Origin of the sequence: Stieleria sedimenti (assembly GCF_025060895.1) — a bacterium.
Classification (GTDB): Bacteria; Planctomycetota; Planctomycetia; order Pirellulales; family Pirellulaceae; genus Stieleria; species Stieleria sedimenti.
In genome coordinates this window covers 1-52,827 of the sequence record NZ_JANZKV010000250.1, presented here as the reverse complement: position 1 = coordinate 52,827, position 52,827 = coordinate 1, and the positions used below count along the sequence as shown (strand labels likewise).

Genomic DNA, 52,827 nt, shown 5'->3' with positions numbered 1-52,827 from the left:
GGCTGGCAAGGGCCGCAACGCCGACACCGGTCGAACCCGTTTCGAAAAAGTGCCGACGATTAAACGTAAACGATGTTTGATTCATGGGGATGCGAATGACGGAAAGTGGTAAGGGATGGTGGGATCGCTAGCGAGGTTGCGACGCCGGAGTGACGAAACTCTTGGCGGCTTGTCGATTTAATCAGCCGTTTGGCGCGAGCCTACGGGCCCTGGTGTGTTTTCTTCGTGCTACAGGCCCGTAAGCTCGCGCCAAACGGCTGATCCCATGCGTGATCGGATTAAATCGACAAGCCGTTGGCGAGTTCCGCTACCTCATTCGATTCACGAGCGATTCCCCCACGAATACTCTCTCAATCCGTCATCATGAGACACGCTTTGCCCAGGCTTTTGCTCCTTCTCACGGTATCGCTTGCCGCTGGCAGACTTCCCGCGGACGACATCGATTTCAATCGGGACATTCGGCCGATCCTGTCCGACAAGTGCTATTTCTGCCATGGGCCGGATGAGGAAAACCGCGAAGCGGGGCTTCGTTTCGATATTCGCGAGGAAGCGATCGATATCATCGAGGCGGGTGAGTTGGTGGATCGGATTCGTAGCGATGACCCTGACATGATCATGCCGCCTCCCCGGGCAAAGCTGCCGCTCACCGAGCAGGAAATGCAATTGCTTGCGCAGTGGGTCGAGGAGGGGGCTCCCTACGCGGGGCACTGGGCGTTTGAGAAACTGCCATTGGCAATCGACGTCCCGGATACGGGTGATTCGGACTGGCCGCGAGAGACGCTTGACCGATTCGTACTGACGAAGATGAAAGAAAAGGGGCTGTCGCCAAGCAGTGCTGCGGAGCCCCGTCGCTGGCTACGCCGGGTCACGATCGACCTGACCGGGCTGCCCCCCACGCTCGACCAGATCCGCTCCTTTGAGCAGTCGCTGCAGAACGACAAGCAGCAAGCCTATGAGAACGCCGTCGATGCCCTGTTGGCGTCAGCCGCGTTTGGCGAGCAGATGGCGGTCGCTTGGCTCGATGCGGCCCGATATGCCGATTCCTACGGTTATCAATCTGACAAGCTCAACACGCAGTGGCCTTACCGTGATTGGGTTGTGGACGCCTTTAACAAGAACCTGCCGTACGACACGTTTTTGACGTGGCAGCTTGCCGGTGATCTGTTGGAAAACCCAACGCGCGAGCAACGTGTCGCGACCGCATTCAATCGCATTCACCGGCTCAACAATGAGGGTGGAGCCGTGTTCGAGGAGTGGCGTTTAGAAAACGTCGCCGATCGGGTCCATACCTTTGGCACGGCTGTGCTCGGGTTAACGATGGAGTGCTGCCGATGTCACGATCACAAGTACGACCCGATTCCGATGCGAGACTACTACTCACTGTCGGCCTATTTCAATTCGATCGACGAAAGTGGCGTGTACGACCGGACGGAAAAAGTACCGTGTCCATCGTTGCTGTTGCCGACGGCTGAGCAGGAGATAGCGTTGCAAAACGCCATGGACAAGTTGGCCGAAGCCGAGCACCACTACGAGACCGAGCTTGCCGAAGCTCAAACGCGTTATCAAGGGTGGACGCCGGATCCGGAAACGCAACTCGCGATCCCCGATCTGCGACTCGCATTGGCTTTCGATCAGGATTTCGACGATTCGATCAAGGAGGTCTATCACCCGTCCAAATTGGATCGCAGTTGGACGCAGATGCCCAAGCTGGTGCCGGTCGAAGGTTCATCGATTGAGCGATTGGATCAATCCCTTGCCGCGGATTCCCTTGCCGCGGATTCCCTTGCCGCGGATTCCCTTGCCGCGGATTCCCTTGCCGCGGATTCCCTTGCCGCGGATTCACAGGGCCGTGATGCACCGCCGAGGCGACGGGCGCTTCAGCTTGATGGGGAACGTGGAGTCACCACGCATGGAATCGATCCGTTTGACCGTTGGCTACCGATGTCGGTGGTGGTGACCTTGCGAGAAACGAGGCGGTCACCCTTGCGCAGCCTGATCGCGCATCACACGCGAGGCACCGACTGCGGATACAACGGCTGGGACTTGACGATCGAGGACGGGCACCTTGAATCTCGGATGGCTCGTGTTTGGCCGGGCAACGCGATCAGCGTCCGAACGACCGAGCCCATTCCTGTTGACCAGTGGCATCAGGTCAGCGCAACTTACGATGGTTCGTCACGTGCGTCAGGACTAAAACTCTATCTGAACGGCGAGGAACTGGAAACGGAGATCATTCGTGACCGGCTGAAGAAGCGTTGCAATGTCAAGGTCGATCACGGCGGCGAGTTTGTGATCGGCCAGCGGTTTCGCGACCGAGGTTTGGCGGGTGGCCTGATCGACGATGTCCGTGTGTACGATCGCGAGTTGACGGCCGTCGAATTGAAGACGTTGTCTCTCGGGCAACAGCGATTCGACGCAGGTAAGCCGAGTTTCGATTATTACGCTTCGGCGATCGATGAGGACGCTCGTGCCGCGATGGCCAAGCTGACGGAGGCACGGAAAGCGTTTGTCATGGCCGAAGAAGTGATGAACGAGATTCCGATCATGGAGGAAACGGACACGCCGAGGCCCGCTCACGTGTTGGCGAGGGGCGAGTACGATGCGCCGACGACTGACGAGACGCTCGTCAGCCGCAGAACGCTTTCCGGACTTCCGATTGCCATGCCCGAAGATGCTCCGAATAACCGTTTGGGTCTGGCACGCTGGGTGACCGACCCGCAGCATCCGCTGACCGCACGAGTTGCTGTGAATCGCTTCTGGGGAAACTTCTTTACTTCGCCGTTGGTTCGCACCCCCGAGAATTTCGGCTCTCAAGGCGACTTGCCGACCCACCCCGAATTGCTCGATTGGCTCGCCCGCGACTTCGTCGATAGCGGCTGGGATGTCAAGCGATTGTGCAAGGCAATCGCGCTTTCGGCGACCTATCGACAGGATTCCTCCGCAACGCCTGACGCCCTCGTGGTCGATCCGACCAACCAGTGGCTTTCGCGCGGTCCGGCCCATCGCTTGGGCGCCGAACAGATCCGCGATTTGGCACTCACGGCCTCCGGGCTCCTCAATCCGGAAAAGGGCGGGCCACCGGTCTCTCCCTACCAGCCGGGCGAGGATCTGTGGAAAGAGTCCAATGGCATGTCGCCTGCTTATCAGCAATCGGTCGGCAAGGCTTTGTATCGACGGTCGCTGTACTCGGTTTGGAAACGCACCGCTCCGCTGCCCAACATGATGGCCTTCGACACGACGACGCGAGAAGTCTGCACCGTCGAGCGTTCGCGAACGAATACGCCGCTGCAAGCACTGGTGTTGCTCAACGACGTGCAGTTTATCGAAGCGTCGCGGGTCCTCGCGGCGGAGCTTGCCGCGCAGCCCAGGGACGAACAACTCGATACCGCCTTCCTTCGCTTGACCGGTCGCACACCCGATTCGTCGGAGCAAAAAATACTCGCTGAATTGCTCGCCGATGAAGAAGCCTACTACGCCACGCATCCGGAGGCAGCAGAGAAATTGCTAACGCTCGGCGATGCGGAGACGAACCCAGATCTTGACGCCGCCAAACTTGCCGCGCTCACCAACGTCTGCCAAGCCATCCTGAATCTCGATGCCACGATCTGGAAACGTTAGCCATGCAAATGCAATGTCCACCGTAGCGGAACTCGTCAACGGCCTGTTGATTTATCCGATCACACATGGGATCAGCCGTTTCGCGCGAGCGTACGGGCCTGTAGCACGAAGCAAACACACCAGGGCCCGTAGGCTCGCGCCAAACGGCTGATTCAATCAACAGGCCGTCAAGAGTTTCTGTCACTCCGGCGTCGCAACCTCGCTAGCGATCCCACCATCCCTTACCACTTTCCGTCATTCGCATCCCCATGAATCAAACATCGTTTACGTTTAATCGTCGGCACTTTTTCGAAACGGGTTCGACCGGTGTCGGCGTTGCGGCCCTTGCCAGCCTGCTGGGCAGCGATGGCGAAGCGGTTGCGGCGAGCGGAGGATTGCCCCCAGGCACGCACTTCGCGCCCAAGGCCAAACGGATCATTTACTTGTTTCAATCCGGAGGCCCGGCTCAGCAGGATCTCTTCGACTACAAGCCATTGCTGAACGAAATGAATGGCAAGGAAATCCCTCCGGAGGTGCGTGGCGAGCAGCGTTTGACGGGGATGTCCGTCAACCAATCGTCTCTTCCGCTGGCTGGTTCCGCATTCAAATTCGCACAATACGGCGAATCGGGTGCTTGGCTGAGTGAGCTTCTTCCGCACCATCGTGACATTGTGGACGATGTCTGTTTCATCAAGTCGATGCACACCGAAGCGATCAACCACGACCCTGCGATCACGATGTTCCAAACCGGATCGCAAATTGCGGGACGGCCGTCGTTGGGTGCTTGGCTGTCGTATGGGCTCGGTAGCGAAAACGAAGACCTGCCGGCGTTCATCGTGCTGGTTTCGGCCGGTCAGGGCGGGCAACCGCTCTACGCAAGACTGTGGGGGAACGGGTTCTTGGATTCCAAGTACCAAGGCGTTCAGTTTCGTGGCGGCAGCGACCCCGTTCTGTATCTCTCCAACCCGGAAGGCATTCCCGCACCGCGTCGACGCGCTCATTTGGACGCCATCAATCAGCTCAATCAGCATCAGTTCGCCAAAGAACTCGATCCGGAGATTGAATCGCGAATCGCCCAGTACGAAATGGCCTACCGGATGCAAACCTCGGTGCCCGATGCGGCGGATTTTTCCGACGAACCGGAGGCTACCTTTGAATTGTACGGGGAAGACGCGAAAACGCCGGGCACGTTTGCGGCCAACTGTTTGCTGGCTCGACGGTTGGCTCAGCGGGATGTGCGATTCATTCAGCTCTACCATCAAGGCTGGGACCAGCACTCGAACCTGCCCAAGCAAATCAAAGGGCAAGCCCAAGAAACCGACCAGGCGTCAGCGGCTTTGGTGAAGGATCTCAAGCGACTGGGCTTGCTCGATGAGACGCTCGTCATCTGGGGCGGCGAATTTGGCCGCACGTCCTACACGCAAGGCGTCTTGACCAGTGACAACTACGGCCGCGACCATCACCCGCGTTGCTTTACGACTTGGATGGCCGGCGGCGGAATCAAGCCGGGTGTATCGTACGGGGAAACCGATGAGTTCGGATACAACATCGTCCGCGATGGCGTTCACGTTCACGACTTTAACGCGACGATCCTGCACCTGATGGGGATCGACCACGAACGTTTGAATTTCAAGTACCAAGGCCGACGATTCCGCCTGACCGATGTTCACGGCCACGTGTTGCAAGACATCCTCGCCTAAGCAATCAGCGAAAAGAGTGAGTGACGTAAGCTTCTAGCTTGCGGTGCCGAAATCGCAAGCTGGAAGCTTACGCCACTTTTTAAGACCGATAGCCCTTCACTACGAGTCGTGGTCATCAAGGGCCAGACCAGACTGCATCTGGACGAAGGCGGTGAAGCCAAACCATTGCCGAGTGGCAGCTGCTTCGGTTCCCACGGTCCCGCCTCGCACCGCCTTTCTTGCGATGACGAGTGCATCCTTTACGTGCGAACTCAAGGCAAGTTCACCCTCTCGCCGTAGCGGACGCCGTCTAGCTCGACGCCGCGCTCTCCGCGGAACGTCAAGTGATCCAGGTGACAGGCCGCTTACGCGTCGCGGCTCACGGCGGGTGACATTGTGAGCCGCTGGCCGTTAGGCCTCGGGCGGGTTGGTTTGGCGATTGCCGGCGGTTTGATTGTAACCGCACTAGGCCCGGCCGCTGACGCGTCGCGGCTCACAGCGGGTGGCAATGCGGGCCGCTCGCCGGCTCGGCTGATTCCCGAAATTCACGACAAGCATTGACAGCCGCGCGGATAGCTGTATGATGCAGGTATGGAAGGCCTGCTCTCATCTCGCGGCCCAAATGAACAAACCCTTCATTTCAATTCACACGGTCCAAGTGAAATGGCTTCAAGAGAACAACGCAGCGTTCGGTTGCCACGTCTGGCGTTGGTGGTGCGACTGCTCTTTGCACTGTTTCTGTTTGGGACAGGGATCATGACGATGAGATTTGCCGTCAACGGCTATCCGGTCGGTGAATCGCCGGATGAGGTTGGGCAATTCATGATTGCGCTGCAAAAGACGGGTTATCTGATCTTCTGGGTCGGCCTTTTCAAGACGATCGCCGGCGGACTGATGTTTATCCCGCGGACGGCGCCCCTCGCCATCCTGATGTCGCTGCCCTACGCCTTCAATATCCTGCTGTACGTGACCTTTTTCGCTCATCAATACCTCGTCGTCGGGATCCCCGATTTCGCGGCCTGCGGTCTGCTGATTTACTGCTACTTTGATTGGTATCGCCCGATCTTTGCCGGACCCTCAAGTTCGGCCCAGCATTCGACCGCTGGGGGTGAGGATTTGCATGGAGGTGAACATGCACTTTGATTCCGAATCTTCGCCCGGGTTTGCGATCGGCCGTGTCGCCCACTTGATTCGCTCCGGAATGGCAGCGGTGCTGAAGAGTGCCGGTTGGCCGTTCTCGCCCGAGGAAACGCAAACGCTGATTACTTTGTCAGACGCCGGCCAGCCGCTGAGTATGAACGAGTTGGCATCTCGGATGATTCGTGATCCGACGACGGTGAAACGGCAGTTGGATCGACTCGTTGAACAGAAGTTTGTCGAGCGGAGCGTCTCGAGCGACGACGCACGCGTTGTGATGGTCGGCTTGACTCGCCGCGGCAAACAGAAACTTCAAACGGTCCTCCCCTTATTGGACGACCTTCGGAAAACTGCGCTCAAGGGCATTGCAAAGTCGGAATTGAATGCGACGCAAAACGTTTTGCGGAAGATGCAGAGAAACTTATCGAACCAACTTTCTGAGCGGAAGGATCTTTAACAAGATCCACTGCCCGAAGACTGAGCTGCGTTGGAACACTTGATATCGACAGGAGAATAGCGAGATGCACACAGGTTTAAAAACAGGCGTTCTGTTGCTGAGCACCGTACTGGTTACCGCCCGTGCCAGCGGACAGACACAGGTCGCACCCGAGACGGCACTGCGGATGCTCAATGCTCAGCAGCAGCAATTCGAGAAAGGCATTGTCAAAGTCTCCGACAATGTTTTCACCGCTGTCGGGTTTCACGGAGCGAACACGTCGATGATCGTCGGAGACGACGGATTGATCATCGTTGACACATTGATGGGGCCGGCCAGCGCCGCGAACGCGTTGAAGGCATTCCGGGCGTATTCGGGGCAGTTGAGCGATCTGTGGTTTTAAATCCTTTGATGGAGATTCGCGTTGGCTAACAACACCCGTGACAGATTGTTTCAACTCGTGAAGCGAGCTGGATGACGGTTGCTATTCGTTCCTCCGCTACTGGCGGGCGTGGCGATCGCCGTCTGGATCGTGGGAAACCGCCCGCAGCCGGAGCGGGAGGTCGCCGACGAAGCATCGCGGATGCTGCGGGTCATCGAAGTTCCTGTGGTGGGTGTCGACGATCCCTATGAGCAAGTGGTTCCCGGGGTCAGGCCGCCGTTGCTGCAGGGCACGTACTGCCGGGTGACCTTCACAGGACGACATCGAATCGGAGGTCGAAGCGATCACCGAGTTTCCCGTCGATGTCGAAGATCCCGTGATCACGCAGATCGGACGGACCGAAGCCGTCATGGTTTTGCTCGATTCCGGCCCGTTATCGACCGGGGATTTGAAGATTTACTGCGAGGACTTGAAAGATCGTTTGCAACAAGTGCCTCAAGTGTCGCTGCGCGATCTCGGCCGGGTCGTCGATGTGTTCGAGGACGAAGAGGTCAAGAGCTTACTCGGAAGCGAGCGGGCCGGTGTGCTGCGGATCGAAAAGACGAAAACTCAAGACGCCATCCGAGTGACCACTGCGGTGCGTGAGTTTCTTGAGCTCGAGCGCCAGCGTCAGCCGCTCTTGGACCTGGTCGTGGTCAACGACATGTCGACGTTGATCCGCGATCGACTCCAACTCGTCCTCAAGAATGCCGTGCAAGGGATTGTCCTGGTGTTCTGCACGCTTTGGATGTTCTTCAATCTGCGGATGTCGTTCTGGGTGGTGATGAGTCTGCCGGTGTCTTTTCTGGGCGCGTTGTTTCTGATGCCGATGCTGGGCTTGACCATCAACATGATCACGCTGGTGGCGATGCTGCTGGCAACAGGCATCCTGATGGACGACGGGATCGTCATCTCGGAGAACATCGCTCGGCATCTGAGTCTCGGCAAGCCGGCCATGCGGGCGGCGATTGACGGCGTCAAAGAAGTTTCCGGCGGTGTGCTTTCCTCGTTCCTGACCACGATCTGTGTGCTCGGACCGTTGGCCTCATTGTCCGGGGTCATCGGCAAGGTACTGGAAGTCATCCCGATGGTGTTGATTCTGGTCCTGGCCGTCATTCTGATCGAAGCGTTCATTATCCTGCCCGCGCACCTTGGTCACTCGCTCGGACACACGGGGCTGGATCGGCCCGGCCGTCTCCGTCGCGGAATCGATCAGGTGCTCAGGTGGCTCCGTGAATCGGTGACCGGCAACGCGCTTTCGATTCCCAGCGTCCTCGGATTTGTCTCGTTGGCCGGAGTGGTCGTGAACGATTCGATCCTGTTGGTGCTGTTTTTAAAACAGGAACGTACCACCGGAGCTGACGTGGAAGACTCCGCACGTCGCGCCAGTCGGCTCCGCTTTCGCGCCATCCTGCTCACCTCGGCCACCACCATCGCCGGCTGCACGCCGTTGCTGTTCGAAACCAGTCGCCAGGCACAGGTGCTCATTCCGCTGGCCGTCAGCGTTTGCTTCGGCCTGCTCAGTTCGACGGTGCTCGTGCTGATCGCAATCCCCGCCGCCTATGTCGTCCTCGCCGATTTCGGATTGGTCACCCAGGCGACGCAGAAACCAGAGGACCAGCAAGAAATGGCACGACACTGACCCGCATTTCGCGCGAAGCATTCGGGTCGGGACTGGAGATGTTGGGTCGGCGTTGTGCTAAACTGGCAGGTGCAATGAACCCCTACACACCACCGACCGAAACCGATCACCGAGAGCCGCCTTCGTCCGATCAGTCTCTGATCGCATGGGCGGGCATGGCGCTCACGATCGCAATCTTTTCCGCCTACTTCGTGGCATTAATCGCAGGGTGATGCGTCATGAATTCTTCCGCCTCAAAAACCCAACCCGGCAAGAAGAAACGAAAACGGCAGGACAAACAGAAACGGCAGCGGAAACCGGGGATCCCTAGCTTTATGAAACCCGTGATGTGGATCATCGGGCTCGTCATCGGATTTGCAGTGATCCAAACCTTGATCGTCCTGGTCAAGAGCCACTGAAAATCGATCCGGGGGACAGGATCCGGGGGACATGGCTGAGATGGCAGAAAAATGGTGGGCAAAACAAATTAGGGGCGATCGAAGACAAGAAAATGGATGACAGAAAAATAGCGGAACAGTGACCTGTAACGTCGGGATTGGATCGGTGAGATTTTGTTGCCTCCATTTTTCTGCCCCCGATTTTTCTGCCATCGAACCCACGACCGCAGCCGAGGATTTTCAGGGCATGCGGCGCTTACGGGCTGTCAATTTAAACCCGCACCGATGACAACATCTCTCAGTGCCACGACGGGTGATCTCATTCAGACGACCGACAAACCGAGGTAGAATGCAAGACTTCGGCAAGCGTGCCGTCCGTTGAAGCCCAACACCGCTAAGCTAAGCGTGGTTTTGCCCAGGTCGGGGCCCGTAGGCTCGCGCCAAACGGCTGATAATCGATTGATATCAGCCGGTTCGCGCAAGCGCGAGCGGCACCTCCGTTTGTCTTAACTTAGTGGTATTGGATTGAAGCCCGCAAGCGGATTCCCCAACAATAGGATCAACCAGGATGCGAATAGAGATTCCCCTTCGTCAGTCGCGTGCAAACGGTGCACGTCCGCGGTTCGATTGGTTTGCAAGGTTCGTTGTGCTGCTGGTTGTCCTTGCCTGCTCGATCGGAATGGGCAGATCATGCGACGCCGCGGATGCACCCCCGAACATCGTCCTGGTCTTCATCGACGACATGGGTTGGGGCGATTTTTCGAGCTTTGGCAACGATGACGCGGCGACTCCGAACATCGACCGGCTCGCGGCCGAGGGGATTCGGTTTGAGCAGTTTTATGTGAACTCGCCGATCTGTTCTCCCTCGCGAGTGGCGATTTCGACCGGGCAGTATCCGCAGCGTTGGCGGATCACGTCGTTCCTCAACAACCGCAAGAACAACGAAGAGCGCGGCATGGCTCAGTGGCTGGATCCCCAAGCTCCGATGCTGGCTCGATCGTTAAATCAGGCGGGATACGCGACCGGCCACTTTGGCAAATGGCACATGGGCGGGCAGCGCGACGTCAACGATGCGCCGCCGATTACCGACTATGGTTTTGATGCGTCGCTGACCAATTTCGAAGGCATGGGACCAAAGCTGCTTCCGTTGACGCTCAAGCCGGGCGACAAGCAGCCGGGGCGAATCTGGGATCGTGCCGAAAGCCTGGGCGAAGGGTATCGATGGATGCTTCGGTCGGAGATCACGTCGGGCTTCGTCGATGCGGCGGTCTCGTTTATCGATCAGGCCGCGTCGGCAGAAAAACCGTTCTACATCAATTTGTGGCCCGACGATGTTCACTCGCCGTATTGGCCACCGGTCGAGACCTGGGGGGACGGTTCCATGCGGCGGCTGTATCTGTCGGTGCTTGAGTCCATGGACAAGCAATTCGGTGTGTTGTTCGATCGCATTCGAGAGGACGAGTCATTGCGAGACAACACGCTGATCCTGGTTTGTTCGGACAACGGGCCGCAACCGGGGGCCGGGGAAGCGGGGCCGTTTCGAGGTTACAAGACCCATCTGTACGAAGGCGGAGTGCGGTCGCCGTTGATCGCTTGGGGGCCAAAAATTCTCAAAAAGCAAAATGACGTGGACAGCACTTCGGTGTTCGCCGCGATCGATCTGGTGCCGACGCTGTTGGAATTGACCGGCACGCCGCGACCGGAGGGCGTCCATTTCGACGGCCAGGCACTCGTCGGCACGTTGCTCGGCGAAGGCGGTTCACGGACTGCGCCGATCTTCTTTCGGCGGCCGCCCGATCGCGACACGTTTTACGGCGAAGAGGACTTGCCGGATCTTGCGGTTCGGTCGGGCAAGTGGAAGCTGCTCTGTGAGTACGACGGTTCGGATCCACAACTGTACAACCTGGACACCGATCCGTCGGAGAAGAACAACGTCGCGTCAGAGCACGCGGAGGTGGTGGCAGCGTTGACCAAGCGGTTGGTCAAGTGGCATGAGTCGATGCCTGCCGACAACGGCGCCACGTATCGGACCCAACCGAACCGCCTCAAGAAGTGATCTCGAGACGCCGCGGCGACCCTGCCGGGGGCATAGCAAACGCTCACTCAGTACCGCTTCTGGTCAGCTTGATGGTTTTTAGCCGCAGTGCGTTGGCGATCACCGAGACGCTAGACCTCCAGTGTCCGGAATTGCTGACGGCCGGTTGATTTGATCAGCCGTTTGGCGGATTTGATTCTCTGCCGTCACCATCGCCAGATGCTGCGATCGCGGCAGAAAAGTCTTCCATGACGTGAACCGATACGTGATCTGCGGTGCGTGAGGTGGTTAGACTGTAACCATCGCCACATGCGGATTGCCGTGACCAATCACGCCCCGATCAACAGTGCGGCCCCGTCATGACTCGCAGAGATCGACATGTCCGACAACGGAGCATCAAGACACCGGCAGGGATCATCCGAGCCTCCGTCACAACGGTCAGTTGATTTCGCCGCATTTCAGAGTCGCTTGCAACGGGGCGAGACGGACGCGGTCCGGAAGCTCTTTGATGATTATTCGCGGCGACTGGTCTGTCTGGCGGGCAAAAACATTCATCCGGCATTGCTCAAGCGATTCGACGGCGAAGATATCGTCCAGTCGGTCTTCCGCACCTTCTTTCGCCGGCACGGAGCGGGCGGTTTTCAAATCGAGCACTCGCAACAGTTGTGGCAATTGTTGGCGACGTTGACGCTTTGCAAGACGCGTTCGCACGCCCGCAAACACACGGCCGATTGTCGCGACGCCCAGGCCGAGCACGCCATTTCTGAGGACCTGACGATACTCGCACGCGAGCCTTCGGCGGAAGACGCCCTGGCACTTTGGGAAGAGATCGATCTGGTAATTGAGGGGCTTCCGCCGAAAACGGGCGAGATCATCGCGCTGCGTCTGGAGGGGCGGACGAAAACCGAAATCGCCGGGCAATTGAGTGTCTCACGACAGACGATTCACCGAATCCTGAATCTCGTTCTGGAGCGTCTGGAGCATCGATTTGCGTTGTTTTCAGATGAAACCGCGACGAATTCTGAAAAAGATTCCGATTCGATGTGACAGTTTCCGGACCAATCGCGATGCAGACTGTTGGGCGAGCCTTTCTTTTGAACATCGCTCGCCGCGCGAATGCACCGAAATCTCCCCTTGCCGAGCACTCGAGATGTCCGACCAACGATTAGCAATGCTAGAAGTCAGCGAGCGAAATATGCTTGAGTCGCTGCTGATGGCGTTCGATCTGCAGTGGTCGCCGGGAGCCCTCGGCCCGTGCCGTGATCGGTTGATGGCCGAATCGACCGGCCCCTACCGAGAGATCGCGCTGGTCGAATTAATCAAGATCGATCTGCATCGGAGCTGGACGGCAGGACGAACGCCGTTGCTGGAGGACTATCTGCGTCACGTTCCAGCCCTTGGAACGCCCGAGAGCCTTTCGGCCGAATTGATTCTGGCGGAGTATGAGGCGCGAAGGTCAGCCGGCTTGAACGTGGATTTGGCAAGTTATGAGTCGCGATTTCCGCGCCAATTTGCCAGGCTCAAGCGTCTGGCGGATGAGCTGACGGAGTCCCGGAGAGCGAGCTCGTCCGACGACCAAGGCGAGGCACCGCCCGGCCAGGCGTCGATCGACACGAGCCGAATCGAGCAGGTCCGAGACACAGCGGTGGTGCCGAAAAATCGGCAAAACGTCGGCGACCTTCCTTCGGAATTCGGGCGTTATCGCATCGTCCGCGAACTGGGTGCCGGCGCGATGGGCAAAGTTTATCTGGCACATGACAGCCAACTGGATCGGCAAGTCGCATTGAAGACGCCTGGTTTCGCCGGCGTCGACGACACGTCGTTGGTCACGCGTTTTTATCGTGAGGCTCGCGCGGCGGCAAAACTGCATCATCGGAATCTGTGCCCGGTCTATGATGTCGGTGAAATCGATGGGCGTCATTTCATTTCGATGGCGTTTGTCAGGGGCCGGTCGATGCGGGAGCTGATCCAACCCGACAGGCTGCCGCCGCAACGGACCTCGGCAATTCTGATTCACCGTCTGGCGATCGCGTTGTCCGAGGCGCACCGGCACAACGTGATCCACCGCGACCTGAAACCTGCCAACATCATGATCGACACGAAAAAGGAACCGGTCGTGATGGATTTCGGCTTGGCAAGACAGACCGATGTGGAAAGCCGCGTGACGCAAAGTGGCATGGCGGTCGGCACGCCGGCGTACATGTCGCCCGAGCAGATCCAAGGGGAGCTTGACGAGGTGGGCGCGGCGGCCGACATCTATGCACTCGGGGTGATCCTGTATGAATTACTGACCGGGCAGCTTCCGTTTCGCGGCCCGATCGCCAAGGTCATCTACGGCGTGGTGCATGAAGACCCGATCCCGCCTTCTTCGATCCGTTCCGAGATCGATCCGCAACTCGAATCGATTTGCGCCAAGATGATGGCGAAGCGACTGAGCGTCCGTTATGCATCGATGGAAGCCGTCGCGTCGGACGTAAAGGACTATCTCAAAGGCAAGACCAAACCGAAAGCGCCGCGGGCCACGAACGCCAACCGGCCAGAATCGTCGTCGGGCGTGGAGGTTGCAAGTCAGACCACGGAAACGGGAGCGTTGAACGCGTTTTTTGCCACACAAGCTGCCCAGGACCCGACGAACACCTTCGTGGAATCCTTACCGACGCGAACACCCGAGTTGGTCGTCCAACCCCAGCCACATGTTTCATCCCGCCGTGGTCGCGGTGGTGGGCCTCTTAAGTGGATCGCCACTGGACTCGGCGGCGTCCTCGTTCTTGCCGCCGTGATCATCTACTTCGCCGATGGCAGCAGACTGAAGGTCGAAGACGGAACCACCGCGATCATCGAGACCGATCCCGATGGCACGCTCAAACGTGTCACGACCGCACCGGATGCCGCCGCGCCGACAGGGACCGCCGAGCAGCGAGACAATGGCACGGCAGTTTGGTCCGTATTCGCAATATCCGCGTCCGTGAACTCAAGCAATAACTCGGCAGCTAATCAACAATCCCTATGAACATCGCATCCGTCCGTGACTCCGACGAAGAACCGATCATCCAGACGGTCGCCGAGCCGCTTCAGCAGTACTTGCAGAAAGCCGCATCGACGGGAAAGTCGACTCCGAGCAGATCCGCCAAGACCGCGACTGGAAAGGACGCGATCGCGACGAAGGCGATTGTGTTTCGGCCGACCCATCGCCAACCGCTTGCGATGCTGCACATTCTGGACGATGGTTGTCGTGAGCAAGGTGAAATGATTCGGATTCGCGACTTGCGATGGACGATCGGGCGTGACAAGGGTGACACGGTCATTCCCTTTGACGGCGACATGTCCGGCCGGCACGCAGAGCTTCGCTGCCAAAGACAGAAAGGTCGGTTTCGTTGGTTCTTGATCGACCGAAAAAGTACCAACGGGACTTTCGTGCGTGCGTTTCGAGCGTCGCTATCACGCGATTCCGAATTGATCCTCGGTGGCAGACGTTATGTGTTTCAGTTGCCCGAACCGGGGGCCGAAGCGACCGAAACCGAAGCCTTGCAGACGCAAGCCTACCGGGCGCCAACACGTACGCTGCTGGAGCAGTTCGTCCCGCGTCTGATCGAAGTCGGCGTGTCGAACGAGAATCCGCGAGCGTTTGTTGTCGGCGAGAAAGAAACCTGGATCGGCTCCGATGAGCGTTGTGAGGTGACCATCGGAGACGATCCGTTCATCAGTCCCCAACACGCACGGATTTATCAAGACGAAACCGGACGTTGGATGATCGAAGATCGAAAGTCGGTCAACGGTGTTTGGATCCGCGTCAAGAAATTTGCGATGGACAAGTTGACGGAGTTCCAACTCGGACAGCAACGATTCCGCTTTCATCCTGGGGTGGATCAACAACGACCAGAAAGTTGACAAAAACCATGACGCAAAAAACTTGGACCATCGGGTCGGCCCCGTCCTGCGACATCGTCGTGGCAAGCCCGATCGTGTCGGCTCGACATTGCCGCCTGACCGCCGCCGGAGGAAAACTCACACTGACGGACCTCGGCTCGACCAACGGGACGATGGTCAACGGGCGACCACTCTCCGGCAGCATCGATGTTTCACTATCGGACCGCGTGACGCTGGGCCAGACCGAAGCACTACCTTGGCCTGAATCGTTGTGTGGTGCGAAAATAGCTGAATTGCCGCATCACTCCGATTCGGTTCAGCGCGGGGACGGCAACGACTCGCGCCCGCGACGGATTACGATCGGGCGCGTCGCGGATAACACGGTCGTGCTGAATCATTCCAACATTTCAAGTCATCACGCACGACTGATCATCAACGGGGATCACATCGTCCTCGAGGACTTGGGGTCCACCAATGGGACGTCGGTTGGAACCGTCGAGAATAAGATCAGTCGCACCCAAGTTGTGACGACCGACACAGTCTTTTTCGGTTCGACGTCGCACCAAGTCGATCAATTGATCGATCTGGCAAACCAGCCAGATTCGGTGTCGTCGTTACCCGAACCGACAACGACGCCGGCATCGTCGGTTATCCCAAGGAGGGAGAAGTTCAACGTTCAGTGGCAAGTGTTTGCCGCGATCTCGGTGGCCCTGCTGTTTTGCACGGTCATGACCAGCGTGGCGTGGTGGATGACGATCGATGACGGAAATCAAATTGCCGATGGAGTCGCGACTGATCGCGCGGGTGATGCACCGATGGAGATTCAACGGGATGGGAATCAAACGGACCACGCACCAGAAGTGACGGTCCCGACAACCGAGGATCTCGCGATCGTCGAGAGTCGTGTCGATACTGCTCCGCCTGCCGATTCGATCGCGGGATCGCTGTTCGTCATCGTCTGCTCGGATCTGGAAGGCAAGACGCCGTTTCGGGTCGGGACGGGATTTGCGATCGGCCCCAATCGCATCGTCACCAGCGCGTCGGTCATCGATGCGATGAAGGAGTTGAACGCCAACGGATTCCCAAAATCGTTCTTGTATTCCCCGCTGACGGATCAATGGAGGTCGGTCCAGTCCACGAAGACGCATCCGCAGTACGCGCGATGGAATGAAACGGCGCGAGCGGCCCGACAATCCCACGACGAACTATTCGATCAACTTGAATCGACACGTCCGAAACCGGAAGCGTTTGAAACCGTCAAAACACGCCTGATCGACGCCCGCATGAAAGCGATCAACGCAATGGATCGAAAGACATCTTACGACGTAGGTTTGCTCTCGATTGATCGGCCGACCGATCGATGGCTTTCGCTCGCAACTTCGTCGACATCGTTGCGGCCCAATCAAAAACTCACGGTCGCCGGATACGCCTTTGATCTCCAGGACCCGTTCTTTGACCCCGAATTCCCCTTCGAAGTGTCAAACATGCAATGCAGGGTGGGACGCCGACTGTCGGATCCCGAAGGATCCGCAGACCGACTGTTGGTCAACGCAACGGTCGAGCAAACGGACGACATTTTTTTGGGGAGTCCGGCCGTGAACGCTAAGGGGGAAGTGGTCGCGGTCTATTCCCGGCCCGCCCCGCCCGCTGATGTAGGCTCCGAATCGGGACCGCCGATGTTTGACGCTGCTCTGTTTCAACGCATCAATGAGTGCGAGCTTTGAATGCATTCCTTGAATCCCCCACGAATCACGATGAACCACTTTTTCTACCCGTGTCCGACGTCGAATCGATCCATGCCACGCCTGCTCCTTGCGATCTGGTTCTACGCTGTCAGTGCGAGCATTCTGCATTCAAACGTGATCGCACAAGAGGTCCTTGTCGGTTCCGGGGTTCCCTACCGATACCCGCACCGACTCCTCTGGGCATCCTACGATCCGTACTTCGCGGTGACGTCTCACGTCTATGCGCAGGCGGAGCTGATTCGAGCCCAAGGTGACGCTGCGGTCAGCTTCGCCTATGCACGCAACTTGAACGCCGATGCCTACAGCAAGGAACTCGACAACTGGATCAAAGAGTTGCGGGTGTATTGGGATCGAAAGACTTTGGCCGAACAGAAGAAGCTGGAACTGGGCCAAGTGCGTCAAATCAAGCGGATGAGGTACTTGAACGACCAGAAATGGCAGAACAGCAGGTTTTGGGATCGATTGAAAAACCATCCCGAATTGAGCACCAGTCGAATCAAGAACGGCTCGGCATTAAACTTCATGCTGGCGAGACTCTCCGCAACGTCACTCCCCTACCGTTTCGACTCGTCCAACAGTCGATTCTCCGACGACGCGCTCGATCAGTTGAGTCTTGATAAGAGCCTGCTCGCGAACGTCACGCTGAAACAGGGGCCGTTCAAATTCTCTGCCGATCACGACGTTGACGAAACCATCCACCTGTGGCCGTATATCTTGCGGTGGGACGAATTCAACGATGCCCGGCAAACGTTCGAGCGGATGCGCGGGCGTGTCGTCAATGAGTCGACCGAGCTGGGGCAAGCGTCCGTCGCGAGTATCCAAGGGTTGCACCAGAGTCTTGTCGCGTTGACCAACGTCTTCCACCGTTCCAAAAGCGTTACCGGCTGGGTCAAACAGCACCGCCGATACACCCAATTTCACTCGGCCGACCGGTTCCTTCAGGAGCTGGATCGCGAAATCGTTCAGCTCGAAAAGTCGGGCGACATTCGACCGCTCCACGGACAAAGCGGGTATTCACCGGAAAGTGACGGCGGTAACCTCGTCAGCCTGTTGTGTTTCATGAATCGCAACGGAGTCGAGTTCGCGCCGGCCAGCCCGGGCGGTGAGTTCGCGTACCACAACCTGTTCGTCTTGATGAGGGGATTATATTTGACGGTAGCCGAAGAAGACGAGTCGCTTCGTCCGGCGAACCTGGGTGAGCTGGCGAAGTAGTGGTGTCAAAGTAGAGAGCATTCGCAAAGACTGTACGTTGTCCGTGAGCTTCAGGCCGAACGTCGTTTGGGACGTGGGGTGTCGCCCAATGAGTCCGGATCGGCGTGGCGGATCGCGGGCTGGGTCGGCTGGGTCTTGGCCAGCAGGTTGCGCTCGCGCAGGTTGCTGCGGACCGTTTCCAGCAATGCCCGTTGCACCTGCTTGGCGTCGTGTTGGCCTTCGGTCCAAACGTGCAACTCATAACGTTGCGTTTTCTTGGCGATGCAGACCAGCGTGACTTGTGGACCAGGAGACTGCAATACATTTCGTTCCGCCGATGCCCATTCACCGATCATACGTCCGATGTCGATCGGCCTTTCTTCGCGTCGAACGTTGACTTCGACTGCGACCGTGGTCAGTTTTCCGGCACCACGCCAGTTGGTGACTTCGTCGCTGAGGAATTTTCGGTTGGGGATCTGCAGCTCGCGGCCTTCATCGTCGGCAAGGATGGTGGTTCGCAGGGTTTGACTGGCGATCCGTCCGGTCAGTCGTCCGACCGTGACGCGATCACCGACGTTAACCGGTCGCGCGAACAGAACGACCAATCCGCCCAAGACATTTCGCACCATATCTTGCAGCCCAAAGCCGATGCCGATCGTGATCCCGACCATCAACCATTGGATCGTCACCCAGCGGACGCCGATCAATCGACAGGCGACGAAGCAACCGATCGCGAACAGGACGCAGCGGCCCAACACCAAAATCAGATGCTCCATGCCTTCGTCATAGTCAACGCGTTGCAGTACCAACGCGTCGAACAGATTCGGCAGCAATCGCGAAACATGAATTGCAACAAACAAGATTGCGGCGGCCCATAGTACGTTCAATAGCGTGACCGGAGTGGCTTGCAACACCGAGGTTGCGACCGTTTGTCCTTGGCCGTCATCGGCGTAGTTGGTCACGGCATCTTGGACCGTCCACAAAACGGGATTCGCCAGACTCATGTTCGGAATCACGTCCACCCATAATGCGACGAAGCACGAGGTCAAGGCAACGCCCGCAATGCATTGTCCGAGAAAACCGATTTGATGCTTCAGCACCACGTGTGTCTCATTGATCTCCTCATCGACCTCGGGCTCTTCGATCAATCCGTACTCGTCGTACCTGGGTTCGACTTTGGGCCCGGTCAGGTTGCGCCAAATCTGTTGGAACCCGAGTTGACCGATCTTCCAGACCACGCCCGCTGTCATCACCAAGATCGCCGACCACGTCGCACGCTTGATCAATTCGCTGGCGGTGTAGCCGTAGCCGAGCGAGGAGAGGATTCCCATCACGATCGGGAACCCCAAGGCGATCGCGTACCAAAGGTGTCCGAAACCGGTCGCCAATCGGCCTCCGAACGCTTCGATCGCCGGACAGAGAAACCCTTTGCCGGGACGCAATGCGAAGTGCGCCAGACCGGCCACGACCAGCATCATGGTCAGAAAGCCGAATCGCCCCAGTGAATCGCGCCAGATGCCGTGGTCGATTTGTCCCAGCATCGTGATCGCAAAGGTACCGGGGACCAACATCAACCCCGCGATCGACCAATCCTTGAAGGCTTCGGCGCGGGTGGAAAACGTTTTCGACAGGTGTTTGTCGACCAGTCCGAACGGACGTAGCAACTGACGCGGCAATTCGACCAACAACCCGATCAGGCTGGCGGCGAATAATCCGCTGGCGACCTGGATGATCAATTCAGAAACGATGCCCTGGTTCAGCCACCAGGCGGTCGCGTAACCTTGCAGCGGTACCACCACGGCGACGCCGAGCGTCAATGCGCCGGCAGCGACCACACGGGTCTTTCCGGCCGTTCGCAGTTTGGATTTCAGACCGATCGCCACCAACCAGCTTTTCAGCCGCCACCGCAGGGCAAACATCAGCCCGATAAACGCCAATAACAGGATGCCCGAAATCTGGTCGTCGGAAAGTTTGCGTTTGAGGTCGCGTCCCAGTTGTCGGGTATGGCGAAATTCGAGCAACGCGGCGATCCCGGCCTTGGCGTCGGCGAAGTCTTGAATCCCGATCGGATCGCCGCTACGAATCCATGTCGCGTGGCGATTGATCAGCTTGCGAAACTCTGCGGTCGTGGTACTGGTGGCCGACGCCGTCGAATCGAGCCGGTCCAGGTCGCGATGGTACGTGCGATAGGATTGCTTCAGTTGGGCAACCAATTGAGATCGATGGGTCAGCAAGTCGAGCACTTGCTGCCGCAACAGCGGCGTCGGTGGTTGGCCGCTCGCATCGCCGGTTTCGGCCAGCATCTGATCGGCTTGCTGCTGCAGTTGTCCTTCGCCGCCCTGGATCAACTCCAACTCCAAGGCTTGCTGCTGAGTCCGCTGCAGTTCCGCCCGCGCGAAATGGTTTTCGTTGTCTTGCGTCTGCCAGGAATCCAATTGCTCCTTGCGGTGTCGCAACAGCAACCCGATGGTGGGCGTCAATCCATACTCGGCCAATTTGCCGCTGACGGATTGATAGTCGGATTGGATGTCGTCGAGTTTTTGTTCGGCCGTGCCGAGCCGCTGCTGAAGATTGCGGACCAACAATCCGAGCTGTGAAAGCTGCTCGGCGAGGTCGGCATTTTGGCTGGCAATCTCGGCGAGGACCGGTGTGGAACGTTCGGCCAGGTCACGATTCCACTGTGCAATTTGCGAGGCGACTTCGGGCGAAAACCCTTCACCTTGGCGATCTTCCGCGGAACTTTGCTCGATCGCAATGCTGCCCGAACTCGTTTTGCCAGCATTGACCGGGACCTGCAGCAGTGGCCGGGGTGACGGCGGCCACCGGGCATGGTTTTGGGCCGCTGCGCACGTCGCCCAGATTGTCAACGCGACCAGGCACGTGGAGCAGGAAAGCGGACGGTGGGGGAGACACAGACGGGACATTGTGAATCCAAGGGGATTGCGAAGTTTGCCAAGTCTGTAGATACGGGCCGAGCCGATCGCAAGTCAAGATTCATGTTTCACGTCAATCCCGCGCATAAATCTTCAGCTCGTCCACGACCACGTTTCGGTGAACGGCCAGCCGCAGCAATCGCTTGGTGGGGTGGGCGATGCCTGGCGAGGAGAACGAGCCGACTTGCTTGCCATCGATCGACACGCTCAAGGTGTCGCCGTTGACGGTCGCGACGGCGGTGTACCAGGTCCCGGTTTCAAGCGGGTGGACGAACTTTTTCGATTTCGTCTTCAGCTCAGCTTTCTGGGCAGGGGTGAGCGTGTCGGCTTGGCGGGCCTGGCGTGTTTTCAGGTCCATGACACCGGTCTTCAAATCGGCCAACTCGGTTTGCTTGATGCCGATGACCACTTTGAACAAATGCCCCGCCCAGACCTCCTTGCACTGCAGGTCGGCAAAGTTCAGCCCGAGAGTGTCTTTTTCGTGCTCCAACATGAACTTCACTTCGACCGAACCGTTGCGGAATTCGGCCGGATGGGTGACGGAGACGCCGTGATCGGCATCCTTGTGCAAGTAGATGTACATCGCGCCGTCTCGGAGATCGACTTGCTTGTTTCCGCCGGCGCGTCGCTCGCTGTTGGTCCCCCAGCCGTTGCCGACTTCGTCTTTCAATTCTTGGGACTCGTTGCGTTGAAAGTCGTCCGCAAAGATCAACGTGCCCCGATCGTCGGCGAGCAGATTCGGTCCGGCCAAGCAAGCTGACAGAAGGAGCGTGCAGGCGGCGATCGATGGTGTCTTCATTGCGGAGTCCCTGTTGTTTTTACGTCGAGTGGTTGGTCAAAGCGTCCGCCATGGTAAGCCGAACGCGTCGTCCGTCCTAGTCTGACAAGCCGACAGCTCTTTGTGGGGGGAATTTGGCGGAACGCGCTCGGCACGGTATGATGGTCGCCCCTCGCCGAGACCCCGCGTTTCGTTTGCCGCGGCAATCGCTCCCAACTCCAAACCTTCGCCCACCTTGAACCGCATCGGGTAACGCTATGAAGTGTTCTTTTTCTGTGTTCTTGAGGTTTTAGCGGCAGGGCGCAAGCCCTCCGGTTCTTCCTCTTTATCAACATACCGGAGGGCTCGCGCCCTACCGCTAACAAAAACATCCCGCTCGGGATCAAAGTCAGTGGCATTGGGCTCGCGCCCTGCCGCTAAAAATGAGCGTCGAGAAATTTCAATTTATAGTCGGAGTCTGGAACGGATGGTGAAACATCAAAAAATGTGTTGGGGCGTTGTCTGCTGCCTCGCGGTAGGTGTGTTCGGTGTTGCCGCCCGCGCCGGCGCACAGGATGCGGACGTCCGGACCGTCCGTGTGCTGACGATCGGGAACAGTTTTGCTCAGAACGCTTGTCGGTATCTCGAAGAGATTGCCGCAGCGGACGGCACGTGCCGCATCGTGATCGGAACCGCAAACATCGGCGGCTGCACCTTGCAGAAGCATGCGGATCTGGCCGCCAAATCGGCAACGGATCCGGGCGAGAAGCCTTACAGTGGCGGAGACGAAAAACGGTACAGCCTGCAAGAGTACCTGGCAGCGGACCGGTGGGATTTCGTGACGCTGCAGCAGATGAGCGCGGTGAGCTACAAACCCGAGACGTACCATCCCTACATCGAACAATTGGTGGCTGTCGTCAAGGAGCACGCACCCGAGGCAGAGATCTTGATCCACCAGACCTGGGCGTATCGTCCCGATTCGCCGTTGCTGAAATCCGACGGATTGACTCAGCAGCAAATGTACGAACATTTGGCGTCGGCCTATGACGAGGTCGCCAATCAATTCGACAGCCGAATCCTTCCCGTCGGTGCCGCGTTCCAATTGGCGCGAAACACTGCGGGACGCGAAGTCTTGGTGCGCGATCCTGATTACAATTATGATCATCCGGTGTATCCGAAGTTGCCGAAGCAGACGAATTCCCTGGTCACCGGTTGGCATTGGCGGACCAACGGCGACAAGCAGGAACTTCGACTGGATTTCAAGCACGGCAACACCAAGGGGTGTTTTTTGGCCGGTTTGGTTTGGTACGAGGTGCTGACCGGAAACGACGCGACCGAAACGTCCTATCGGCCCAAGGGTGTGACGGAACAGGATGCCGATTTCCTGCGCCGTGTGGCTCACCAAGCGGTCGTCGATCGCACTGTAGAGAAGGTGCGATGACGTCATCCCTCGCTGTCAGATAATGCTTTGAAGCAGTTGTTAGCGGTAGGGCGCGAGCCCTCCGGTCTTTCACGGTGTTTTTGAAACGCAACCGGACGGCTCGCGCCGTTCCGCTAACACCTTGAGAGCTAAAGTAGATGGCATTGGGCTTGCGCCCTGCCGGTAACGCCTCGCAAAACGCAGGAAATAGATGTTTCACCGCGTAGCCTGCCAGGCAGGGTGACTTAAGATGTTTTGATCCATGTTCCCAGTTTGAGTTTGATCCATGCGGGTCTTGCCGATTCTCGTTTGTTGCGGTTGGTTTGTGTCGCCGTTGGTTGTCGGCCAGGAACCTGCCGCCGCGGACGGCATGACGTTTCGCTTCATCGAGGGAGGGCGTTTCGTTCAAGGCATGGACGGCGGCGAACGCACGTTGCAGCAGGCGTTCCCGCTGTCGACGACTGGGCAGGGCTACGGCAACGCCGAAGGCCCGGCGCACGTGACGTGGGTGACCAAGCCCTACCAGATCGCCGAGACGGAAGTCACGGTCGGGCAATTCCGACAATTCGTCGAGGCCACCGGCTATCAAACCACGGCCCAACGCGGTCTGGCCGAAATGGTCGGATGGCAACCGACGCCGGAGGACAAGCCGCTGTATCAGTCCCAGGATTTCGCGAGAGACGAGAAGTTCAGCTGGCAAAATCCTGGTTTTGAACAGACCGATGGGCATCCGGTCGTCGGGGTCAGTCTGACCGACGCCAAGGCGTATTGTCAGTGGCTCAGTCAGCGTGACGGCGTCCGCTATCGATTGCCGACCGAAGCGGAATGGGAATTCGCCTGCCGCGCCGGCACGTCGACTTGGTTCTCGTTCGGGGATTCCGCCCAAGGGATCTCGCACCGGCACGCCAATCTCGGTCACGTCGAACTGGAACAACATCGCACGCACGCCGCAGAGCGACAATGGTTGCTCGACTGGGACCATGACCCGTCGGACGGCTATGTCTTTACGGCGCCGGTGGGCAGCTACGCTCGCAATCCCTGGGGCATTGCGGACATGCACGGCAACGTCTGGGAGTGGTGTGAAGACCTTTGGCTTGACACGATTTACAAAGACTACGATCGGCCGAGATTCGATCAGCCCAATGGCGTTGCGGTGGACCCCGTCAATCAAGATCGACCGCAGACGACCACGAATGATTTCCACGTGCTTCGCGGGGGCTGCTGGTACAACGGTGATCTGTCGTGTCGATCCTCCGCACGAATTCCTTGGGATGCCGACGACGCGGCTTGTTACGTGGGATTCCGCATCGTCCGTGATGCCAGCCCGGAGCAGTCGACGGCGGCCCGGGAAGCATACGAGGCGGAACAGGCGGCGATCGCTGCGATCGAAGCGGCCGGCGGAAAACGTTTTGCGTCACGCGGTCTGGATATCGAAGTTCGGCTTGAAGGAGCTAACGTTGACGAATCCGTGTTTCAAAGCCTGGCGAAGCTGCCTGATCTGCAGCGGCTTCGTATCGGATGGCGGGACCGCGACGCCAACCTCTCTCAGGATGGACTCGATGCGATTGCGAATTTAAAACAGTTGCAGGTTCTGGAGTTCAAAAGCGGGTTGGGGATCGAGACACTTGATCTGTCCGTGTTGACGCGGATCAGCGCGTTGCAGGTGCTGCGTTTTCCCCGCGACGCGTCGTTGAACGATCGGCATTTGGAGGCGATTGCCGGGTTCACATCGCTGCGGGAATTTCAATGCTTCGGCACCGCCGGTGGGTTGACCGACCTGGGGCTCAGCCGGTTGGGCCGGAACCGCAATCTAGAAACCTTGCAGGCCTGGGAGAACGAAGCGACCGGGGCGTACTTGAAGCATTTCCAGAGCTCTCTGAGCACGCTGTCCAGTACGGCACCGTTTGGCAGTGCCGGCGCGATGACGGATGCGGACACCGCCAACCTGAAAGGGTTTCCACACCTTCGCTCGCTCACGCTCGATGGCCAGTCACAGCTCAGCGGAGCCTCGATCGAGCGGATCGCGGCGCTGGACGAGCTGCGGCAGTTGAGCCTGCAACGTTGCCGCGGCATCGCCGACGCCGAAATGTTTCCGCTGGCGAAACTGCAGCAGCTGCGTGACGTCAACTTGACGGGCAGCCCGGCCGGTGATGTCGCCGCCAAAGCTCTGGGGATGATTCCGCGTCTGGAAGCTGTGCGTCTGGGCAACGAGGGTTCTGACGGGCGCAGTGGGTTGACCGACACCGGAGCCGCCGAGTTGTCCAAAGCGTTTTCGATCCGAGAATTGGATCTGACGTCAAACGCGTTGACCGATCAAGGGCTCAAGTCACTCGGACGCATCAATCGATTGACACGATTGACGATCACGTCGGATCAAGTCAACGGATCGGGCTTGGGACCGTTGACCCAGTTGCCAGACTTGCGAGACCTTTCGCTTCGGACACCGGGGCTGGAGGACGTGGCGTTTGAGTACTTGGCGATGGCGAAAAGCGTTGAAAAGTTACGGCTTGCCCACCGTGGTATTCGGCCTCCGTCGGCATTGACCAACGACGGCATGATGAAGATGCAGACCGCCACATGGCTGAACGAACTGTGGTTGCCCCGCAACGACACCGGACTCACGGAAGCCAAGATCAACGAACTCAACGAGCTGATGCCCAAGACCAACGTCATCCCCTACACCGTCTCACTGGACTAAAGTGGCGTAAGCTTCCAGCTTGCGATCCGTGGCGTAAGCTTCCAGCTTGCGTTTCCAGCACGACAGGCTTGAAGCCTCTCCCACGACCCTCAACCGCACCGCTCCATGCACCAGCTTCCGCCCCACCGATTAGCGACCCTGCTCTGCAGCCTTGTCCTGCTCGCTTGCGGCATCGCGCATGCGGCCGAACCGCACGACGCGGCGATGTACGACGTTGCCGTGACGAATTTGGTGCAGTCTTTCTGTGTGGATTGTCACGGCCCAGACACCCAGGAGGGCGAGTTGCGTCTGGACACGCTGACGCCGAACTTCACCGATTCGCAGAGTGCGGCGAAATGGATCGAGGTGATGGACAACCTGAACCTGGGAGAAATGCCTCCGCAGGACGAACGCCAACCGCCCGACGCGTTGGTTGCACAAGTCGTCGACTGGATCGGAAACGAATTGAAACACGCGGCGACGCTTTCAAAAAGCACCGGAGGCCGTGAGTTGATGCGACGACTCAATCGCAGGGAGTACGCCAATATCGTCGGCGACTTGCTGGCGGTCGAATTCTTACCCGGCGAAGGGCCGCAAGACTTGTTGCCGCCCGACGGAACGATGAACGGGTTTGACACGGTCAGCAAGGCGTTGTTGTTGGACCCGTCTTTGATGGAAAAGTATTTTGACGTCGCCGCCATGGTCGCAACCAAAGCGGTGGTCACCGGGCCGCCGCCGGTTCCGACACGTCGCAATCGGATGCAATACGAGGACAGTACCGGCGGCATCGAGTACATCAAACATTCACGCGAGACGATTCTGACCGAAGATGGCATCATTACGATGAATCAGGGGATGCGCAGCGACGAAGCCTTGCGGCATCCCTGGAATGATCAATTGATTCCGATCCGCGGCAGATACCGCTTGCGGGTCCGTTTGGGCGCCCACCCGCGCGATCGCGAGGCACTTTACATTCGGATCAAACGCAGTGGCGATGGTGATTTGTATTTCGGCAAGGTGCCCGGAACGCTGGACCGTCCCGAAGTGATCGAAATCGAACGCGCCTTCGACGTCCCCGGTGGAAATGAGATCGGCATCGAGTTTGTCGACGCGCCGAGTTTTGGACGGGTCAATTATCACTTCTCGGACCTACGGCGATCAGCGGAAGAAGCGACCAAGAATGGAAACGCGCCCCTGGCGGGGCGGTTGCAGGCACAGTTGGGCGCGCAGGGTTTCCCCAATCAGGGCCGGATCGAGCCGGACACCCGCACGACGGACCATTTACCCCGGATCCTGTTTGACTGGATCGAGCTTGAAGGGCCGCTGTATGAACAGTGGCCACCGAAGAGCACGGAGCTGATCTTTCATCGCGGTTTGGGCGCATCGGAGTTCGGCGAGTCCTACGCCCGCGAGATCTTTGCCCGACTGCTGCCACGGGCGTTTCGGCGCAGTGTCAGCGCGGCGGAAATCAATCGAATCGTTGGCGTGGTCCGCAGCGAATTGGAGTACGGGGAATCATTCCCCGATGCGATTGAATCCGGGATCGTCGCGATGCTGTGTAGTCCTTCGTTTCTATTGATCCGCGAAGCGGAGGGGCCGACCGCGGACGTCGCGGTGGGCAACAGTGGTCTTGCGAGTAACAATGGAACTGCGAGTGGCGACGAACTCAACGACGAGGAGCTCGCGTTTCGATTGAGCCGGTTTTTGTGGAGCACGATTCCCGACGACGCGCTCCGTCAGGACGCGGCGTCGCAGCGTTTGACCGACACGGACGTGCTGGTACGACAGGTGCGCCGAATGTTGGCACACGAAAAATCAAATGCTTTGGTCGAGGGGTTTGCGCGGCAATGGTTGAAGGCGGATGAGTTTGACCGTTTCGCGATCGATCAAAACCTTTACCGTGACTTCTATCGCGCCGAGAACGCCGGTTTGAACGAAGCGATCAACGCGGAACCGATCGAGTTCTTTCGCGAAGTCATGCGCAGCGGCGGCAGTTTGCTGGATTTTCTGGACAGCGATTGGACCATGGCCAACGAGACGCTCGCCCGTTACTACGGGATTCCCGGTGTGACGGGCAACGCCATGGTTCGCGTCGCGTTCCCGCAGCCGTCGGTGCGCGGCGGGCTTTCCACCATGGCCGCGCTGCACAAATGGGGCAGCGATGGCAATCGGACGAAACCCGTCGAGCGCGGCAAGTACATTTTGGATGTTTTGTTCAACGATCCGCCCAAGCCGCCGCCGCCGAACGTCGGAGAAGTCGAGCCGAACGTCAGTGGTGAACTGCTGACGGTCCGGCAGCGTCTGGATCAGCATCGCACCATCGCCGCGTGTGCCCATTGCCATCGCACGATCGATCCCTACGGCTTGGGACTCGAAAACTTCAGTGTCACCGGCACGTGGCGGACCAAGCAGGATGGTGAACGTCCCTGGTGGCCTGACCACGCGGTGATCGATGCCAGCGGTACCTTACCCGATGGAACTCGGTTTACGACGATCAATGAGTACCGGACGGCGCTACGTCGCCAAAGCGATCGGTTTTTGCGTGGGTTTGCCGAGAAGATGTTGACCTATGCACTCGGCCGCATCATCGAACCGAGCGATCACGTTACAATCGATGGCTTGGTCGATCGCATGAAATCCAACGGACACAGTTTGCAGAGTCTGGTCGAAGGAATCGTCCTTTCGGATGCCTTTTTAAGAAAATAGAACCATGAGCAAAATCCACGCACCCCAACTCGGTCGACGCACATTACTGCGGGGCACCGGCGGCGCGATGGCGTTGCCGCTGTTGGAAGCGATGTTGCCGAAACGGGCGACCGCCGGCGGCGAACGCGTCGAATCGGCCTCGCCCAAACGGATCGGGATTTTCTACTTCGGCACGGGCATGAACATGCGCCAGTTGGAGCCGGTGGATGAAGGACGCGACTACACGTTATCGCCGACGCTGAAGGTGCTGGCCGCACACAAAGATGACTTCACGGTCCTCTCGGGAACCTATTTGGAACACGGCGGCGGTCACCAAGGTGATTACACGTTTTCGACCGGCGTGAAAGCCAAAGACGGAAGCTCGATCAACAATTCCGTCTCGATGGATCAAATCGCGGCGGAGCAACTCGGACGCCAGACCCGGTTCCCCTCGCTGCAGCTCTGTGTCCAACGCGGCACCGGATTCGGCGGCAACCTGCGCACTCTTTCCTGGAACCGTGACGGCGTCCCACTGGCGTCGGAAAATGACCCCCACGTCTTGTTCAACCGATTGTTCAAAGTTGATGGACCTGAGGAAACCGAGCTGCGGAAAAAGGGATTCCGTCAACGACGTAGCATTCTGGACCTGGTCATGGAAGATGCGAAACAGATGGAACGCACCGTCGGCAATCGTGATCGCGTCAAGCTAGATGAATACTTCAGCAGCGTCCGCGAAGTGGAAAAACAACTGGAACGTGACATCGATTGGAACGTGAAACCCAAACCGAACGTTGACACCAGCGGTCTGAGTGATTTTTCGGAAAGCTTTACCGTCAACATGCCCGCCGGGCAGTTTGTGTACGAGAAGTACGCGCGGATGATGTACGACTTGATCGCGCTGGCCTACGAGACCGATTCTTCGCGCGTGATCAGCTACGTGGTTCGTCAAGAAAGTTCAGGCGGGACGTTTCCCGAATTCGGCGTGTCGAAAGGGTTCCACGAATTGACGCACCATGGCAACGATCCCAAAAACCTGGCCGAGTTGGCAAAGGTGGATCGGATCTATCTTGCCCACTGGAATTACTTCATCAATCGGTTGAAGTCGTTCAGGCAACCCGACGGTTCGAGTTTGTTGGATCACACACTGTTGGGATTTTCGAGCGGGATGGGGATCGGACATTCGAAAGACCGCTTGCCGACCTGCCTGTTCGGCGGCAAGGCCGCCGGCGTTGCACACCAAGGCCACCTTCGGCTCCCCGAACAGACTCCGCTGTCACGTGTTTGGCATACCATGCTGGACCGGGCCGGCGTCGACCCCGGCGAGCCCTTCCAGGACTCCACCGGAGTGATCGATCAATTGATCAACGTGGGGTAAGCATCTTGCTTGCCGCCCCCGCAAGCTTTAGCTTGCGGCCTGCAGCGGGGGAAAGCTGAAAGCTTTCCGGAACGCAAGCTAGAAGCTTACGCCACTTTGCAAGCTTTAGCTTGTCGTGTGCCGTGGGGTAAGCATCTTGCTTGCCGCCCCCGCAAGCTTTAGCTTGCGGACTGCAGCGGGGGAAAGCTGAAAGCTTTCCGGAACGCAAGCTAGAAGCTTACGCCACTTTGCAAGCTTTAGCTTGTCGTGTGCCGTGGGGTAAGCATCTTGCTTGCCGCCCCCGCAAGCTTTAGCTTGCGGCCTGTAGCGGGGAAAGCTGAAAGCTTTCCGGAACGCAAGCTAGAAGCTTACGCCACTTTGCAAGCTTTAGCTTGTCGTGTGCCGTGGGGTAAGCATCTTGCTTGCCACCCCCGCAAGCTTTAGCTTGCGGCCTGTAGCGGGGAAAGCTGAAAGCTTTCCGGAACGCAAGCTAGAAGCTTACGCCACTTTGGGGATGGCTTGTCCGGGTTGCAGGCGAAGTTGGGCTCGGATGCTCGCTGACGACCAAGCGTACGATTCGGGGGATCGGGCTAAGCCGGCTTTGACCGGATTCCTTTCGATGTAACGGATGATGCGCAACGTTTCTGATTCATCACGTGCCCAATGATCGAATGTTTCATGCTGCCAATACACGCCTGTCGATCCCCGTGCGCGGTTGCACATCGTCGCCGTGTAACTTTGAATGCTGTGGGAGATGATTTCGCGTGGCGTTCGGCGTCTGCCTGAACGCCCCGTTTCGCGTTTCACCGCCAATGCCGACCATGTCTCGTTGGGTAGGAACAGCCAGTGATGGTGACTGGGCATCACCACGAACGCAAGCAACGTGTACCGCTCGTCTGCAAAATTCAAGAACGCGTCGCGGACGATCTTTGCCTGGGCATCGTCTTGGAGAGACTCGACGGGAGAGCGCCCGTCGAGCACGTTGTCGACAAAACCGAAGAGCAGACGCTGCTTCAGATGTTCCCAATCTGCAAGACTCATCGCGTGAGGTTTGCGGCGATGGTCAAGTTCACGCCGATACGCGTCAATTTGCGAAAGGCCGCTGGCAGAGAGACTGCCTTCGAGACATGCCGTGATGAATACCGGATGCCCTTCGACGTCTTGATGTGGTAGACGACGCCGACGAAAAACCATCTCCGGCATGCTGAACCCTCCAAATGGAATCTGTTCAGCGTCCGATACTGAAACGTGGCGGGAAGCCTCTTGCTTGCCGTTGTTTTGAGGCAAATAGTTTGGGTCACTTGCCTGTTCTTGCAAGCTGAGATTTTGTTCAGGGATCGCGCTTTCAGTGTCGCAGTGGGGCACGCTTCCAGCTTGCCGCTTCGCAAGCGTCAGCTTCGCGTGTCGCAGCGGTAGGGGGAAAGCTTTCAGCTTTCTGGGACGCAAGCTGGAAGCTTACGCCACTTTCGCAAACTTGGGGTGGGGCACGCTTCCAGCTTGCCGCTTCGCAAGCTTCAGCTTGGCGTGTCGTAGCGGTAGGGGGAAAGCTTTCGCTTTCCGGGACGCAAGCTGGAAGCTTACGCCACTTTCGCAAACTTGGGGTGGGGCACGCTTCCAGCTTGCCGCTTCGCAAGCGTCAGCTTGGCGTGTCGTAGCGGTAGGGGGGGAAGCTTTCAGCTTTCCGGGACGCAAGCTGGAAGCTTACGCCACTTTCGCAAACTTGGGGTGGGGCACGCTTCCAGCTTGCCGCTTCGCAAGCTTTAGCTTGGCGTAACGCAGCGGTAGGGGGAAAGCTTTCAGCTTTCTGGGACGCAAGCTGGAAGCTTACGCCACTTTCGCAAACTTGGGGTGGGGCACGCTTCCAGCTTGCCGCTTCGCAAGCTTTAGCTTGGCGTGTCGCAGCGGTAGGGGGAAAGCTTTCGCTTTCCGGGACGCAAGCTGGAAGCTTACGCCACTTTCGCAAACTTGGGGTGGGGCACGCTTCCAGCTTGCCGCTTCGCAAGCTTCAGCTTGGCGTGTCGCAGCGGTAGGGGGAAAGCTTTCAGCTTTCTGGGACGCAAGCTGGAAGCTTACGCCACTTTCGCAAGCTGGACGGAGAGGCCATGGTTAGGGTCCGTCGCTCATCAGCCAGGCGAATAGGTCTTGGACTTGCTGTTGGCTGAGGTTTTCCAGCAGGCCGTCGGGCATGAGGGAGTTGGTGGTTAACTTGATGGTCTCGATGTCGTCCGCGAGGACTTCGACCGTCTCGGTCGCGGTTTGGATCGTGACGGATGATTCGGTTTGACGCGTGACGGTTCCACTGATCACGCGTCCGTCGGTGGTCAACAGGTTGGACAACCGGAAATCGGCCGGGACGGCGGCGCTGGGGTCGATGATGTTGGAAACCAGATAGTGCAGGTCGCGTCGGTTCGAACCGGTCAATTCGGGGCCGACCGATTTGCCTTCGCCGAACAGCTTGTGGCACGACGCACAGGTCTTTTGAAAAAGCTCGCGGCCGCGGGATCGATCGGCTGTCGCGATGCGCGACGGATCCAGACGCTTTTCCAGGTCTTTGATTTGCCGCACGCGTTCGGCCGGCGAACGTCGCAGCGTTCCCCAGACTCGATGAAGTCGCACTCGCAAAGCCTGGTCACCCAACGCATCGATTTGCCGGGATTGGCCGGCTGTTAGTTCGCCCGCTGTGATGGTGTTGTTTTCGATCGCGCTGAGTAGCAGCGCCGCACTCCGGCGGCGCGCGACGAGATAATCCATCGCGGCAACCCGTTCATCCGGATTGAGTTCGCCGTAGCGGCTGAGAACGGTCTCGGTCAGTTTCCGGTCATCGGTCTTGGTCGCGGCACGGAGTGCCTCGGTGATCAACCGCGAGGACCGAATCAATCGTTCCAGGTCACGGGCAAACCCGGCTGGATTGCGTTGGGCCAGCCCGTCGAGGGCGGCTCGGCGGGTCGCGGGATCGGTTTCGGTGGCATGCAGTCGTTGCCGAACGCGTTGCAAACCCGAATCGTCTGACGTGACCGCCGCCGCACGCACCGCCGCGACACGCACCCGCTGATCGCGGTGTTCGATCAAGGTTTCCATCACGCCCGCAACGCTGCCAGGGAACTCAGTGCGTGTATGCAGCGAGACACTGTCGTTGAATCCCTCGAGCAGATCGGCGATGACGTCCGCTTGTGTGGTTTGCTTCAGATGATTGAAAAGCAGGGTGGCTGATGAAGTCGAATCGCTGCAAATTCGCCGCGCCGTCCAGCGACGGAGCTTGGGCGACAACGCATCGACGGCCCGGAGGGCGCGACCGGGGTTCGCAGCGACTTCGGGTTCGATCGCGTACCAAACCATGCGTTCTAAGTTCGAATCCGGTGTGCTGTCATTCTTGATCGCCAAAGCAACCGCGGCCGTCCAGCGTTGCCCCACATCGATCCGCTGCAGCGCCGATGCCAACGCCATGCGGACGATCCACGACGTTTCGGTTTCCGCCATCTCCGCAAAATGTGGTAAGCATGTTGCACGTGATGACGTCGCGTCGTCGACCAGCAACCACACCGCCCAGCCACGCACATGCTCATTTTCGTGCGTGAGCAGCTCCGTCAACCAGTGATCGTTGACCCCGCCGCTGCAGTGCAACGCCCAGAGGGCGCGGAGCTTGCGAGTGATGTCGGGGTGAGTGTTGAAAATGTTTCGCAGCGCGTCGTGTGCTTCGGACAAGTCGTCTCCGTCGGCGGCGCGCTCTTGCAGGATCCGACGTGCGTGTCGGACGAACCAATCGTTGGCATGCAATTGTAAATCGACGAGCTGCTTGTCGGTGGCCTGACTCAAGTCGACGTCGACGCGACGGGGATTTCCCCAAGTGATCTTGTAGATCCGTCCGCTGGTTCGGTGCACGCCGTCGCGATCATGGCATTCGCCGTTGTCCGACCAATCGGTCACGTAAACGTCTCCGTCGGGGCCATACTCCATCGACACGGCTCGAAACCACGGATCCTCCGCGACCAGGAAATCATCCGCGTGCACTCCATGAAACGGACCGTCGTGCCGAACAAGCCGGTCGCGATTGATTCGTCTGCCGTGAATGTTGCTGGTCAATAATGATCCGCGGTACGCTTGCGGCCAACGGTCGCCCAGGTAGATCATCGCGTCACAGTGTGAGTGCCCGCCGCCAAAATCCAATGTCGGGGATGCCGTGTGATCTGCGGTTTTCCCGGATGACCAATGAAGATGATCACTCGTTGCCGACATCGGCTGATAAACGTGGGGATTGGGATGCACGCCGCGATCTTTCCACCGCTGATAGTGGGCTCCCGGGACAAGGTGCCAAAGGTGTTCCACGACACTCGTCGTCAAAAAACCTTGACCATGGTCGTCAAAATCCAGCCCCCACGGATTGATCGTCCCGTCGGCCACGAGTTCGAACTGGTGACCGGTAGGGTGATAACGCCAGATCGAACAACTCAATTCGACGCGATCCGCCGGCGTCTGACCGGGGCGACCGACGTGTGACGGTTGCTTGATCCCATGGCGGCCGTACAGCCAGCCATCCGGCCCCCACGTCAGCCCGTTGACGCTGTTGTGTTCCGCTTTCAGTGACCAGCCGTCGAGGTGCACGACCGCTTCACCATCGGGAACGTCGTCGTGGTTCGCATCGGGCAGGAATGCCAAGTTCGGCGGCGCAGTGATCCAAACGCCACCGAACCCGAGTTCCAGTCCCGTCAAATGGGTCAGCCCCTCGCAAAACACTTTGCGACGGTCCAGCACGCCGTCGCCGTTGGTGTCTTCGAAGATCAAAATCCGGTCGTGGGGCTGGTCGGTGAAGGTGCTGCCGTCATAGGAATAACTTTCGGCGACCCAGAGTCGCCCGCGATCATCAAAGGTGATCGCGATGGGTTGACGGACCTCGGGTTCGGCCGCCGCCAAAGTAATCTGAAAGCCAGCCGGCACATGCAACCGCGCAATCGCTTCGGCGGCAGGAAGCGGATGCTGGCCGACCGCTTGCGTATTGCGAGGCGTGAATTCCTGAGCCCTGGCCGGGACGCAGGCCAAGAGCAGGAGTAACCAAGTGGCGTGAGCTTCTCGCTTGCGAATCCGGTGAGTGAGTCCAGGAGCAAACGCAAGCTGGAAGCTTACGCCACCGAACGCAAGCTGGAAGCTTACGCCACCGAACGCAAGCTGGAAGCTTACGCCACGTTGGGGCGGCGGATTTGGAGGGACTCGAAGAGCGGTGCGAGGCGTTGGTAGCATTGGCGAGCTGTCGCAATGGGTTGATAGGCGGGCTTTCGATGGACGTGTGAGCTGACCTCGACGTTGACGAAACCGCAATAGCCGGCGTCTTTCAGTACCGTCAATAACTCGCTGTAGTCGGTCTCGCCATCGCCGGGTAGCAAGTACTCGTGCTTGGCGGGTGTGCCTCGACTGTCTTTGACTTGAACGTAGGCCGTGATCGGCAGCAGTTGATTCAAGCTTGCTGCCAGCGAGAGTCCTTCCAGGTAAAAATGGCTGTAGTCGTACACGACCTTCAGCCAGGGGCTGTTGATTTGTCGGTGGACCCACAGCGCCCGCTCGGGCGTGTGGACGGCGTGTGCGGCATGGGGTTTGAAACAGATAACGGTTTCGTTTTCGCGTCCGACTTCTGCCCAGTCGGATAACTGGTCTACCAGTCGTGTCTTCGTTTCATCCCACTGATCCGTCTTGCCGGCGACGATCGACTGAACGACGGGCGGGACTTCCGGGGCGAGGTCGTGCGCCAACTCGGTCGCCCGCTTCAACCGCTGTAGGTTTGCGGCGTGCTGCTCGTCCGATCGCAGACAAGGCAGGCTGTCCAGCAGTGACGGGACCGCCAAATTCAGATCACGGAGCTGTCCACGAATCTCGGCACGTTCTCGTCGACCCAGCGCCGTCGGTTCGGTGGGCCATCCGCTGATCAGCGCAAATTCGATGCCGTCGTATCCGATCTCGGCACAGGCTTTGGTCGCGTCGGCCGTCTTCAGAGATTTCATCCCGTAGGTGCCGAAGCCGAATCCGATCGTGGCGGGCGCGTCGGCAGCGTTCGCACGCGACATGTCGGTGGCGGCGGTGAGCTGGATCGCCGCGGCGGTCAGGAAGCATCGTCGGTTGAGAGGAATCATTGGGCTTTCGACTTGAGTTCCGAAACGCTGACGCGTGCGAAACTGATTCGCTGGTAGGAATTCTTTCCGGAGGCATCACCGTTTTCAAACAAGACGCCCAGTAAGTCGTCGTTGATCAACACCAGATCGCTGTAGGCGGCCGGTCCGGTATGAATCAGCGGGCCGTCCTGCCAGGACCTGGTTTGATCGGTGGAACAACGCAATCGCAAGTCGCTGCGTCCCTTGCCACTGGGGCCGTTTTGATCGGGCCCGGAAAACACGATCAGATCGTCCGCGACGGCCAGCAGCGAACACTGAACGACGGGCGGATCGAGCACCGCGGGCGCCGGGCGAAACGCGTTCCAGCGCCGGTCGCGGGAGTCGAAGGATTCACCGCCGTCGCTGCTCCAGGCTTCGCCACGGGTGCCTGCTGCGCCACCGAGTTGGTTGCGGGTGTTGAAGTAGAGCGTCCCGTCGGCCAGTTCGACCACGGTGGTTTCGTTGGCGCCGATCCCGTCTTTGTAGGTTTCGTCGACCGCCCCCAGACGCCACGTTTGCCCGTGGTCGTCGCTGAGTACCACGTGAGCCCCCAGGTCGCCGCCGTCCTTGCCGTCTTCCCCGAGTCGATGGTCCGTCGGAATCACCAATCTTCCGCGATGGGGTCCACGCTGGATTTGAATCGAATGGACCGGACCGGTCGCGTACCAGCCCCAGGCTTCTTTCTTGACGTCTTGGGTGATCTCGCGCCGCGGCGACCAACTTCCGCCGTGGTCGTCACTGAAAATCACGAACGCGCGATCGTTTTCAAGTGTGAACGGCAGCCAGATCCGTCCCGGATGGTCCGGATCGAGCAGGTCGACGACGGGAGCGGGATTGCCGATCGTGATGTCGTTCACGCCATCGGCGACCACGCCGCGAAAGTCACTGTTCTTTTGCACCACTTGCAGCGTGCCCCATGTCTTGCCGCCATCGGTCGAACGTTTCATGACCAGGTCGATCTCGCTGGCGTCGCCGCCCTGCCGCGCTTCGCAAAACGCCAGCAAGTCCTCGTTGGCGGCGCGAATGATTGCCGGGATGCGGAAGATCCGATATCCGTCTTGACCGCTGACAAACACACTGGCGACCGGAATACCGGTGTCGGTCAACGCAGGCTGCTCGGCGGACGTTGGGTTCGCGCGCATGCTGCTCGTGACCAGCAACAGTGCAAGGAAGTAGGGTTTTGGATCGATGCGGTTGTTCATGTTGGATGGTTGAATTTGTTCGGTCGTGTTGGTGTTTGGGGAATCGATGTCGTTTCTTCTGGCTAGCGGCAGGGAGCAAGCCCAATGCCACTTACTTAAGCTCTAAAGGTGTTAGCGGAACGGCGCGAGCCGTCCGGTTGCGCTTCAAAAAACACCGTGAAAGACCGGAGGGCTTGCGCCCTGCCGCTAACACCTCGTCAAACACAGGGAATAAATCGTTCACGGCGAAGGGCGGAGTTTGGGAACGAGTCTTGGATCGGCGTCTCACCGTTCGACCTCCCCTCGCTGCGCTCGACCCTCCTGCCAGGAGGGTGACTTTGAAAACTGTACGACCTCCATCGCGGGAGGGTGAGGTATGGAGCGTGCGGCCGGGCGGCCTATTCCGGCTGATCCCAAAGACGGTAGGGATCGTCCAGGCGGCGCATCTCGTCGAGCAGCAGCTTTTCCATCTTGATCAACCGGTCCTTGTGCTTCGGGTCGTCGGCCAAGTTGACTTGGCCGGGCGTGGGTGTATCGCCGACCAGGGCATTGAGCGATGCGTCGTGGTGTTGGGTTAAAAATTCGTGTGGATTCTCGGCCAGGTTGAACAGTTGTGTCTCGCGGACCTTGCCGTCCAACACGTCGTATTTGATCAGTTTCCAATCGCCCTGTTTGACACATCGCATGCCCGGCTTGGTCCCGCCACAATAAACGCCGAACAGCGTGTCGCGGACGACTTGTTGTTTGCCGAACAGGACGGGGGCGAAACTGATCCCTTCGTTTGTGTCGGGAGCATCGATGCCGGTCAGGTCGCAGATCGTTGCCAGGACATCCATCAAGTAGATGTTCCCGGGCGCTCGAACGCCCTGCGGAATCCCCGGTCCCTTGGCGATGAACGGAACGCGCCAGGTGTGTTCGTACAGGTTTTGTTTTCCTTGCAAACCGTGGCGACCGATCGCCATGCCGTGATCGGCCGTATAAAAGATATAGGTGTTGTCGAGCTCGCCGAGTTTTTCGAGTTTGTCGAGCACGCGACCGATCTGATCATCGATATTTTCGCTGCACGCGAATTCGCGTCCCAGTTCGTTTCGGATCGTTCGTTCGTCGCGCCGTGTCCAGACGCCGCTGACTTTCTCTTCGTCACGCAAGCCGGGATGACCGTGATGGAACGGGTGCTCGGGCAAGTAGTTGACCGGCAGTTGTGGTTGTACGGGGTTGGCCGGCGGCAATGAATTCTTGTCGGTGTGATTGACCGCGCCGTATTTCGCGTTGAGTTCCGAGGTTCCGTCACGCGTGTCGTGGGGGTGTGAAAAACCGAAGTAGATCAAGAACGGATCGGTGTCCTTGGACGCTTCGCGTTGGCCCAGGTAATCCAGGACGCGATCGGCGTGCCAGGCGCTGCCGGTTTCATGAGTGCCGCCACGTTTGGTCGCTTCGTGAACGATCGTGAACAGTTGGTTGGCCGCGTCGTAGCTGTTGCCCCGTTTGCACGTTCGCATCGTGTCATAGCCGGCGCGATTGAACACGGCGGCCATCGTCTGGTTGGGCAGATCGGGCGGCACCAGCGAAGGATTGTCGGCGTTCGGATTCTGTTTGTTCCGTCCGCGGTTGGGCAGATGCCAGACGCTGCGTCCGCTCATGATCATGTGACGCGACGGTGTGCACACGGCACCGGACCAGGACCCCATGTGATGTGCCGCATCCAGGACGATGCCTTCGGCGGCCAGTCGATCCAAGTGGGGCGTTTCGAGTTTGGAACGCGTGTTGTAGATCTGCAAATCAAAGGGCGATTGATCGTCGGCCAAGATGAACAGAATGTTCGGGCGTTTCTTGGTCTTTGATTGAGCCGCTTTGTTCGCTGCCGCTTTCTGCTGCGCTGCGGTTCGCCGTGCGACGATGCCGGCCAACTTTTCCGCTTCGGCTTTGAGAACTTCCGGCGCGATCGTGGCGGGTGTGACGGTGCGATGCCCGATGTCTTCGCCCGCGGCAATGCTGCGGATGCGAATGTTGCGATACCAGACCGGGTCGCCGTGGTCTTGTAGACTGAGATAACCGCCGCGTTGAGAAAGGTCGCCGCCGCGCTCTTTCAGCATGTCGACGTTGAAGGCCCACTTGGGATCTTGGTAATCAAAGTCGATGACTTTGTTGCCGTTGAGCCAGTGTTGAATAACGGAACCCTTGCAGACGACACGGGCTTCGTTCCACTGACCCACCGGGCGTGTCTCGTCGGCCGACGGTTGCATGCAAAAGTACAGCGAGGCGGCGCTCGTGCGTGGGTTCTGGCCGTCTTTGTGTTTTGAATTGTCCAGGATCTGGTATTCGTACTGACCGGGACGATAGTAGACGCCACTGTTGCTGCCCGCGGCGACTTTCCATTCGAATCGCAGTTCAAAGTCGTCGGGAACCTTGGTGGCGTTGTAGATCAGCGATCCGCCTTTGCCCGTACGGGTGATCACTCCATCTTCGACCACCCAGTTCCCGCTGTGTTTCCAGCCGTCCAGGTTGCTGCCGTCGAACAGCGTTTGGAACGATTTTTCCTGGGCCACCGCGGATGTGGTGACGGGCAGCAGCGGCAATAGGACGAGAGAAAAAAGCAAGGGGAAATGTCGCGTCATAGCGAGGCTCCGAAAACCGGGCGCGGTGGGGAAGATGGGGGAGGTAAGATTCTAATCGTTTCTTGGCGAGGCGGGATGCTCGCCTGTTGAAATCTCGCATTTGTTATCCTGACAGAACCGTTCGCCTGACATTCCTGCCGATCAAGATTCCGCCGGTCCATGCACACGTTTCCCGATTTCCGCTGTCCGGCAGAGGCGATGGGGCTGGTGGGGATTGTGTTCAGCCTGCTGGCGATGTGGGTTGCGTTGGGGGGCGGTCGCTGGTGGATGCGGTCTGCCATTGGTGTGGCTGCGTTGGGGCTGTTGCTGCCGCTGCACGCCTACCAGCCGATCATGTTCTTTAGTCTCGCCGGGGTCAGTTCCGTTGTCTTGTTGAGTCTGCTCCGTTTCTTTACCGAGCGGGATCAGGTGCGTTGGCGACATCCGCGCAGCGTTCCCGCGATCGGAGGGCGGATCGAGTTTTGGTTGGGAGCGTTGGCCGGTTCGGTTGTGGCCGCTGCCAGCGTGGGTTGGGCGGTGCGAATCTTTTGGAACTTCGGCTGGTTGGAAACGTTGCTGGTCATCTTGCCGGTCTATTTCACCATTCAAATTGTGGCGATGCTTTTTGGTGATTCCTTTCGCTTCGGCCCCCGCATCGTCACTCGGCGTGATTCGTTCGGCCAGTCGTTTCGGTTGATCGAAGCTCTTTTTGCGGTCGTCTTACTCGCGGTTCTGTTCGCGATCAACGCGTTGGCCCTGCAACGAGCTCCGATTTCACTCTGGTTCTCGGTCCTTTGCGCCGCCGGCATGGCGACGATGGTCAACGTATCGGTTGCCGCCCTCTTTACCGCAAGTCGCCTGCGATGGCGGCTTGCTTCGATCGTTGTTTTTGTGATCGCTCTCGGTCTTGCCTTGCAGTTTGGGGCGGTCGGCGGGAGGTGGTTGATGCAAGCCAGCTCGTTGAGTTATTTGCCCGGCACGCCGTTTCGTTCGATGATCTGGGGGTATTCCGTTGCCCTGTTGATGACGACGCTGTGTGTCGCGACGGCCGGCTTGTTCCGATCTGGAGCAATCGATTCACCGGCAGAACGTTCGACAGGACGCGTCGCACGAGTTGCATCAGCGGCGCTGCTGGGGCTGTACGCGGCCTGTCTGATTCCCATCGCGGTCAAAATGGTCCCGCCACTGGCTCAGCCCGATCCGATTGCCGAAGACGCAAAACTCTATGAGCAGTTGGAAACAACGATGACTGAGTTGATGACGTTGAATCCCAAGGAACAGACGATCGACGATCTCGCCAAAACCGGGCGGACGGAAAGTGCGATCGAGGTTGCCGAGGCCTATGCGTCGATTCGGCGTTCAACGCGTCGGGTGTTTCGCGCCCCCGATCCGCTGGCCGTCGATGCCGATTTCACGGGGCTCGGACAGAAGCTGAACGCTTTTCGGTCTTGGGCACGATGCATGGACAAGGACGCCATGGCTGCGGTCAAGTCGGGCGAGTTTTTCGAGGCCAGTGAAGCATGGCGCGATTGCATCCACGTCGGGCACGGTCTCGGACGCGGAAGTCAGATAGCCTACGCGCTGGCCGGCATTGCGATCGAAGGCGTCGGTCAAGAAGGCTTGGTGCGGATCCGCAACGATCTGCCAGTCGAAACGATTGCCGAACTGTTGTCCGCACTGATCACGATCGATGGTCAGCGCGAGTCACTCGAATCGCTGCACCGACGAAGCGATTTGGTGATGGATCGGGAAATGACTTGGCAATACCGACTGGCGATGCACGCGCCGGCACACTTGTCGGCACAAAATCCGGCCGAGACGACGACTCTGGTGTCGCCATCGATTCAGGCGACGGGGGATGCGATCGATCGACGCGATGCAGGATTACGAATGCTGATGGTGGAATTTGCCGCTCGATTGTTTGACGCAAAACAGCGGCGGATGCCCACCAGCATTGAGGAACTGGTGCCAGAGTTTTTGCCGGCCGTTCCGCTCGATCCGTTCAGCGGGAATTCGCTGATCTATCGACAGACCGAGACCGGTTTTGTCGTCTACAGCACCGGCCCCAATGAAACGGATGATGGCGGCGAGTTTGGCGACATCACCGCACTCTATCAGAACGGCTATGACTTTGATCTCGATACCCTGATCCGACCGACGAAACGCAGTGGGGTCGTCGGGTTCGGCGGAATGAACTAGCGGAATAGGTCTCTGCCCGATTCAGTGCGGTGACTTGGGCAGCGGCAAACCGAGTTCGTCGCCGTTTGGCTGGAAGCCGTTCCCGTCGACATCGACGAAGATCGGGTTGCTGACTGCGATCGGTGGACGCTTGCCATATTGCTCACCCATGACCTTCTCCATCGTCATCCCTTCGCCGATCGCTGCCACGATCAGGTGGGCGTCCGCATCCAGTTGGACCGTGATTGTCGAATCAAATTTGACAACGCTGTCGGAATCGGCGAACAGCTCGGGAGAGTTCTTTCGCGTGTAGTCATGTTTTTCGCTGCGGCGTCCGTTGACGAAAATGGCAACACGATTGACGTCCAACCAGTTCGGGCATTGGACGGTCACCTGGACGTTCACCTGACCATCGCCGGCCGAAAGGTCATCACCGGGAATCGCCGGTGCCTCGCCGGTTTTCGACGTGCCGACCACCGACAGGAACGGCCCGGTCGACATGACGATGTGCCCCGCTTCGGCTTGACGGATCATTTCGTCGGTGGAGATCTCTGCCGGGTCATCGGTGCTGCTGGCGAACCAATTTCGCAGCCACCCGCTTCCATGGTGGTTGTAGTGCGCGTCGGTGTTGACGACACCGGGAATGCGATAGCCCTGGTTGAGCAGTTGCATCCATTGGAACAGCGGGATTCGCATTTCGCGGACATTCGGTGGCTTGCTGGCGACGTCTTGGAAAATCGTTTCCAGCGGGTGGACTTCGATCACATCCATCCACTTGAGCATGCCGCGGAAACCCTTGTCGGGCGTTCCGTCGACATCCAAATCACCATAGATTTGATGCAGATTGGGATGATTCATCTGGACCAGCTTGTCCGATCCGCCGTCCCACATCGCCAGCCGTTCGATTTGGACGACCGGGTTGGGGTCGACGCGCGGGCCGCCTCCGTTTTGGGTGTGTGGATGGTGGTGCAGCGGGAACGAATTTTGATGGTTTGCCGGTAATGGATTGCCGGTCAGTTCCATTCCCGTGCACGTCGCCATCATGTGCGACAGCTGCATCTGTTGCAGATGCGGCGCGTAGCTGCTGATGCGATTGTGTTCGGTGCAAGGGGCGAATTCCAGATGTTCGCAGAGCAGGTTTTCGACGCGTCCGTATTGATCGGAGGTGTTGTCACCCGAAGGGCTGCTGTGGCTGTGCAACTCCGTGCTGACCCAACCGCGGGTATCGACGACGCGGTCGAGTTGGACCGAAAGCTCGGTCATCGTTTCTTTGCCGACCTGGATTTGCCGGTTCACGCTGTTGTATTCCGGTCCGCGGCTGAAATGGATTTCGTAGGTGCCCGGATCGAGCGGGCAATGCAGTTGCCCATGCACGGCATAGACACAATTCTTGACAAAGGTTCGGGTGCTGTCTGGACCGAAGTCTGGATGGTCGCCGTTGGCCGCGTAGATCGTCGCCTTGGCCGGAATGGGAGTTCCGTCGCCGTCGGTGACGGTTGCAGTGAATCCGCTCGGTGCGGACGTTCCGAGGCGTATGGTTTGGGGTTCGTCGCTGGTCTTAACAACCAGAACAAAGGCTGTGTGCCCGATGGCTTTGTAGCTGACGACGTATTGTCCGGGGACGAGTCGGGCGTGGGCGATCCCCAGGTCGTCGGTTTGCAGTCGAAACGGCTTGGAGATGTCGCCTTCGGAACCACTCATCTGCCGGAGCACAATGTTGGCGCGTCTGACGGCGGCTTTTTCGTCGCTGCCTGGGATCTCAAGCGGCACCTCAAACGTATGCATCGCCGGTGCCAGGGGGGACCCTTCCGCGACGGCCAGCAAGTCGATCGGGCTGGTCGCGGGATACAGCAGGACCGTCCAGGTCGTCAGCCCGTCGCCACGCTGCACGTGCTGGTCGCCGTAGTGCAACTCCGCCGGGCGGCCGTTTTTCCACTGAGGCGGTTCGGTGCCGATCGGACTTTTGAATCCGATCGTTTGTCGAAAGAAAGCGTCACTGCAGTACGCGACGCTGCCGGATTGCTCCATCGCAAAACTGCGATCGGCGCGGACTCCGTCAAACGCTTTGACCGTTTCTGCGTTATCCCCTTCGATCCATACCGTCGTCTCGACGAACGCGTTCCCGTCGACCAGCCGATAACGAACGGTTGCGGTGGTTCCATCACCGGCGAGCGATTTCGACGAACGGCATTGCCAGAACACCGCATCGCCGTCACGACCGATTTGCACCTGGCTCGGGTCATGGAACTGATACCTGGCTGCCGTGGGGATGAAGGCGCTGAGCTGATCGTTGGAAGGGTGATTCAGGGTCAGATCGAGAATCGACGCACCGATCCCGCGAATCGTCAAGTTGGCATCCCGCGTCGCAATCGGGGCGGCGATCGTGACGGAGATCTGATCGTTCTTCATCAGATAGTCGCCATAGATCCAGTCCACCTCTTTGCCATCGATGTCGGGTTCGAACTCCGGGTAGATGACTCGGATTTCGGCGGAGGTGGCAAACGCGGCGGAGAGCCAAAGGAACGCGCAGACACAAGGGATGAATCGGCGCAAGCGTGGAGGTTGCATGGCGGGTTGGGGGGAGGGAGGGGCGTGGGAAGGGGGGCAGGATCTGAAATCTGAAATCTGAAACTTGAAACTTGAAACTTGAAACTTGAAACTTGAAACGCCTAACGATCAGCAGGTGTTTTCAGTTCGTTCAATCGACGCTGCAGTCGGGCGTGTTCTTGGTTGGCTTCGTGGGGCAGTTCGTCGATCGCAGGTGCTTGCTGTTCTTTGGGGTCCGTGGCGAGATCGAAGAAGCGTCCGTCGTCGTGGAGGCGAAACCGCGGAGACCGAATGGAGCGTTTTCCGCGGTGTTCGCTGTAAATCCAGTCACGCTGGCGTTTCCTTGCGTCTCCGAACAGCAGTGGCGCGAAGCTGATTCCGTCGCGAAAGACGTCTTCCTCTGCTAAGCCCGCCACTTCGGCGACCGTCGGCAGGTAGTCGGTCAGGTCGACCATCTGTTCCATCTGGGTGCCGGCACGGACGCGACCCGGCCAATTGGCGATCAGCGGAACTCGTGTTCCCGTGTCGTCGTGTTTCCCTTTGCCGCCGGGAACCACCTCGCCGTTTCGAATCGAAAACACTTTGGGACGGGCCATGTTGCCGTCGGCGTCAACCGACAGATAACTGGCCGCAGGGGTCCCGTTGTCGGTCGTGAACAGGATCAGCGTTTCGTCGCGAAGTTCCATCTGTTCCAGCGCCGCGACCAACCGCCCGACCATGTCATCCATCGATGAAATCATTTCCGCGTACGTCATCCAGCGGCCGTCTTTGTACGGCGCGACGTGCCGACCTTTTAAATCATCGGTGACATCGTGACACAGCGCCATCGGATAGTACGCGAAAAACGGTTTGCCATCTTGTCGGCTCTGCCGCATGAAATCGATCAGGAATTCGACATACAGATCGGGTCCATATTTGCCGAGCGTGTCCTCCCGGAGTTGCCCGTTTTGATAGATCAGCGGATCGTGATAGCGACCGCCTTCGTGCCAACCGAACAGACACCAGGAATCGAAACCGACACGACGGGGATGTTGCGGATCGTTTTTCATCATGCACAGCTGCCACTTGCCGGCAACGGCGGTTGCGTAGCCGGCCTGTTTCATGCGGTCACCGATCGAGATCCCTTCGGCGGTTTCGGGGAAGTCACCCCACTTCATCCCTTCGGGTCCGAAGCGAAACGGGTAACGTCCGGTCATCAGGCAGACCCGCGAGGGGTGGCAGACCGGCATCGAGTAGGCGTGGCTGAATTGCATCCCGCCGTGAGCCAGCGCATCGATGTGCGGAGTCGGATGGCTTTGGCCGCCATAGCAACCGATCGCGTCGCAGCCGACGTCGTCCGCCATGATCAATAGGATGTTTGGTTTCGATGCCCCGGCGCTGGAGGGCAGCATCAACGGTGCGAGCAGCACCACGGCGAAGACGGACGTTAGCACGTGTTTCATTGTGATCATTGCCCCAGTTTAGCGTAGTTCTCATAAGCTTTGCCAATCGCGTCGTCCTCCGTGCCGGAGTGGAGGTACACGGCGAACCGCAGCCGAAGCGTTTCACCGGGCTGAACCACGACCCGGCTGGCCGTTCCTTGTTTCATCGCCGCGCGGCCGAAGGGGTTGGCGGCGATCAACCCATAATCTCGGGCGTGCCACCAGCTCGGGCGAACGTTCGTCGGATGACTCATGACCGTGATCCCGACACGCTGGCCATCAATGACACCACTGTAATCACACCAGGCGGCGGGGTTGCCCCAAATCGCGTTCGCACCCGAACGGTCCTCGGCGTCTGTCAATGTTCCCCCGGCGACTTCACTGATCGGCGTCGCGACGCGAACGCCCAGCCCCATTTCCTCCTGGTCGCCGAACGAGAACGGCTTGCTGCCACTGAAGATGGATTCAAAAACAAATCGGGTTGCGTCGGGTTTTGCGAGTACGGCAAAGCGGAACTCTTCGTCGCAAATGATTCTGCCGTCAGAACCGATGTATTGTTTCTTTTCGATGAAGGAACCCTGGTTGCGTTCGGAGGCGGGGTTCTGGATGAAGTCCACGTGTCGAACCGACGCCTTGTTGCGCCAAAAATCCTCGCCGCCGAGATCGCCGAATGCCAACCAAATCCCGGGGTGCATCGTGGCGTGGTCCTCGCGATCTCCGGCTTGGGGTGGATGATGACGCGTGACCTGAATCCCACCGGGAGCTTTGACGTGGGCAAAGTAGGGTCGCGGGATGGAATCATCGCGATAGACGTAATGTGCCATCGCTTCGCCGTCGGTTTGAATGATGACGCGTCCGTCGCCTTCATCGAACGTCAGTTCCGGGCGCTGTGCCGGGGCCGCTGCAGAGAAGCAAAGCCATGCTGCGAACGTCAACTCGATACGTGGATTCATGGGGCTATTCCGGAAGGTTCGGGCGCGGAGTACCAGCGGACGATTGGGGGGCGGAATCGACCGATGATTGTGATCGCCCCTGATTGCCAAGCAGGACGGATCGAATTCATCGAAAACGTGGGAGTCAGCAAATCACAAACCACAAATCTGCGTGCGAAGATTAGGCATGTGGGACAGACCAATGACCTCCCCCCCGATACGTGCGTCCAAGCATGGCGTCGGCTTCAGGGTCACCGTGGATCGTTTGCTCTTTGGGATCGATGCTCAACGATCGTCCGACCATGACGCTGATGTTGGCCAGATGAACCAAGCTGCAGGAATCATGGCCGATCGTGATGTCGGCTGCCGGTCTTCGGCTCTCGGTGATGGCCTGCAGGAAATCGATTTGATGATTCTTCGGCAGTGTCAGATCGTCGTTTGATGTTGGAATCGCGATCGGTTGATTGGTGTCATCCCAGATCGCGAGCTTGCCCCGTTTGCTGACGAAGAGCATTCCCTTGGTTCCATAGAACTCGACCCCCGTGTCGCAGTTGTGCGGCAAGTTCTTGGACCAGATCCGCATTTCGAAGATCAATTGCTTGTTGGATTGCGGCTTTCTATCGCCCGGCCACTGGAACACACAGGTGGCGGTGTCGGGAAATTGCTGGTCATCGTCAAAGTAAAACTTGCCGCCGATCCCCGATGCCTTTCTCGGCAACCCTTCGACGCCCAAGCCCCATCGTGCGATATCAATCTCGTGCGTGCCATCGTTTCCGATGTCACCGGTTCCGAAGTTGTGCCACCAGTGCCAGTCGTAATGGAATCGATTGGATTGAAATGGCAGAAACTCCGCGGGGCCGACCCAGGTGTCGTAATCGATATGGGCCGGCGGTGCCGAGGGTTTGGCGTGTCCGATGTTTCGTCGCCGTTGGATGTTCCAGGCCTTGCAAACCAGCACCTCACCGATCACCCCGTCGCGGAGCAGGTTGATTGCACGGACGACCAGCGGGTTCGTACGGCTTTGTGTTCCGTGTTGAACGACAACGTTGTTTCGACGTGCGGCGTGGACCAACATCCGTCCTTCGCGGAAGTTATGGCTGCAAGGTTTTTCGACGTAGACGTGTTTGCCGGCATCGCACGCCATGATCGAAGCCGGGGCGTGCCAGTGATCCGGGGTGGCGACGACGACCGCATCGATGGAGCGGTCATCGAGAATCCGTCGCAGGTCATCGGTGACGTGTTTCGCACCGGACAACTTTTGGAAGGCTGCAGCATGCTGCTGATCGGGGTCGCACGCCCATGTCACCGTGGCCTCACCGGCAAAGCCTTGCAACAAACTTTTCGAACGGCCGCCACATCCAATGAAGCCGATTCGGGGTAGGCCCCTGTCCGACGCGGCTTGCGCGACATTGGCGTAAGACAGTGCGGACAAACCGACGGCAGATCCACGTACGATCAGTTTGCGACGGGTCAGGGATTGCATTGGAAATACCGTGGTTCACCCAGTTCGTTCTGTGACAGGCACATCACACGCCCCGCATTCTATATGATTGAGTTGGCGTTCGCGTCGCGAACACGAGAAACACATTATCAGATTGGGATCAACGATGTCCTGCTACAACTCGGTGATTGTTCCCGCGGCGATCGATGACGTTTGGAACGAGATCCGCAATTTCCACCGTTTGGACTGGGGGCGTCCGTTTATTACCAGCGTGAAAGCGGTCGGCGGCCTGCCGGGCGATTGCGTGGGAGCCAAACGGGTGCTCAACGGCGCGTTCGAAGAAACGCTGTTGGATTTGGACGATGTCAACTACAGCATACTGTATTCGATCGACGATGGTCCCGAACCGGTGTCGCAGTCGTCGCTGTCCGACTACCGTGGCCGAATCCAATTGTTGCCCGTCACGTCCGACAACACCACGTTTGCCCAATGGATGTCCGAGTACACGGCGGACGATCCACAATTGGTCGCGGATTTCTGCAACCCCATCTATGCAGCCTTACTGGAAGCGTTGCGAGACCACTTTGCCAGGGCGTGAGGTGGAGCAAAGGTCAGTGGGAGAGGCTTTCAGCATGTCATTGCTTACTTCCATTGCCACATATCTGCCGGGTCGAGCGTGCCGTCGGTATGGGCGGCATCGGATTGAAGCCAGCTTTTGGCATCTGCATCGTCCAACAGATAAGCCTGCCAAAACTTGACACTGATCTTTTGAATCGCTGGGTGATGTTTCGGATTGCGATCGCGACGACGCAGGCCGCGGGCGTCGGAGAACGTGTAGTGGTTCCCGTCTTGGAAGACCAGATGATACTTGTCTGCCGCGGGCAAGGCTTTGTAAACCAGCTGACGTGACTCCGGTGTAACCGTGGGGTCAATCGGGCTATCGTCTCGGGTTCCCGTCATACACAGCAGGGGACGATCCAATTGGGCGAACGCTTTTTCCGGCGGCGGCCCTTTTCCCGGTTGGGGACTCATCGCCAAGAACGCGTCGAGGCGTGGTTCCTCGACTTTCCGTCCGAAGAATGACTGTTGGCCGGCAACGCCCAGCGTCGTGACGGCACCGAAGCTGTGGCCGCTCATACCAATGTGTTCCAGGTCAAGCTCGCCGAACAGCGGGTGGTCTTGGGTTTGATTCCATTGTTCCAGTTGATCGATCACGAAGGACACGTCGTCCAATCGGTCGCGCGCACTTTTGTAACTGGCGGCATTTTTGAGCGTCTTGAATCGATCGCGGAGCGGCACATTCTTCATCACGTCGCGATCGCTGCCGGCGTGTTGGATGAACACCGCGACGAACCCCGCGCCCGCCCAATGCTGCCCCAGGTACGGATTGCCCTCACGAGAACCGCCAAGCCCGTGAGAGAACAAGACGACGGGTTGGGCCGTTGCCTGTTCGGGCAGATACACACGCACGGGTACCTTGCGATCTCGTTTCGGATCAAGAGGTTCAAAATCAATCTGCTTGATGCCCGGTGGCGTCTGCGCCAACAGGTAAGATGGCAATGCCAAGCAGGCCAGAGGGACGACCACCATCAGGCCGGTCGCAATGAAGGGGCGCGTCTGCGGCCCAACCTGTCGCAGTGTCTTGATGAGTGACATCGCTCTCAAACCTCTGGCAAAAACTTTCTGAAAAATAAATGGACGCGGAAAATCTTGATCACCCACATGCCACCGGATGCGTCTCTCCGTTGCGGCAGAGGCACCGTCTGCGCTGGTCGCGAGATTTCGTGATTCGATTTCGGACGCCCCATCTTGGCGTAACCGTCCGATAATTTACAGCAATGCCCGCCACCATCTCCTGACCCTTCACAGTCCCCGGCGGGACGGATCGATTCATGAGCACCCTCAATGAAATTCCCATTTGGCAAGTCGACGCTTTCGCCGATCGTCCATTCTCGGGGAATCCGGCGGCAATATGTCTGCTGGACGCTCCTGGTGAGACGCAGTGGATGCAGAACGTTGCGGCGGAAATGAATCTATCCGAAACAGCGTTTGTCCTGCCCACCGGTCGGCCCAATGAATTCCACTTGCGCTGGTTCACGCCGGCGGTCGAGGTGGATTTGTGTGGCCATGCGACGCTCGGAGCGGCACACACGTTGATCAAACAGAGGCGTGTGGATCCCTCGCGACCGATTCGGTTTCAAACCAGAAGTGGCTGTCTGAGTTGCCAGTGCGAGGGGCCGTCGATCACGATGGATTTCCCGGCAACGCCACCGTCCAGCGCGGTTGATCCGGCGAGGACTGCCGATCTTCAAGACGCGTTGGGAGTTGACGTCAATCACGTCGCGAGATCCAACGAAGACTTGTTCGCCGTCGTCGAATCCGAGCAGATGCTGCGCAGCGTGTCGCCGGATTTCGGCAGGCTTGCAGAGATCGAGACCCGCGGCGTCATCATCACGGCCGCATCCTCCGCGGCGGGAGTCGACTTCGTGTCCCGCTTTTTTGCGCCGCGATGCGGGATCAACGAAGACCCGGTGACGGGGTCGGCCCATTGCTGCCTGGCGCCGTATTGGTCCCAGCGTCTGGGCCGATCATCGCTGACCGGATACCAGGCGTCACCACGTGGCGGTGTCGTGCACACCCGGGTCGTCGGTGACCGGGTGCAACTGTCTGGGCAAGCGGTGACCGTGATGGAAGCGAGGTTCTTGATCAATTCCGTCGGCGAGACAAAGCACTAGTCCCCGTCTCCGTAATCGCTGTCCCAGCCGTCGTTGCCGCCGTCGGACCAGCCGCTGGTGCCGCCAAGCAGATGAAAGGCGAAGAACGCACCGACGACCAAAACCAGCACCAGGCCGACAAACAGCTGGTTTTCTTGAATGAATGTTTCCATCGGGAGGGGCCGTGATTCGGGCAGCAAGCGGACAATCGTTGAAGCGTGAACGCAGATACCCTACGTCACGAAACTGTCGCCGGCGCCATCAAGTGTTGGCCAGTCCGGAATAACGGCTCGCCGTTTCTGTGCGTGAGCAAACCTCCGGTCGGGACGGATGGGACGGAAATGCCAGCGGAACATCACGCCGCCTTTCGCTGGCTCTGTTTCGGTTCACCCAACCAGCCGGAGATCGCTTTGAGCTCCTTTTTCCAGTCCTTGCCCGTGCGGCGTCCCAGGAAGGTTTCGAACATCAAGTCCATCGTTTCGCTCAATTGACGGATCGCATCGATGCGGTCATCGTCGTCAAACTCTTCGTCCTCTTCGAGATGGATTTTCGCACCGCTGATTCCGAACGATTCTGCTTGTAGCGTGAGGTCGAATTGGCGATCGTCGCGAATGATCGTCATGCCGGCTTTGCGAGGCAACTTGCCGCTGCGGATCGCCTGCATCGCTTCGGGCAGCTTGACCGGACTCTCCGCCGAGATACTCTCTTTGCCCGATTCGCCCAGCGGGCATTCCAGGCTGAGTGTCTTGGCCAGCATCACGGTGACTTTCGATTCGTCGGCCAGGGTGATCGTGTCGGATTGATTTTCCAGTGTCCACCAAAGCCACATCAAGAACTCATTGCCCAGGAAGTCCGGCGACTGAGAATGCTCGTTGGACCATTTGTGGCTGCCCATCGTTTGGCCGCTGACGAAACTCACCGGCTGCAGATCGTCGACTTCGCCGTAGAGCTCGTTGTCGATTCCCCATTGTTCGGCCAGTGATCCCGCACTCCAGTGTCGCAGTTCCACGCCGAAGGCACGCTCGACCAGATCCAAGCAGTGTCGGCCGGCCGTGCCCACCGAACCGCCGAAGTACAGCAATTCGTTGGAGTAATCCCAGAGCATCGGAAAGGACTGCATCTTGCGATACTTGCCGGTCGCCGCTTCAGTTTCACAGCGTTGTTCCACCGCCTCTTTGGCCTCTTTGCGTTGGGCCTTGGTGATCACGCCCGTTTCGCTGTCCTTGGCGATTCCCGCCAGTTCCATTTGTAGCCAGGCGGCTCGGTAGGCAGAGGGGATCTGGTTGGTGTCAAATCGGGCGGAAAAGTGGATGGCTTCGTTGATCAAGTTTTTGCTGTGATCGAAGTCTTGGTCGAACAAGTGCTCGCCGCCCAAAAAGCCTACCGATACGTTTTCTTCTGAGGCGGTTTGGAATCTGCCGGCAGCGTGCTTGGAGAGGATCTCGATGTGTTCGTCGCCGAAGCGTTCCGCTTCAAAACCGGTGACACTGAATCTTTGAAACGCGAGGCTACCGCGGAGGAATGGCATGGACGATCCCGTGACTGTTGAGAGGGCAAGCGGATGGAAGCGTCGTGGATTTATCGACGGATGCCCGTCAGGAATTTGTCCCGTCGAAGCCAATCGTCACGATCGGCAAGGTTTGACCAGTTTCAGACGGGTTGGGGGGCGAAGTGACAGAAAAATGTGGGGCAGAAAAATGGGGACCGAACGTAGGGGGGGCAAAACGATGGG

Annotated in this window: 35 protein-coding genes and 2 pseudogenes; 22 read left to right on the top strand and 15 right to left on the bottom strand. The window is 58.6% G+C overall.

Annotated elements, in window-relative coordinates; translation table 11 throughout:
• Window positions 1-363 precede the first annotated feature (363 nt).
• From NZK35_RS28115 to NZK35_RS28050, 15 genes and pseudogenes are all read left to right on the top strand, one after another.
• On the top strand, window positions 364-3,618 hold the full coding sequence (locus tag NZK35_RS28115) for a DUF1553 domain-containing protein (RefSeq protein ID WP_259635852.1): 3,255 nt from the start codon (window positions 364-366) through the stop codon (window positions 3,616-3,618).
• 248 nt (window positions 3,619-3,866) lie between these two features.
• Window positions 3,867-5,297 (top strand): DUF1501 domain-containing protein, encoded by a 1,431-nt coding sequence (locus tag NZK35_RS28110; protein ID WP_259635851.1) that lies wholly within the window; start codon window positions 3,867-3,869, stop codon window positions 5,295-5,297.
• A 51-nt stretch (window positions 5,298-5,348) separates the two neighbouring features.
• The gene (locus NZK35_RS35015; protein WP_407699845.1) at window positions 5,349-5,576 is read left to right on the top strand and encodes a DUF4437 domain-containing protein; all 228 of its coding nucleotides are present in this window, start codon (window positions 5,349-5,351) and stop codon (window positions 5,574-5,576) included.
• Window positions 5,577-5,939: 363 nt separating this feature from the next.
• Window positions 5,940-6,419, top strand: a complete 480-nt coding sequence (locus NZK35_RS28105; protein WP_259635850.1) for a hypothetical protein — start codon at window positions 5,940-5,942, stop codon at window positions 6,417-6,419.
• Entirely contained in the window at window positions 6,409-6,870 is a 462-nt protein-coding gene (locus tag NZK35_RS28100) for a MarR family winged helix-turn-helix transcriptional regulator (RefSeq protein ID WP_259635849.1), read from the top strand. The genes NZK35_RS28105 and NZK35_RS28100 overlap by 11 nt, the downstream gene beginning before the upstream one ends.
• A 64-nt stretch (window positions 6,871-6,934) precedes the next feature.
• Window positions 6,935-7,225 (top strand): annotated as a pseudogene (locus NZK35_RS28095) (alkyl/aryl-sulfatase); the annotation flags it as partial.
• Between the two features lie 382 nt (window positions 7,226-7,607).
• Window positions 7,608-8,912: an efflux RND transporter permease subunit gene (locus NZK35_RS28090; RefSeq protein ID WP_259635848.1), complete on the top strand. Its 1,305-nt coding sequence runs from the start codon at window positions 7,608-7,610 to the stop codon at window positions 8,910-8,912.
• Between the two features lie 74 nt (window positions 8,913-8,986).
• Entirely contained in the window at window positions 8,987-9,124 is a 138-nt protein-coding gene (locus NZK35_RS28085; protein ID WP_259635847.1) for a hypothetical protein, read from the top strand.
• 6 nt (window positions 9,125-9,130) lie between these two features.
• Window positions 9,131-9,310, top strand: a complete 180-nt coding sequence (locus NZK35_RS28080) for a hypothetical protein (protein WP_259635846.1) — start codon at window positions 9,131-9,133, stop codon at window positions 9,308-9,310.
• A 658-nt stretch (window positions 9,311-9,968) separates the two neighbouring features.
• Window positions 9,969-11,345, top strand: coding sequence for a sulfatase family protein (locus tag NZK35_RS28075; RefSeq protein ID WP_259635845.1), 1,377 nt, complete (start codon window positions 9,969-9,971; stop codon window positions 11,343-11,345).
• A 357-nt stretch (window positions 11,346-11,702) separates the two neighbouring features.
• The gene (locus tag NZK35_RS28070; RefSeq protein WP_259635844.1) at window positions 11,703-12,371 is read left to right on the top strand and encodes an RNA polymerase sigma factor; all 669 of its coding nucleotides are present in this window, start codon (window positions 11,703-11,705) and stop codon (window positions 12,369-12,371) included.
• Between the two features lie 103 nt (window positions 12,372-12,474).
• A complete protein-coding gene (locus NZK35_RS28065; RefSeq protein ID WP_259635843.1) occupies window positions 12,475-14,334 on the top strand; it encodes a serine/threonine-protein kinase in 1,860 nt (619 codons plus the stop codon).
• Window positions 14,331-15,212 carry an FHA domain-containing protein gene (locus NZK35_RS28060; protein WP_259635842.1) on the top strand — a complete coding sequence of 294 codons (882 nt, stop codon included), beginning with the start codon at window positions 14,331-14,333 and terminating at the stop codon, window positions 15,210-15,212. Before NZK35_RS28065 ends, NZK35_RS28060 begins: the two co-directional genes overlap by 4 nt.
• 8 nt (window positions 15,213-15,220) lie before the next feature.
• Window positions 15,221-16,915: an FHA domain-containing protein gene (locus NZK35_RS28055; RefSeq protein ID WP_259635841.1), complete on the top strand. Its 1,695-nt coding sequence runs from the start codon at window positions 15,221-15,223 to the stop codon at window positions 16,913-16,915.
• 72 nt (window positions 16,916-16,987) lie between these two features.
• On the top strand, window positions 16,988-18,148 hold the full coding sequence (locus tag NZK35_RS28050) for a hypothetical protein (RefSeq protein ID WP_259635840.1): 1,161 nt from the start codon (window positions 16,988-16,990) through the stop codon (window positions 18,146-18,148).
• A gap of 50 nt (window positions 18,149-18,198) precedes the next feature.
• On the opposite strand, the gene NZK35_RS28045 is transcribed toward NZK35_RS28050, so the two are convergent.
• Window positions 18,199-21,051 (bottom strand): mechanosensitive ion channel domain-containing protein, encoded by a 2,853-nt coding sequence (locus NZK35_RS28045; RefSeq protein ID WP_259635839.1) that lies wholly within the window; start codon window positions 21,049-21,051, stop codon window positions 18,199-18,201.
• 82 nt (window positions 21,052-21,133) lie between these two features.
• Window positions 21,134-21,859 (bottom strand): LamG domain-containing protein, encoded by a 726-nt coding sequence (locus NZK35_RS28040; RefSeq protein WP_259635838.1) that lies wholly within the window; start codon window positions 21,857-21,859, stop codon window positions 21,134-21,136.
• Window positions 21,860-22,307: 448 nt separating this feature from the next.
• Here NZK35_RS28040 and NZK35_RS28035 point away from each other — a divergent pair, with 448 nt between their 5' ends.
• The 4 genes from NZK35_RS28035 (at window position 22,308) to NZK35_RS28020 (ending at window position 29,974) form a co-directional block, all read left to right on the top strand.
• A complete protein-coding gene (locus NZK35_RS28035; protein ID WP_259635837.1) occupies window positions 22,308-23,258 on the top strand; it encodes a DUF4886 domain-containing protein in 951 nt (316 codons plus the stop codon).
• 265 nt (window positions 23,259-23,523) lie between these two features.
• Window positions 23,524-25,935, top strand: coding sequence for an SUMF1/EgtB/PvdO family nonheme iron enzyme (locus NZK35_RS28030; RefSeq protein WP_259635836.1), 2,412 nt, complete (start codon window positions 23,524-23,526; stop codon window positions 25,933-25,935).
• A gap of 105 nt (window positions 25,936-26,040) precedes the next feature.
• On the top strand, window positions 26,041-28,620 hold the full coding sequence (locus tag NZK35_RS28025) for a DUF1592 domain-containing protein (protein ID WP_259635835.1): 2,580 nt from the start codon (window positions 26,041-26,043) through the stop codon (window positions 28,618-28,620).
• 4 nt (window positions 28,621-28,624) lie between these two features.
• A complete protein-coding gene (locus tag NZK35_RS28020) occupies window positions 28,625-29,974 on the top strand; it encodes a DUF1552 domain-containing protein (protein WP_259635834.1) in 1,350 nt (449 codons plus the stop codon).
• A 477-nt stretch (window positions 29,975-30,451) separates the two neighbouring features.
• Here NZK35_RS28020 and NZK35_RS28015 read toward each other — a convergent pair whose 3' ends face one another.
• The 6 genes and pseudogenes from NZK35_RS28015 to NZK35_RS35005 all read right to left on the bottom strand — a co-directional run.
• Window positions 30,452-31,156 carry a hypothetical protein gene (locus NZK35_RS28015; protein WP_259635833.1) on the bottom strand — a complete coding sequence of 235 codons (705 nt, stop codon included), beginning with the start codon at window positions 31,154-31,156 and terminating at the stop codon, window positions 30,452-30,454.
• A gap of 903 nt (window positions 31,157-32,059) precedes the next feature.
• A complete protein-coding gene (locus NZK35_RS28010) occupies window positions 32,060-34,987 on the bottom strand; it encodes a PVC-type heme-binding CxxCH protein (protein ID WP_259635832.1) in 2,928 nt (975 codons plus the stop codon).
• A 134-nt stretch (window positions 34,988-35,121) separates the two neighbouring features.
• A complete protein-coding gene (locus NZK35_RS28005) occupies window positions 35,122-36,069 on the bottom strand; it encodes a sugar phosphate isomerase/epimerase family protein (protein WP_259635831.1) in 948 nt (315 codons plus the stop codon).
• Window positions 36,066-37,289: a sialidase family protein gene (locus NZK35_RS28000; RefSeq protein WP_259635830.1), complete on the bottom strand. Its 1,224-nt coding sequence runs from the start codon at window positions 37,287-37,289 to the stop codon at window positions 36,066-36,068. Before NZK35_RS28000 ends, NZK35_RS28005 begins: the two co-directional genes overlap by 4 nt.
• Window positions 37,290-37,666: 377 nt before the next feature.
• Window positions 37,667-39,085: a sulfatase-like hydrolase/transferase gene (locus tag NZK35_RS35010; RefSeq protein ID WP_407699844.1), complete on the bottom strand. Its 1,419-nt coding sequence runs from the start codon at window positions 39,083-39,085 to the stop codon at window positions 37,667-37,669.
• Window positions 39,086-39,322: 237 nt separating this feature from the next.
• A pseudogene (locus NZK35_RS35005) lies at window positions 39,323-39,883 on the bottom strand (3-keto-disaccharide hydrolase); the annotation flags it as partial.
• A gap of 159 nt (window positions 39,884-40,042) precedes the next feature.
• On the opposite strand from NZK35_RS35005, the gene NZK35_RS27990 reads away from it, so the two are divergent.
• Window positions 40,043-42,061, top strand: coding sequence for a DUF2339 domain-containing protein (locus NZK35_RS27990; RefSeq protein WP_259635828.1), 2,019 nt, complete (start codon window positions 40,043-40,045; stop codon window positions 42,059-42,061).
• A gap of 21 nt (window positions 42,062-42,082) precedes the next feature.
• On the opposite strand, the gene NZK35_RS27985 is transcribed toward NZK35_RS27990, so the two are convergent.
• The 4 genes from NZK35_RS27985 to NZK35_RS27970 form a co-directional block, all read right to left on the bottom strand.
• On the bottom strand, window positions 42,083-44,608 hold the full coding sequence (locus tag NZK35_RS27985; RefSeq protein WP_259635827.1) for a CehA/McbA family metallohydrolase: 2,526 nt from the start codon (window positions 44,606-44,608) through the stop codon (window positions 42,083-42,085).
• 101 nt (window positions 44,609-44,709) lie between these two features.
• Entirely contained in the window at window positions 44,710-46,029 is a 1,320-nt protein-coding gene (locus tag NZK35_RS27980) for a sulfatase-like hydrolase/transferase (protein ID WP_259635826.1), read from the bottom strand.
• A gap of 5 nt (window positions 46,030-46,034) precedes the next feature.
• A complete protein-coding gene (locus tag NZK35_RS27975; protein ID WP_259635825.1) occupies window positions 46,035-46,961 on the bottom strand; it encodes a DUF6807 domain-containing protein in 927 nt (308 codons plus the stop codon).
• A gap of 160 nt (window positions 46,962-47,121) precedes the next feature.
• Window positions 47,122-48,423: a Gfo/Idh/MocA family protein gene (locus tag NZK35_RS27970; protein WP_259635824.1), complete on the bottom strand. Its 1,302-nt coding sequence runs from the start codon at window positions 48,421-48,423 to the stop codon at window positions 47,122-47,124.
• Window positions 48,424-48,547: 124 nt separating this feature from the next.
• Between NZK35_RS27970 and NZK35_RS27965 the strand changes: the two genes are divergently transcribed.
• Window positions 48,548-48,979, top strand: a complete 432-nt coding sequence (locus tag NZK35_RS27965; protein WP_259635823.1) for an SRPBCC family protein — start codon at window positions 48,548-48,550, stop codon at window positions 48,977-48,979.
• A gap of 44 nt (window positions 48,980-49,023) precedes the next feature.
• Here NZK35_RS27965 and NZK35_RS27960 read toward each other — a convergent pair whose 3' ends face one another.
• Window positions 49,024-50,037 carry an alpha/beta hydrolase family protein gene (locus NZK35_RS27960; RefSeq protein ID WP_259635822.1) on the bottom strand — a complete coding sequence of 338 codons (1,014 nt, stop codon included), beginning with the start codon at window positions 50,035-50,037 and terminating at the stop codon, window positions 49,024-49,026.
• 236 nt (window positions 50,038-50,273) lie between these two features.
• Between NZK35_RS27960 and NZK35_RS27955 the strand changes: the two genes are divergently transcribed.
• The gene (locus tag NZK35_RS27955; RefSeq protein ID WP_259635821.1) at window positions 50,274-51,116 is read left to right on the top strand and encodes a PhzF family phenazine biosynthesis protein; all 843 of its coding nucleotides are present in this window, start codon (window positions 50,274-50,276) and stop codon (window positions 51,114-51,116) included.
• Here the strand turns inward: NZK35_RS27955 and NZK35_RS27950 are convergent.
• Both NZK35_RS27950 and NZK35_RS27945 read right to left on the bottom strand, forming a co-directional pair.
• Window positions 51,113-51,268 (bottom strand): hypothetical protein, encoded by a 156-nt coding sequence (locus NZK35_RS27950; RefSeq protein ID WP_259635820.1) that lies wholly within the window; start codon window positions 51,266-51,268, stop codon window positions 51,113-51,115. The genes NZK35_RS27955 and NZK35_RS27950 overlap by 4 nt on opposite strands.
• A 182-nt stretch (window positions 51,269-51,450) precedes the next feature.
• Window positions 51,451-52,623 carry a hypothetical protein gene (locus NZK35_RS27945; RefSeq protein WP_259635819.1) on the bottom strand — a complete coding sequence of 391 codons (1,173 nt, stop codon included), beginning with the start codon at window positions 52,621-52,623 and terminating at the stop codon, window positions 51,451-51,453.
• Window positions 52,624-52,827: the final 204 nt, after the last annotated feature.

Excerpts from the sequence above, each read along its gene's own strand:
- NZK35_RS28100 (WP_259635849.1), top strand. The coding sequence starts at position 6,409 with ATGCACTTTGATTCCGAATCTTCGCCCGGGTTTGCGATCGGCCGTGTC.
- NZK35_RS27990 (WP_259635828.1), top strand. The coding sequence starts at position 40,043 with ATGCACACGTTTCCCGATTTCCGCTGTCCGGCAGAGGCGATGGGGCTG.
- NZK35_RS28075 (WP_259635845.1), top strand. The coding sequence starts at position 9,969 with ATGGGCAGATCATGCGACGCCGCGGATGCACCCCCGAACATCGTCCTG.
- NZK35_RS28030 (WP_259635836.1), top strand. The coding sequence starts at position 23,524 with ATGCGGGTCTTGCCGATTCTCGTTTGTTGCGGTTGGTTTGTGTCGCCG.
- NZK35_RS27985 (WP_259635827.1), bottom strand. The coding sequence starts at position 44,608 with ATGCAACCTCCACGCTTGCGCCGATTCATCCCTTGTGTCTGCGCGTTC.
- NZK35_RS28015 (WP_259635833.1), bottom strand. The coding sequence starts at position 31,156 with ATGCCGGAGATGGTTTTTCGTCGGCGTCGTCTACCACATCAAGACGTC.
- NZK35_RS28040 (WP_259635838.1), bottom strand. The coding sequence starts at position 21,859 with ATGAAGACACCATCGATCGCCGCCTGCACGCTCCTTCTGTCAGCTTGC.
- NZK35_RS28085 (WP_259635847.1), top strand. The coding sequence starts at position 8,987 with ATGAACCCCTACACACCACCGACCGAAACCGATCACCGAGAGCCGCCT.
- NZK35_RS27950 (WP_259635820.1), bottom strand. The coding sequence starts at position 51,268 with ATGGAAACATTCATTCAAGAAAACCAGCTGTTTGTCGGCCTGGTGCTG.
- NZK35_RS27955 (WP_259635821.1), top strand. The coding sequence starts at position 50,274 with ATGAGCACCCTCAATGAAATTCCCATTTGGCAAGTCGACGCTTTCGCC.
- NZK35_RS28005 (WP_259635831.1), bottom strand. The coding sequence starts at position 36,069 with ATGATTCCTCTCAACCGACGATGCTTCCTGACCGCCGCGGCGATCCAG.
- NZK35_RS27965 (WP_259635823.1), top strand. The coding sequence starts at position 48,548 with ATGTCCTGCTACAACTCGGTGATTGTTCCCGCGGCGATCGATGACGTT.
- NZK35_RS28055 (WP_259635841.1), top strand. The coding sequence starts at position 15,221 with ATGACGCAAAAAACTTGGACCATCGGGTCGGCCCCGTCCTGCGACATC.
- NZK35_RS28105 (WP_259635850.1), top strand. The coding sequence starts at position 5,940 with ATGGCTTCAAGAGAACAACGCAGCGTTCGGTTGCCACGTCTGGCGTTG.
- NZK35_RS28045 (WP_259635839.1), bottom strand. The coding sequence starts at position 21,051 with ATGTCCCGTCTGTGTCTCCCCCACCGTCCGCTTTCCTGCTCCACGTGC.
- NZK35_RS27960 (WP_259635822.1), bottom strand. The coding sequence starts at position 50,037 with ATGTCACTCATCAAGACACTGCGACAGGTTGGGCCGCAGACGCGCCCC.
- NZK35_RS28025 (WP_259635835.1), top strand. The coding sequence starts at position 26,041 with ATGCACCAGCTTCCGCCCCACCGATTAGCGACCCTGCTCTGCAGCCTT.
- NZK35_RS28000 (WP_259635830.1), bottom strand. The coding sequence starts at position 37,289 with ATGAACAACCGCATCGATCCAAAACCCTACTTCCTTGCACTGTTGCTG.
- NZK35_RS28060 (WP_259635842.1), top strand. The coding sequence starts at position 14,331 with ATGAACATCGCATCCGTCCGTGACTCCGACGAAGAACCGATCATCCAG.
- NZK35_RS28065 (WP_259635843.1), top strand. The coding sequence starts at position 12,475 with ATGTCCGACCAACGATTAGCAATGCTAGAAGTCAGCGAGCGAAATATG.
- NZK35_RS27970 (WP_259635824.1), bottom strand. The coding sequence starts at position 48,423 with ATGCAATCCCTGACCCGTCGCAAACTGATCGTACGTGGATCTGCCGTC.
- NZK35_RS27975 (WP_259635825.1), bottom strand. The coding sequence starts at position 46,961 with ATGAATCCACGTATCGAGTTGACGTTCGCAGCATGGCTTTGCTTCTCT.
- NZK35_RS28050 (WP_259635840.1), top strand. The coding sequence starts at position 16,988 with ATGCCACGCCTGCTCCTTGCGATCTGGTTCTACGCTGTCAGTGCGAGC.
- NZK35_RS28115 (WP_259635852.1), top strand. The coding sequence starts at position 364 with ATGAGACACGCTTTGCCCAGGCTTTTGCTCCTTCTCACGGTATCGCTT.
- NZK35_RS28070 (WP_259635844.1), top strand. The coding sequence starts at position 11,703 with ATGTCCGACAACGGAGCATCAAGACACCGGCAGGGATCATCCGAGCCT.
- NZK35_RS27980 (WP_259635826.1), bottom strand. The coding sequence starts at position 46,029 with ATGAAACACGTGCTAACGTCCGTCTTCGCCGTGGTGCTGCTCGCACCG.
- NZK35_RS27945 (WP_259635819.1), bottom strand. The coding sequence starts at position 52,623 with ATGCCATTCCTCCGCGGTAGCCTCGCGTTTCAAAGATTCAGTGTCACC.
- NZK35_RS28020 (WP_259635834.1), top strand. The coding sequence starts at position 28,625 with ATGAGCAAAATCCACGCACCCCAACTCGGTCGACGCACATTACTGCGG.
- NZK35_RS28110 (WP_259635851.1), top strand. The coding sequence starts at position 3,867 with ATGAATCAAACATCGTTTACGTTTAATCGTCGGCACTTTTTCGAAACG.
- NZK35_RS28080 (WP_259635846.1), top strand. The coding sequence starts at position 9,131 with ATGAATTCTTCCGCCTCAAAAACCCAACCCGGCAAGAAGAAACGAAAA.